The organism is Streptomyces gelaticus (genome assembly GCF_014649535.1).
Classification (GTDB): Bacteria; Actinomycetota; Actinomycetes; order Streptomycetales; family Streptomycetaceae; genus Streptomyces; species Streptomyces gelaticus.
In genome coordinates, this window is record NZ_BMTF01000008.1 from 282,599 (window position 1) to 328,199 (window position 45,601).

A 45,601-nucleotide genomic window follows, 5' to 3' on the forward strand; every position below is an offset into this window, starting at 1 on the left:
ACCGATGACGGAGCCGGACTCCACGCCCGCGTCGAGGCGGATGCCGGGGCCGGTGGGCGGGGCGAACGTGGTGACGGTGCCCGGAGCGGGCAGGAAGCCGCGGCCCGGGTCCTCGCCGTTGATCCGGAACTCGAAGGAGTGCCCGCGCACGGCCGGGTCGTCGTAGCCCAGCTCCTCGCCGTCGGCGATGCGGAACATCTCGCGTACCAGGTCGAGGCCGCTGACCTCCTCGGTCACCGGGTGCTCGACCTGGAGGCGGGTGTTGACCTCCAGGAACGAGATGGTGCCGTCCATGCCGACCAGGAACTCCACCGTGCCGGCGCCGACGTAGCCGGCCTCCTTGAGGATGGCCTTGGACGCCGCGTACAGCTCCGCGTTCTGCTCGTCGCTCAGGAAGGGGGCCGGGGCCTCCTCGACCAGCTTCTGGTGGCGGCGCTGGAGCGAGCAGTCACGGGTGGAGACCACGACCACGTTGCCGTGGGTGTCGGCCAGGCACTGGGTCTCGACGTGGCGCGGCCGGTCGAGGTAACGCTCCACGAAGCACTCGCCCCGGCCGAACGCCGCGACCGCCTCACGGACCGCGGAGTCGTACAGCTCCGGGATCTCCTCCAGCGTGCGCGCCACCTTCAGCCCGCGACCGCCGCCACCGAAGGCGGCCTTGATCGCGATCGGCAGCCCGTGCTGCTCGGCGAAGGCCACGACCTCGGCGGAGCCCTCGACCGGGTCGGGCGTGCCGGCCACCAGCGGGGCCCCGGCACGCTGCGCGATGTGCCGCGCCGCGACCTTGTCGCCGAGGTCGCGGATCGCCTGCGGCGGCGGGCCGATCCAGGTCAGGCCCGCGTCGAGCACGGCCTGGGCGAACTCGGCGTTCTCCGACAGGAAGCCGTAGCCCGGGTGGATCGCGTCGGCCCCGGAGTCCTTGGCAGCCTGGAGCACCTTGGCCATGTCCAGATAGCTGGCGGCCGGGGTGTCACCGCCCAGAGCGAATGCCTCGTCGGCCGCGCGCACATGCAGAGCGTCGCGGTCCGGGTCTGCGTAGACGGCCACGCTCCCGATCCCGGCATCCCGGCATGCCCGAGCAACACGGACAGCAATTTCGCCACGGTTGGCGATGAGCACCTTGCGCACGATGGCTCCCTCCTTGAAACAAGCTGAGTTTAGGGACTACCGACACGGCCCTACGACCCGTCCCCAATGGTGAGCTTGCCCACACGGAGTGTGATTCGAGGCTTGCTCAAGTCGCGAAATCCCTTGTGGCACCACGGTACGCCGGGATTCATGACCGAACAGTAGCCACGAGGTGTGGTCCAGGTCTCTGTTCGTACGAGCTGCGACTTTTTGCGTTTCTTTGTCGAGTCCCCACTAATGGGCGAACGATTCTTTGCGCGACGTACGAGAGTCGCGGTCAGGGGGGTGCGGGAGGAGTGCGCCCGCGCACGCGTGGCGCGCGTGGCGGAGCCGGAGATCGCCCGGGCCCTTGTCCGGAGCATTACCCGTTAGTAGGGTCCGCGCTATCGCACGTACTGCAGGTAACAGGGGGTGAACACCGTGGTGCGCAGACCGGTGGCGTTCGTGGCCGCGATCGTGCTGTTCGTGGAAGCCGTGGGCATCGTGCTCATCAACGGCATCCTGGCGACGGTGGTCAAGAACCAGGACATGTCGCTGGCCGGGACGGACCCCGCAGTCATGTCCAACGGCACCTGGGTGATGGGCGGCGTCTTCGGCCTGTACCTGCTGCTGTGCGGGCTGCTCCTGCTGCTGGCCGGTATCCGCGACCGGGCCCCCGGCCGCCTCGCCCGCGTCGTCCTGATCCTCTGCGCCGTGGTGCACGGGATGCTGGGCGCGCTGACGGTCGGCCTGGTCGGCTGGAGCGCCTTCGCGTTCCTGATGGTGGTGCTCGGGCTGATAGTGCTGACGCTGGTGGCATACGGCACCCGGTCGGACGAGCCCGCCGACGACGCCGGAGCGGGCGCCCCGGCGCCGGTCTGAGCCGGCCCGCTACGGCTCTCGGACCCAGAGCTCGGTGACGGAGATCCCCAGCTCGCCCAGCAGCCGGCGCAGCAGCGGCAGCGAGAGCCCGATGACATTGCCGTGGTCGCCCTCGATGGAGTCGACGAACGGGGCCGAGCGGCCGTCCAGGGTGAAGGCGCCCGCGACATGGAGCGGCTCGCCGGTGGCCACATAGGCGGCGATCTCGGCGTCCGTCGGTTCGCCGAAGCGGACGGTCGTGGAGGCGGTCGCCGAAGCGGTGCGCCCGGTCGCGGTGTCGATCACGCTGTGGCCCGTCCGCAGCACCCCGGCCCGGCCCCGCATGGACTTCCAGCGAGCGATGGCCTCCTCGTCGTCGGCCGGCTTGCCGAGCGCCTCGCCGTCCAGTTCGAGCACCGAGTCGCAGCCGATGACCAGGGCACCCGCCGTCTCCGCCCGCCCGGCCACCGCCGCGGCCTTGGCCTCCGCGAGCACCAGCGCCAGCTCCGCCGGTGTCGGGGCGCTCAGCGCGTCCTCGTCCACTCCGCTGACGACCACCTCGGGCGCGAAGCCGGCCTGCCGCAGCAGACCGAGGCGGGCGGGGGAGGCGGAGGCGAGCACGAGACGGCGCTGATCAGTCATACGCGCCATCGTAGAAGAGGCGGACCGGCCCCGGCCCCGCTCAGCGCATCCCGACCGCGAACATCGCGACCACCATCGCGAGAGCGAGCACCAGCCCCGCGCGGCGCATCATGGCCTGGGCGTCGCGCAGTTCCTTCGGCGGCTTGTTCTCGGGGTCGGACCACAGCATGGAAACGATCCTGCTGTCGCGGCGGACGGCGCGCCTGAGTACGGGTACTCAGGCGCCGTGGTGCGTACGGACCAGATCGCGCCCGGACGCACCGGAGGCCCGGACCCGAAGGGGCCCGGACCTCTGAGGACGTGCGTGAAGGGACGCTCCCGGCGACCGCCCCGCGCCTACCCGGGCCAGTACGTCCGGGCCCAGGCGCGCGGCCCCGGCAGATGGCGGGTGCGCCGGGCGATGCGTCCCGGGTCGGACCACTGGCCGGGCAGCGCCGCTGCGCCGGCCTGCGCACCGGACGGCTCCTCGGACCACGTCGCCGCGGTGCGCGCCCGCACCACCGCCAGTGCGGCGGCCAGCTCCTCAGGGGTCGGGTTGCCCCGTACGACCTTGATCATGGCCAGGACCCTTTCTAGAGGGGGATGTTGCCGTGCTTCTTCGGGGGCAGCGACTCCCGCTTGGTACGCAGCTGGCGCAGCCCCTTCACGATGTGGGCGCGGGTGTCGGACGGCATGATCACCGCGTCGACGTAACCGCGCTCGGCCGCCACGTAGGGGTTGAGCAGCGTGTCCTCGTAGTCGGCGATCAGCTCGGCACGGGTGGCGTCCTGGTCCTCGGCGGCGGCGATCGTCCGGCGATGCAGGATGTTCACCGCGCCCTGCGCGCCCATCACCGCGATCTGCGCGGTCGGCCAGGCGAGGTTGATGTCGGCGCCCAGGTGCTTGGAGCCCATGACGTCGTACGCGCCACCGAACGCCTTGCGGGTGATCACGGTGATCAGCGGGACCGTCGCCTCGGCGTAGGCGTAGATCAGCTTGGCGCCGCGGCGGATGATGCCGCCGTACTCCTGGTCGACGCCGGGCAGGAAGCCGGGGACGTCCACGAAGGTCAGCACGGGCACGTTGAAGGCGTCGCAGGTGCGGACGAAGCGCGCGGCCTTCTCGCTCGCGTTGATGTCCAGGCAGCCGGCGAACTGCATCGGCTGGTTGGCGACGATGCCCACCGGGTAGCCCTCGACGCGCCCGAAGCCGGTGATGATGTTCGGCGCGAACAGGGCCTGGGTCTCCAGGAACTCGCCGTCGTCCAGCACGTGTTCGATGGCGGTGTGCATGTCGTACGGCTGGTTCGCCGAGTCCGGGATGAGGGTGTCGAGCTCGCGGTCCTCGTCCGTGGTGGCGAGATCGGCCGCCTCGGGGAAGGCGGGCGCCTCGGACAGGTTGTTCGAAGGGAGGTACGACAGCAGCGACTTGACGTAGTCGATGGCGTCCTTCTCGTCGCCCGCCATGTGGTGCGCCACACCGGAGGTGGTGTTGTGGGTGCGGGCGCCGCCCAGCTCCTCGAAGCCGACGTCCTCGCCGGTGACCGTCTTGATGACGTCGGGGCCGGTGATGAACATGTGCGAGGTCTGGTCGACCATGACCGTGAAGTCGGTGATCGCGGGGGAGTAGACCGCGCCGCCCGCACAGGGTCCGACGATGAGCGAAATCTGCGGCACGACACCCGAGGCGTGCACATTGCGGCGGAAGATCTCCGCGAACAGTCCGAGCGCGGCCACGCCTTCCTGGATCCGGGCGCCGCCGCCGTCGTTGATGCCGATGATCGGGCAGCCGGTCTTCAGCGCGAAGTCCATCACCTTGACGATCTTCTCACCGTAGACCTCGCCGAGCGAGCCGCCGAAGATGGTGAAGTCCTGCGAATAGATGCAGACGGGGCGGCCGTCGACCGTCCCGTAACCCGTCACGACGCCGTCTCCGTACGGGCGGTTCTTCTCGATGCCGAAGTTGGTGGAGCGGTGCCGGGCGAATTCGTCGAGCTCCACGAAGGAACCCTCGTCGAGCAGCAGGTCGACCCGTTCGCGCGCGGTCAACTTGCCCTTGGCGTGCTGCTTCTCGACCGCGCGCGCGGAGCCCGCGTGCGTCGCCTCGTCGATTCGGCGCTGCAGGTCCGCGATCTTGCCCGCGGTGGTGTGGATGTCGATCTCTTCCGGCTCGGACATCGGGTGGCGGCTCCCTGCCTGGTCACGGGGACGACTGTGCTGCTGATCAGGTACTGAAACACCTACTGATCCGTAGGGTATCGGCGCGGATACGGTTCGGCAGTGCGTCGTTTACCACACCTAGTCTGGCTTGCATGACACCTTCGGATACGCCACAGAACCGTTGGTCGGACCTGGACCGACCGCCCCTGAACGTCGCCGCGCTGCGCCGCGGACTCCTGCGGCCGGGCGGGCTGTGGACCTCGCTCGACGTCGTGGAGACCATCGGGTCCACCAACTCCGAGCTGGTCCGGCGCGCGGCGGCCGGGCTCGACGAGGGCACCGTGCTGGTCGCCGAGGAGCAGACCGCGGGCCGCGGCCGCCTCGACCGAACCTGGACGGCTCCGGCCCGTTCGGGCCTGTTCTTCTCCGTCTACCTGGAGCCGGGCGACATCCCCACAGAACGGTGGGGCTGGCTGCCGCTGCTCACCGGCGTCGCCGCGGCGACCGGCCTGGCGAGGGCCGCGGGCGTCGACACCGCACTGAAGTGGCCCAACGACCTCCTGGTCACGGTGGAGGGCGTGGAGCGCAAGGCGGGCGGCATCCTGGCCGAGCTCGCCGGGGACGGCGTCGTGGTCGGCATGGGCCTCAACGTCTCCCTGCGCGCCGATGAGCTGCCCGCCCCCACGGCCGGCTCGCTGGCCCTGGCCGGTGCCGTCTCCACCGACCGCGAGACGCTGCTGCGGGGCGTGCTGCGCTCGCTGGATCACTGGTACGGCCAGTGGCGTGCGGCGGAGGGCGACGCGGCGGCGAGCGGCCTCCAGGAGGCGTACGCGGCGGGCTGCGCGACGCTCGGCCGGACGGTACGGGCCCAGCTGCCCGGCAACCGCACCGTCGTCGCCGAGGCCGTGGCGATCGACGGCGACGGCCGCCTGATCCTGTCCACCGACGACGGCCTCCAGGAACCGGTGTCGGCCGGCGACATCGTCCACCTGCGGGGCGCGGGAGGCGGCTTGGTCTGAGGCGGAGGCGGCTGCCCTGCCCGAGCCTCCCGGCCCGTTCGAACACGTGACCGGGGCATGAAAACGATGCCCTCCCGGCCCCCCACCGGCCGAACCCACCCGCACCCTTGGCCCACCCGAGACCATGCCCTCCTGGAAACCCCCCACTGGCCGAAACCACCCACGCCCCCCGGCCCACCCAGGCAACGTTCCGGGACGCCTCGTGGGGGTGAAGGCCGTGCCCTCCTGGAAACCACCCACCGGCCGAAACCACCCACGCCCCCGGCCCACCCAGGCAACGTTCCGGGACGCTTCGTGGGGTGAAGACCGTGCCCTCCTGGAAACCCCCCACCGGCCGAACCCACCCACGCCCCCGGCCCACCCAGGCAACGTTCCGGGACGCCTCGTGGGGGTGAAGACCGTGCCCTCCTGGAAACCCCCCACCGGCCGAAACCACCCACGCCCCCCGGCCCACCCAGGAACATTCCCGGACGCCATAGGGGCGTGAGCTACGGCACACCTGCCGTATCGTTGAGGCGATCCACCGACAGATCGGCAGGGCAGTGCGCAGGGAACGGGCAGGAGGCGGCTGGTGACCGTCGACGACACGACCTCCGGTGCGGGCGCACAGCCCCCGTCGGAACCCTCGGTCCACGCGACACCGCATCACGAAGTCGACCACACGGCGGAACCGACCGACGACCCCCTCGCGATCCGGCTGGAGCAGCTGATCCTGGGCGCCGACCGTCGCTACACGCCGTTCCAGGCGGCCCGTACCGCCGGTGTCTCGATGGATCTGGCCTCCAGGTTCTGGCGGGCCATGGGCTTCGCCGACATCGGGCAGGCCAAGGCGCTCACCGAGGCCGATGTGCTGGCGCTGCGCCGGCTCGCCGGTCTCGTCGAGGCGGGGCTGCTCAGCGAACCGATGGCGATCCAGGTGGCCCGGTCCACCGGGCAGACCACCGCCCGGCTGGCGGAGTGGCAGATCGACTCCTTCCTGGAAGGGCTGACCGAGCCGCCCGAGCCCGGAATGACCCGCACCGAGGTCACGTACCCGCTGGTCGAGCTGCTGCTTCCGGAGCTCCAGGAGTTCCTGGTCTATGTCTGGCGGCGCCAGCTGGCCGCCGCCACCGGGCGGGTCGTGCAGGCCGCCGACGACGAGGAGATGGTCGACCGCCGGCTGGCCGTCGGCTTCGCCGACCTCGTCGGGTTCACCCGGCTGACCCGGCGGCTGGAGGAGGAGGAACTCGGCGAGCTGGTCGAGGCCTTCGAGACCACCTCGGCCGACCTGGTGGCCGCGCACGGCGGCCGTCTCATCAAGACCCTCGGCGACGAGGTCCTCTTCGCCGCCGACGACGCGGGCACCGCGGCCGAGATCGCGCTGCGCCTGATCGAGGCGATGACCCATGACGAGACCATGCCGGCCCTGCGCGTGGGCATCGCGTTCGGCACGGTCACCACCCGGATGGGCGATGTCTTCGGTACGACGGTGAACCTCGCCAGCCGGCTGACCTCGATAGCGCCGAAGGACGCCGTGCTGGTGGACGGGGCCTTCGCGGAGGAGCTGACCCGCACCGGCGACGCCCCGGCCTCCGAGGCGCAGGCGGCCCAGGAGGCCGCGGTGGCCGAGAAGGAACGCCGGGAAGGCATGGAGCCGGCTGCCCTGCCCACGTACCGCTACGGACTCCAGCCGATGTGGCAGCGCCCGGTGCGCGGCCTCGGCGTGGTGGAGCCCTGGCTGCTGGCCCGGCGCGCCACCTCCTGAACCCCTGGCCCGGACGCACCCGGGGCCGTTGTCCGGGCCGCGCCATAGGATCCCTCCGGTAACGATCGTTAACCGGAGGGGTGAAGTCATGACCGTCACGTCCGAGCAGCGGTTCGGGGAATTCGTCGTCGTACGGGTCCACGAGGGGCAGGAACACGTCGCCGAGCTGGTCCTCGACCGGCCCAAGGCGATGAACGCCGTGTCCACGGACATGGCCCGTTCGATCGCAGCCGCCTGCGCCGCGCTCGCCGCCGACCCCGGCGTACGGGTCACCGTCCTCACTTCCAGTCATGAGCGGGCCTTCTGCGTGGGCGCGGACCTGAAGGAGCGGAACTCCTTCACCGACGCCGAGTTGCTGCGCCAGCGCCCCACCGCCCGGTCCGCGTACACCGGCGTGCTCGAACTGCCGATGCCGACGATCGCCGCCGTGCACGGCTTCGCGCTCGGCGGCGGATTCGAGCTGGCGCTCTCCTGCGACCTGATCGTCGCCGACCGCACGGCCGTGGTCGGACTGCCCGAGGTGTCGGTCGGGGTCATCCCGGGCGGCGGCGGTACGCAGCTGCTGCCGCGGCGGATCGGTGCGGCGCGCGCTGCCGAACTGGTCTTCACGGCCCGGCGGGTGGAGGCGGCCGAGGCACTCGACAGCGGACTGGTCGACGAGCTGGTGGAGGCCGGGCAGGACCGTGCGGCCGCGCTGGCGCTCGCCGGCCGGATCGCCGCCAACTCCCCGGTGGGGCTGCGGGCCGCCAAGCGGGCGCTGCGGCTGGGGCACGGCCTCGATCTGCGAGCCGGTCTGGAAGTCGAGGACGCCGCCTGGCGCTCGGTGGCCTTCTCCGGGGACCGGGCCGAGGGCGTGGCCGCGTTCAACGAGAAGAGGAAGCCGAACTGGCCCGGTGAGTGACATTCGGTAACTGAATGGACACGAAGCGCACGCGACTGGCGTCCCAAACTGATCAAATCACCACAAATCTACATAAGCTGTAGTGATGGGTGGTGATGATGCACGGCTGCGGGCCGTGGTTTCGCTTGCACAGTCGATGGCGGCGGCACACACCCCGCGGGGGTCGTGGCGAGCGGCTGCGCTGGGGGCGTGCGAGGCGCTGGGCGGCAGCTTCGCCGCGCTCTCGGTATGGGAACGCGGGCGCGGGGAGCTGCGGGTGCTGGTGAATGCGGGCGAACGGGCCGAGGGGGAGGAGGAGTTCCCCGAGGCCGAGGCGTATCCGGTGCACCAGTTCCCGGAGATCGCCGAGTTCCTGCACGAACGGTGGGCCGGGGGCGGTGAGCCGGACGCCTGGGTCGAGACCGCCGACGGCTCGGCCGGTGCGGCGCCGGGCGAGGACGCGGGGCTGCGGGAGTACGGGAGCGGGTACGGCAGGGAGCGGGTGGCCGCGCTGCGCCGGCGCGGCCGCGGCTCCTGCGTGGTCGCGCCGATCGTGCTGCACGGGCGGGCCTGGGGCGAGCTGTATGTGGCCCGCCCGGTGGGGGCGCCGGTGTTCGGGCGCCCCGACGCGGACTTCGCGACCGTGCTGGCCGCGGTCGTCGCCGCCGGGATCTCCCAGAGCGAACGGCTCGAAGAGCTCCGCAAGCTCGCCTTCACCGATCCGCTCACCGGTCTGGCCAACCGCCGAGCTGTCGACGTGCGGCTGGACGAGGCGGTGGAGCGGCACCGGGCGGACGGGGCGGTGGTCAGTCTGGTGGTCTGCGATCTCAACGGTCTGAAGCGGGTCAACGACACCCAGGGCCACGCGGTCGGCGACCGGCTGCTGGAACGTTTTGGCTCGGTGCTGTCCCGCTGCGGCGCCATGCTGCCCGGCGCCCTCGCGGCGCGGCTCGGCGGTGATGAGTTCTGTCTGCTCACCATGGGTCCGGAGGTGGACGACGTGATCCGGGTGGCCACCGAACTCTGCGAGCGGGCGGCCGAGTTGGATCAGGGGGACGGGGTGGCGTGCGGGATCGCGTCGACCGGTGATCCGATCGGCCCGGTGGTGTCGGCGCGGCGGCTGTTCCGGCTGGCGGACGCGGCCCAGTACCGGGCGAAGGCGGCCCGCTCGGTCGAACCGGTGGTGGCGGGGCGCGACGACGAGGCGCTCCGGCTGGCCGACTCGCCGCCCAATCCCCCGCACGACCGCCGCCACCTGCGCGGCAGTCGTCCCTGAGCGTCGCGCCGGCAGGTAAGGGGTCAAGCGCGCGACCACTAGTGACATGAAGGGATTCAGTCCGTACGCTTCTGAATATGGATATGCATACAGTCGTGGTGGGGACGTCCGGCACCACCGCTCAGGACGTCATCGCCGTGGCCCGCGGCAACGCCCGCGTCGAGCTCTCCGCCGCCGCCGTCGACGCGCTCGCCGCCGCCCGCGAGATCGTGGACGCGCTCGCCGCCAAGCCCGAGCCGGTCTACGGCGTCTCCACCGGATTCGGCGCGCTGGCCACCCGGCACATCAGCCAGGACCTCCGCGCCCAGCTCCAGCGCAACATCGTCCGCTCGCACGCCGCCGGCATGGGGCCGCGCGTCGAGCGCGAGGTTGTCCGCGCCCTGATGTTCCTGCGGCTGAAGACGGTCGCCTCCGGGCGCACCGGCGTACGCCCCGAGGTCGCGCAGACCATGGCCGACGTCCTCAACGCGGGCATCACGCCCGTCGTCCACGAGTACGGCTCGCTCGGCTGCTCCGGCGACCTGGCCCCGCTCTCCCACTGCGCCCTGACACTGATGGGCGAGGGCGACGCGGAGGGCCCCGACGGCACCGTGCGCCCCGCCGGCGAACTGCTCGCCGCCCACGGCATCACCCCGGTCGAGCTGCGCGAGAAGGAAGGCCTCGCCCTCCTCAACGGCACCGACGGCATGCTCGGCATGCTCGTGATGGCCCTGGCCGACCTGAAGAACCTCTACACCTCCGCCGACATCACCGCCGCCCTCTCCCTGGAGGCGCTGCTCGGCACGGACAAGGTGCTCGCCCCGGAGCTGCACGCCATCCGCCCGCACCCGGGCCAGGGCGTCAGCGCCGACAACATGCTGCGGGTCCTCGCCGGATCCGGCCTCACCGGCCACCACCAGGACGACGCGCCCCGCGTGCAGGACGCGTACTCGGTGCGCTGCGCCCCCCAGGTCAACGGCGCGGGCCGCGACACCCTCGACTACGCCGGGATCGTCGCGGACCGCGAGCTGGCCTCCGCCGTCGACAACCCCGTCGTCCTGCCCGACGGCCGGGTCGAGTCCAACGGCAACTTCCACGGCGCCCCCGTCGCGTACGTACTCGACTTCCTGGCGATCGTCGCCGCGGACCTCGGCTCCATCACCGAGCGCCGCACCGACCGGCTGCTGGACAAGAACCGTTCGCACGGACTGCCGCCGTTCCTCGCCGACGACGCCGGGGTGGACTCCGGGCTGATGATCGCCCAGTACACCCAGGCCGCCCTGGTCAGTGAGATGAAGCGGCTCGCGGTGCCCGCCTCGGCCGACTCGATCCCGTCCTCCGCGATGCAGGAGGACCACGTCTCCATGGGCTGGTCGGCGGCGCGCAAGCTCCGTACCGCCGTCGACAACCTCGCCCGGATCGTCGCCGTGGAGCTCTACGCGGCGACCCGCGCCATCGAGCTGCGCGCCGCCGGGGGCCTCACCCCCGCGCCCGCCTCGCAGGCCGCCATCAAGGCGCTGCGGGCGGCGGGGGTCCAGGGGCCGGGCCCGGACCGCTTCCTGTCGCCGGACCTGGCCGCGGCGGACGCGTTCGTGCGCGCGGGCAAGCTGGTCGCGGCGGTCGAGCCGGTGACCGGCCCGCTCGCCTAGGCGCATTGCCCTGTCCGGCGGGGCTAGGCGGACAGGGTGCCGGTGCGGCGGGGCTAGGCGGACAGGGTGCCGGTGCGGCGGGCGGAGTGGGAGACGAACGCCGCACCGATGCCCAGGAACGCCACTCCGCCGATCAGATACGGGGTGGTGTCGACCCCGGTCCCGGTGTCGGCCAGCTTCGGGCCGGCCGCGGAGTCCTCGGCGGTGGTGGCCGGTTCGCTCCGTGCGCCTGGTGCGCCGGCCGGATCGTCCGTCGCGTTGGCGGACGGTACGAACCACAGGGCGGCCAGCAACGTGGCCGCGGCGGTGGCGGTCAGGAGCGGGCGGCGAGCGACGACCACGGAACGATCCCCCTTGTCACAGCTGTGAGTTAGGCATGTGCGCCGATGCTAGTGAAAGCAGCGGGTCGCGGGAAAGCCGGGAGCACGGGGAGCTTACGCTCCGGCACATGAGCACTTCTGAGTCATCACGTTATGTTCGGCTTCGAGTCGAAATGGTGCTGGAGATCACGGACCCCGACGCCCTCAGCGGTACCGCCCTGGAGTCGATCGCCGCCGAGTACGGGGAGCCGGGCGGCGAGTTCGCCGAGGAGCGCGTGCGCGCCGAGGGCGCCGTACGGGAGGACGGAGCGGAGGCCCTCGCCTCCCTCGTCGACCCGTTCGACCTGGTCGGCGAGGTGCCCGGGGTCGAGCTCACCCAGGCGTCCTGGAGCAGCGAGATCGTCGACTACGACCCGGACGACCCGGACGCCTGGGACTTCGACGACGAGGACGACGGTGCGGACGTCGAGGACGTCGAGGACGAGGACGGCGCAGGGGGAGGTGCCGGCGTCCCGCACAATGGGTGAGGACGACGACGGTCACGTCGCCGCGAGCGGCGGGACCAGCAGCTGGTGAACACCGGCCCCGGACCGCGCTTCGCACGCGGGCCGGGGCCGGTGTCGTCCGCCGGTCGCCCTTACGTGATCGGTGTCGGGAACCACCGCAACCGCGGACGCGTCGATGAGTGTTGTTCCCCACATCTTTCTTGGATGGGGAACTGAGGACCCTTTCCATGGGTTCTAGGACCATTGACGGGTTCCGCCGATCGGCGGCTCTGCTCGGGGTTTTTGGGGATTCGGCAACGATGGAGAAGCGTGTGATGACGGACAGCAAGCGGCGCAGGGGCCTGATGGCCGCGTCCGCACTGCTCGGCGGTGTTCTGGTGCTCACCGGCTGCAACGACAGCGGCGACAGCAGTGCCGAGGGCTCGAAGAAGTCGCAGGCGTCCGAGGTCGACAAGGCGGCAGCCCAGGACGCGTCGGAAGCACAGATAACGATCTCGCCGAAGAACGGCGCGACCAACGCGAGCATCAACAACGACGCGAAGGTCACCGTCGCCAAGGGCACGCTGTCCGAGGTCACCATGACCACGACGGCCGGAGCCGCGGTCAAGGGCACGCTCGCCGCCGACGGCAAGAGCTGGAAGCCGGACGTCCAGCTGGAGCGCTCGACCACGTACAAGATCAGCGCGACGGCGAAGGACTCCAAGGGCCGCGAGGCGCACGAGAACTCCTCCTTCACCACCGTCTCGCCCGCCAACAGCTTCATCGGGAACTTCACCCCCGAGGACGGCTCCACGGTCGGCGTCGGCATGCCCGTCTCGATCAATTTCAACAAGGCGATCACGGACAAGAAGGCCGTCGAGGCCGGTATCACCGTGACGTCCAGCAGCGGTCAGCAGGTCGTCGGCCACTGGTTCAACTCCCAGCGTCTCGACCTGCGTCCCGAGCAGTACTGGCAGAGCGGCTCCACCGTCACGCTGAAGCTCGCGCTGGACGGCGTCGAGGGCGCGGACGGCGTCTTCGGAGTGCAGCAGAAGACGGTCACCTTCAAGGTCGGCCGCAACCAGGTCTCGACGGTCGACGCCAACACGAAGATGATGACCGTCACCCGGGACGGCAAGACGATCAAGACCATCCCGATCTCTGCCGGCTCCCCCGACAACCCCACGTACAACGGGCAGATGGTGATCTCCGAGAAGTTCAAGGAGACCCGGATGAACGGTGCGACGGTCGGCTTCACCGACTCCGACGGCAAGGGCGAGTACGACATCAAGGACGTGCCGCACGCCATGCGGCTGTCCACCTCGGGCACCTTCCTCCACGGCAACTACTGGGGCGCGCGGTCGATCTTCGGCAGCGCCAACACCAGCCACGGCTGCGTCGGCCTCGCCGATGTGAAGGGCGCGGGCGACGCCAACCAGCCCGCCGCGTGGTTCTACAACAACTCCATGGTCGGCGACGTGGTCATCGTCAAGAACTCCCCGGACCGGACCATCACCCCCGACAACGGTCTCAACGGCTGGAACATGAGCTGGGCGGAGTGGACGGCGGGCTCCCAGGGCTGAGCCCACCCCACGCGCCGTCCCGGCGCGAGCCGCCGGTGTTCGCACCCGGCGACGACCGGTCCCCGGACCCCCGTACGGAGGCGGCGGCACCCGGATCCCCTCGGATCCGCGGTGCCGCCGCCTCCGGCGTTCGTATGCCTTCGGGGGCGCGCTGCGGCGATCCGGTCCCGGTCTCAGCGGTGGGTGGCCGTGGCGGCCCGGTGGGCGGCGAGGTCGCTGTGGCGGACCTGGCGCAGCCCCAGTGGATCGGTGTGCGGCCTGCCGTTCCCCCTGCTCCCGCCGTTCTCCCTGCTCCCGCTGCTCCAGAGCGTGGTGCGGGGCGGGGTACCGGGGTCCGGGAGCAACGAGCGCAGTCCGTACCAGGGTTGCAGCGGCAGTCGGCACAGCCCGTAGAGCCAGCGCCGCAGCAGCAGCCAGGGGCCCGGGCGCCCGGCGTCGGGCAGCCTGACCACCCGTATCCCCATGATCAGCTTGCCCAGGCCGGCCCCGGTGAGCGCGGTGAGGGCGACCTGGTTGAGGAACGAGAACGCGAGCGTCGGACCGAGCAGCAGGCCGACCGCCTCGGTCACCCGGGCCGTGTCCACGTGCGGCCGGGCGACCAGACCGGCGGTGAGCAGGCAGAGGTAGCAGTCGAGGCCGACGGCGAGATAGCGGCGCATGTCGCCCGCACGCGGCGGTACGCGCGCCGAGCGCGGTTCGGCGTGGTACCCGGGCGAGGGCGGGAGGGCCGCGCGAGCCGTCGGCAGAGGTGGTCCGGCGGCATTCCGGGCATGCCCCTCACCCCGTGGAATTGTCATGACAGCATCATGTCTGATGCATCGTCACCGTGGGCCCGGGAACCGCACTCACACCACCTCTCGCCCCGCATTACGCTCGCAGCCATGACCGCCGCCATCACCGCCATGATCACCGCAGTAGTCGGAGTGCTCGGCACCCTCCTCGCCCCGGTGTTCGCGCAGCGGCTGACCGCACGCCAGCGCGCCGAGGAGGCCCGACTGGCCGACGAGCGGCGGAAGTTCGAGGAGCGGCGCACCCAGTACACGGCCATGAACCGGGCCTCCCGGCAGTTCCACACCCTCCTCAAGGACGCCCTGCACCGGCTCCGCGACGGTGTCTACACGGACCAGGAACGCACCCAGCTCGAAGAGGCCCGCCTCGACCACCGCGACCGCTACGCCGAGGCGCAGATGATCGTCCCCGAACGGATACTGCAGGCGTCCCGCGACCTCAACCGGGTGCTCGCCGCCGGGGACGCCACCGTCAAACGCCTCGACCGGGGCGTCGCCCGCGACGGCGAGAACGTCGAGCAGGCCCTGGAGCACCTGAAGGCGGCCGACCCGTGCCTCGACACGATGCGGGAGCTGATGCGCCAGGACCTCGGCGTCACCGACTGATCCCCGTGCGGGTGCCCGTCCCGTGCCGTGCCCTGCCCGTGCCCGTCCCGTACCCGCGAAGTGCCGCCCGCCCCGTCCGTGGGCCCCATCAGCAGGACCCGAACGGCCACAGCCGATAGGGCGAATCGAGCCGGTACTCCCCGCCCCGCGCCACCGTCAGCCGCGTCCACTCGCCGTCCTGCCGCAGACACCCGCCGCCGTCCGCCCGCAACCACGGCGAGTAGGCGATCCGGACCGTCACCGACCCGGCCGCGGGCATCCGTACCACCAGGGAGGCATCGTCCCCGCGGACGACGGTGCCCGGCGCGGAGACCAGCGGTACGGCGTCACGTACCCGGTAGATCCGCCACTGCGCGTCCTGCCACACCGGCTCCAGCCAGTCGGCGTCGCGCCGGACGATCGCGGCCTCCGCCTCGGCCGGCCCGTCCGGCCTGCCGTTGTGCAGCACGACGAGGCCCACGGCCCACCGGTCCAGCCAGGCCCGGTACGCCGCCGGGGTCGGCTTCCCCTCGTAGAACAGCCGTCCGCGCGCCACGTCGAGCTGCCGGTTCCAGCCGCGCGCCATGTTCAGGTACGGCGCGAGCACCGTCGCCTCGCGGTGGTTGCGGGCCGGTACGACCTCCACCCGCATCCGCTCGGCACCGAGCCGCCGCAGCTCGGCCACCACACCGTCGGTGTGTTCCGCCCAGGCGGGCACGGAACCGGACACCCGCAGGTCGTCATCGGTCTTGTTGATCAGCCAGCCGGAGTTGTACACCAGCGTCCCGGCGAGCAGCACGGCCTGCACCCGCACCGCCGTACCGCCCCGCGCCCACCTCGGCAGCACGGTCAGCAGCGCCGCCAGCAGCACCGGCGGTCCGGCCAGCCCCACCAGCCGCTCCACGTTCGTCCCGATGGGGGAGGGGATCAGGAAGGTCAGGACGACGCCGGCCGCGTACACCACGCCCGCGAACCGGACCACCCGCCAGCCGCCCTCGCGCGGCGCCGCGAACCACAGAACCGCGCAGGCCGCCAACGGCGTCCACAGGCTGCGCGCCGCCATCGGCTGTTCGCCGGTGAACGGGAACGCCAGCGTCGTCGCGGCCACCACCACGAACGGCGGCACGACGAGCACGGCCGCGCGCCGCCACTGCCGGCCCAGCCCGTACGCCGCGCCCGCCACCACCAGGAACAGCCCCGCCACCGGACTCGCCGCCGTCGCCAGCGCCGCGCAGGCCGCCGCGCACCCGGCCGCCATGCCCGTACCGCGCCGTACGCACAGCAGCGCGACCAGCCCGATCGCGACGCCCACCGCGAACGTGGTGCGTCCGGAAGCGACATTGCACCAGAGCGTCAGCGAGCCCAGCACCGCGACCGCGACCGGCCACCGCACCCCGCCGACCACACAGAGCCGCCCCAGCGCCCACGACCCGCAGAGCCCCGCGGCGACCGTCACCGCCCGCACCCCGAACACCGCCATGAGCGGTGGCGTCAGCAGGCTGTAGTTGGCGGTGTGCATCCCTCCGTACCAGGAGAGGTTGTACGCGGACCCCGGATGCCGGAAGGCGAAGCCGGCCCAGGCGAGCTGCGCCGCCAGATCACCGCCGCCGGTGGCCAGCACCCGCGCCCACAGCACGTACAGCGGCACGACGACGAGCACGGCGACACCCGGCACCCACCACCGCGCCGAGCCCGGGTCCGCTGCGGTGGAGCCCCGCGCGTCCTGCCTGTGGTGTTCCCCGTCGCGCGCCCCGGTGCTCTCGCTGATCCGCACCCGGCAAACCCTACGCACCGCTTCGTGGTGTAGCCGGCTACACCATGGAGCCGGGGGACCGGCCCCTCGTGGCGACCGCATCCGGCCACCAGAATGGACGCATCACCCGGACACGGAGGAATCCCATGAAAGCACTGCTCTGGATCGTGCTCTGCGCTGCGATCGTCGCGAACGTCTCGCTCAACCTGATGGAGGACAACGGTCTGCACATCGCGCTGAGCGTGGTCTCCGGGCTGGTCGTCCTCGCGTCCGGGGCGGGGTTGTGGATGCTGCGCCGCGAGGCCCGGCCGTAGGGATCGGGCCCCATTACGCGGGTCCACTTGAACGAACCTCCGGAGAGGCTGGGAGAATACATACGCCACAACGGTTCTGTACGTCGCTTCCGTGAGCCGCAGAGCGTGCGATGTCTGGGCGACGCCCTCAATGGGGAGGGGGGACCGCTGGCGCCCCCTGGGACGGGGGCGCCTTCGCGCGCGATGCCCATCGACGGAAGGTCTTGACCCCATATGCAGGCCACCCCTGATTCCGTAACCCCGCACGCCACCGAGAACCGCGTCATCGAGCCGCTGTACGCCGAGATCCTCCGGCGCAACCAGGGCGAGAAGGAGTTCCACCAGGCGGTCCGGGAGGTCCTGGAGACCCTCGGCCCGGTCCTCGCGAAGCGTCCCGAGTTCGTGGACGCCAAGATCATCGAGCGCGTCTGCGAGCCCGAGCGCCAGCTCATCTTCCGGGTGCCGTGGTCCGACGACTCCGGCGACATCCATGTGAACCGCGGCTTCCGGGTCGAGTTCAGCAGCTCGCTCGGACCGTACAAGGGCGGGCTCCGTTTCCACCCCTCGGTCAACCTCGGCATCGTGAAGTTCCTCGGCTTCGAGCAGATCTTCAAGAACGCGCTCACCGGCATGCCCATCGGCGGCGGCAAGGGCGGCGCGGACTTCGACCCCAAGGGCCGCTCGGACGCCGAGATCATGCGGTTCTGCCAGTCGTTCATGACCGAGCTCCACCGCCACCTCGGCGAGTACACCGACGTCCCCGCCGGTGACATCGGCGTCGGCGGCCGGGAGATCGGCTATCTGTTCGGCCAGTACAAGCGGATCACCAACCGCTACGAGTCCGGCGTACTGACCGGAAAGGGCCTCGGCTGGGGCGGCGCCCAGGCACGCACCGAGGCGACCGGCTACGGCTGCGTCATGTTCACCGCCGAGATGCTCCGCAGCCGGGGCGAGTCCCTCGACGGCCAGCGCATCGTCGTATCGGGCTCGGGCAATGTCGCGATCTACGCGATCGAGAAGGCCCAGCAGCTCGGCGCGACCGTGGTGACGTGCTCCGACTCCTCCGGCTACATCGTGGACGAGAAGGGCATCGACCTCGCCCTCCTCAAGGAGGTCAAGGAGGCCGGCCGCGGCCGCGTCTCCGAGTACGCGGAACGTCGCGGCGAGCACGTCAAGTACGTCCCCGGCACCGGCGTCTGGAACGTCCCCTGCGACGTGGCCCTGCCCTGCGCCACCCAGAACGAACTCCACGAGGCCGACGCCGTGGCCCTGGTGCGCAACGGCGTGAAGGCGGTCGCCGAGGGTGCCAACATGCCCACCACACCGGAGGCCGTACGCGTCTTCCAGGAGGCGGGCGTCGCCTTCGCCCCCGGCAAGGCGGCCAACGCGGGCGGCGTGGCGACCAGCGCCTTGGAGATGCAGCAGAACGCCTCCCGGGACTCCTGGACCTTCGCCCACACCGAGGAGCGCCTCGCGGAGATCATGCGCCACATCCACGACTCCTGCTACACCACCGCGGAGCGCTACGGCAGCCCCGGCAACTACGTGGTCGGCGCCAACATCGCCGGCTTCGAACTCGTCGCCGATGCGATGCTGGCACAGGGCCTGATCTGACCCGGCACCCCTGAACACCACCGTGGCCCGGCCGTCTTGAGCGGCCGGGCCGCTGTCATGCCGGGCGGCCGACATGACGTCAGCCGGCACGCAACGCACCGCCCGTACCGCTCGGCACGCTCACAGGGCGGAACCGCCGGACAGTCATCCTGCCAGCCGTGGCGCAGGTGGCCGAACCCCGGTCAGCTCCTCCGCCCGGGCCAGGAGAAGCGGGGCGAGTGAGGCGTAGAAGCCGCGCGCCACGGCCTGGAGCATTTCGGCGAGCGCCGCCAGCTCGCCGGTGCGACCCTCGGGGGTGTCGAGTACATCGGCGAACTGCATGCGGATGCGCGCGGCCACGAGCGGTACACCGAGGCTGTACGCGTGGAGGAGACCGGGGTCGTAGCCAAGAGGGACGCGGCCCCAGCGTTCCCAGTCGAGGATGGTCAGTGGCATCTCGGTGAGATTGCCCCAGTGGAGGTCACCATGGCCGGTGACGCGTGCGACCTCGGGAGGGGCGGGGATGCCGAGGAACTGGGGAAAGGCCCGCGCGATCCACTCGTCCCGAACCGTTTCCCGGGCCCCTTCCACCCCCGCCAGGAGACCCAGGGAGCGCCGCAGCAACTCCCACCATCTTTCGGGTAGAGCAGGGTTGCGGACCAGGTCCGGGCGCTGGGCCGAGATAACGGGGTGTGGCACCAGATCCAGTACCTCGGCCTCGAAGGAGTGTGTGTCTTCGACCCAGTCGTAGCTTCCACGGAGGGCCGGGCGGGGCACGTCGCGCGGCACCAGGAGATCGGCTCCGACGATCCCCTGCCCGTGCTTGCGCCCGGCGTTCTTGGCCAGGCTGCGACTGACCCGCAGCCAGTACGGGCCGGACCGACGACCGAGCGTGAAGCCCGCGAAGCCCCACACCGGCGGACCCGTGCAGGTCAGCCCCACCGCCTCGGCGGCGTGTGCATGGGCGGCCATCATCAGGGAGCGGGTGGCCTCATCCGGTGGCGAGTTCATCGGTCAGCCTCCTGAGCTGGTCGGGGGTGAGGGGCGAGGTCAGAGCCCTTTCGGCATCGTTCCAGTGGTAGCGGCTGCTGGCCGAGGTAAGCACGACGTCCAGGCCCGGGCAGGACGCGGCAGCCAGTACGGCAGCGGCACCGGCCGACAGACCGGGACGGATCAGGTCCACGAGCTCGGGAGTCATGGCATCCAGCAATTCGCCGCCGTGCAGAGGCGCGGAGCCGAACGTGATCAATCCGGAGTCCTGTGCCTGGGCCAAGGGGCCGCCGCCGTTGAGCGCCTGCCTGATGGGCGTATCCATAATCAGGCTGACCGGCATCTGGAGGCCGATCAGGTGGTGCGTCCCGGAACCTGCTGCTTCTGCGGCAAGGGCAACCAGTTCATGGACGGTGAATGCGCCCTCGTGCAGGCCCGACCAAGTGGCCACCCCGTACCCGCCGATCCGACGGAGCTGAACGAGCTCCTCAAGGACGATGAACGCCTCCCGGAGACGCTGATGCAGCACCGTACGCCCCATGGGGTAGTCGGCACGCTCAGGATTGTGGACGGATACCAGGTCCACGCGGCCGAGCAGGGCCACGGCTTCTTCCACCTGGTAGCGGACGAACCGCGGGTTGAGACAGTGCCCGGCGGCAGCGTCCTCTTTCGTGATCAGGCCGAGCGCCAAGGCGGCTCGCGCCGATCCGCGTCCGAGGAAGCCCACTTTGGTGGCCACCCTGGTAGCGCCGTGGTACTCCCGCAGAACCGGGCCGAGTTGGTGATGTGCCATCCCGTCGACGTAGTTCGGTGCGGTGTCGATCCAGGGCGCTCCGGCCCGCAGCGCGGTGCGGGCCGCTTCCCGCACGTCTCGGACCCGGTACGTCCCCAGCGCCAGGGCTGCCGTCACAGGCCGGCTCCCACGACGGCGACGACCTGGCCCTCGACGAGGAGAGATACCAGCCCGGCAACGTCCTCCACAGGTAGCCCGGCGGACTCGGCGAGATCGCCCAGTGCGGTCGGCCGCCCCAGGCACAGTGTGCGCAGAACCGGCGCGGCGGAATCCGCGAAGTCCCAGGCGGTACCCGCCGCCGAGAACGTGACCGTGCCCTGCCCACGGTTCTCCACCAGACGGCCCCTCGGCGTGGTCACCCGAACCGTGATCTCGGGCCGGGCGGGAAGCCCGTCCACGTAGGGCAGCGAGGGAATCGCATGTCCGTGGTGCGTAGTGTCGATCGACTCCGCCCACCGCTCCACCAGGCGGGGGCTCGCCAGTTCATCCAGCAGTTCCCGGCGGAGTGCGGCGATGAAATCGGACTGGTCAGGCAGGGCGGCGAACCGTGGAATGTCCTTGCGCAGCGCGAGGACCGACCGGAGCTGGTCCACGACCCAGTGGAGTAGGTCGGCACCTGTGTGGGAGACGAGACCGAATGTCAGGTGCAGGGACTCCGTCCCTTGGTCGGCGGTGACCGCGTGCCACCAGCCGCGAGGCGTGTACAGCACGTCACCGGGCGCCAGCACGATGTCCGCCACCGGGTCGCCCTCGGGTTCCTCCGGCGATTCGACATCGCGGAAGGTGGGAGCCTCCCGGGTGGTCCCGTACAGTCGCCATCGCTTGAATCCGTGCACCTGGACCACGACGACATCGTGGTCGTCCCAGTGGAGGCCAAAGCCCTCCCGCTCGGTCCACGAGGCATAGGCGTTGACCTGTACGGGGGTGCCGAGGAAGCGTTCCAGGCCCTCGGCAGCCGCCCCGATGGGCGGATGGATCTTCTCGATTGAGTCCAGGACCAGCGAGGCTCCGTCCTTGAGCTGAGTGTGCAGTTCGGCCGGCTGGATGCGAGACCAGGTCGATGCGCGCCGGTTCGTCGTCGGAACCGCGTAGCGGTGAACGGGGATCATCTCGCCGTCCACCGACAGCCGGAGCCGGGGCGGCTCCAGCCGTTGGGTGGCGATGATCCGGTTCAGATCGTCCCAGGAGAAGAGCCCTGTTGTGTCAGTGGCGTCGGGAAAGTGAGCATAGGAGCGGTTGTACGTCTGGGCGAGGAACGAGTCCCCACCCAGACGCCCCGCCCACGAGGCAGCATCAAGCATCGTGGGCGGCCTGATCAATCGTTGCCGTCGGAACGGCCGCCGCTGACATCGGACTCCTGCTCAGTGCGAGTGCGAGCGGCCACGATCCTCCGCTTGGCGACGAGCAGGCCACCGCCCTCGTAGGTCACCGGACCGGTGTTCTCTTCCGTCATCGAGCTTCCCATTCTGTTTGGGTAATTCCCGCCGGAGACCCGGTGGGAAGACTGGATTTGGGCGAACTGGAGAGCTGCGAGCGGGTTCATCCGCAGGTGCGATGCGAAATCCGCTGAGCCATCTCCGGCTCGGCTACCGCCGGACGGAGTGCACTGTGTGAGGCCGCCGAGGAGTCGCAACAGCGCGGGCACTGGCATGGGGGAAAGCGTCCGGGGTTCGACAGGATGATGAAGGGGTCGCCCTCCCTCAAGCTCGTCGTCCGCGACCACGAGCGCCCGGAGTCGCGGGACACCCGAAGTGTCATCAGGACTCGGTGTTCGGTCTCCAGGTCCGCCGCCCGCGAGTCCCTTTCGGATCCGTGACTTCCAGCCTTGTTCCGCGTTGCCATGTCCGCCCCCTTCCGCAGTTCTCAACGCACGTCGTTTGTGACAACACCCAGGAAACCGCGCCGAGTCGGGGGCCTCCACGGCATTGATGCGGCAGTCTTGACGCAGATCCGTGCACGGACGCCGATGGGGCCAAAATTGCAGGAGAGGAGTGTCATGGGACTGGCGGAACGGCGCAGGACGCTGGGCTACAGTCAGGAAAAACTGGCCCAGTTACTTGGTGTGGACCGCACGACGGTCGGACGCTGGGAGAGTGGCAAGATCGATCCCCAGCCGCCCCAGAGGCGAGGCTTGGCAGCCGCCCTTGAGATCAGCCTCCAAGAGCTGGATTTCCTTCTGGCGCAGCCACGACCCGCAGGTCAGGAGATCGCCCGACACCAGTCCAGTGCACCCTCGAACGCGGGAGACTCCGACGAAATGATCCGCCGTGAATTCCTCCGCATACTGACGGTCAGCGGTGCATTGACCGCATTGCCGATTGAAGAGGCCGAGGCCCTGGCGGAGGGCGTCCGCAGGGGGATGCCTCGCGACTTCGCACGTATGAACAGTCATCTCTGGCAGGTCTACCAATTGGCTCGCTCCAAGGGCTCCGTCTACCCCGTTGTCCGCGACCAACTGAAGACTCTGAACGAAGCCTTGGCCGGTATCCGAGGAAGCGGCCGCCCCCTTCTGAGCGCGGCTGCCGACCTCTTCCAACTGGCCGGTGAGGTGGCGTTCGACGGAAACCGATACTCCGACGCCGCTGCTTCCTACTCTCTGGCTGCATCCGTCAGCAAGGATGCCGAGGCGTACGACCTGTGGGCGTGCGCACTCGTCCGGCATGCCTACGTAGACATGTCCGAGCAGCGTTATCGCCAGGCGGAGCAGATGCTGGTCGCAGCGGCGCGGCTGGCCGTCCGGGGCGACAGCAGTCTCTCGACCCGGCAGTGGGTTGCTTCGGTCCAGGCCGAGGCGTACGCCGGTCTCGGCGACCTGGACGCGTGCGAGCGCGCGATGGACCAGGCGGAGACCGTCCGCGAACTCGGAGCGGACAGCGTCAACGGCGGATGGCTCCGTTTCGACGGCGCGCGGCTGGCAGAGGAACGGGGGTCGCGCTACGCACAGCTCGGCCGACTTGATCTGGCCGAGGAGGCCCTGAACGAAGCTCTGGAGCAACTTGCTCTGACGCCAGGGCAGTCGTACCGGCGACGAGGTGTGGTTCTCACCGATTTGGCAGCAATCGGCGCGAAGCGGCGGGATGCCGAACAGGTCGTCGCGTATGGCCGGGAAGCCATCGGCCTGGCCCGAGCATCGTCCTCCGGATACGTCGCCCGTAGACTCCAAGCCCTGTGCGACGAGTTCGGTCCCTTGGGTCGTGACCACCGCGTGGCGGACATGGGAGCGGAGATCGCCATGCTGAGCACGCCGTGACGAGAGAGGTTGGCATGTCGCAGACCGAGGGTGCACGACTGTTCCGGGAATCCTGGATTGCGGGAGTGCACCGACACTTCCCGGGGGAGCCGAAGCCCGGCTATGTCACTCCGTGGGACGACACCCCTCAGTGGGAGCGCGAGGCCGCGGGAGCCGTCTACGATCAAGTCCGCCAGTTCATCGAGATCAGCGGCGGCCACGCGTCGAGGCTGTCACGTGAGCAGAAGAGCCGGTTCGTCGCGATCTGCTGGACGGCTCAGATGTTCAAGCACTTCGAAAACCCGAAGCCGGGTTACGTGGCCGATTGGCCCGAACTCCCTTCCTGGCAGCAGGAAACCGATGCCGACATCTTCGAGGCCATCGAGAAGGCGTAGCCGCGGACCTTGCAGGCCACCGGATCACCGGTCAGTGGTGCTGCTCCCAGTAGTCCGCGAACGGCACTGCTTCGGCCAGGGCGTGATCGCGGTAGCCCTGGTATTCGGTGAGTCTGTGGGCAGGGAGCAGCTCGGCGCCGATGAAGGCGCCCACGGGTGTGTAGTGCATCCGGTACACGTCCTGATCGTCGAACAACCAGAAGTCGTGATCAGGGAGGTCGGACACGTCCTGCTCAGCACGATCGATGATGCCGATGGTCTCGCCTGCCGTGATGTTGCCGGGGTACGCAGCCAGTTCGTAGCGCAGATAGTCGGTGAGCGGCGACGTCAGTACGTGTACGCGGGGGACCTGTTTGCCCCTGGTGGTCATCGCACGGACCCACGGGTTGTCGTCCCACTCCGGGCCCATCGGCTCGCCGGCCAGGAACCGCGCCACCTCCTCGGCCTCTTCCTCGACGTCGTACACGGCGAGGGTCTCCAGCCGGAAGGCGGACTGCTCGAAGGACTCGAAGAGCTGCCCGAAAGCCTCACCCGCGAGCATTGAAGTACTCCTCCAGCATGGCGGCCGGGACTACGACGGCCATCTCTCCTTCTGGCAGGGCAAGTTGTGCGAGCCGCTCCGGATCGGCGACGACGTAGCCCTGCACGATGTAGTTCTTCTCGTCCTCAGTGGCCCACAGGGTCGGGCATGTGCCGTTCTTGCAGTCCGGACTGCCTGTCAGTTTCCGCAGCACTGTTCGCCCCTGGGATCGGCTGGCGTCTGTCAGCAGTTGATGTTCTCTAGGCGGTCGCAGTGGGGTCAAGGACTGACCCTTTCCAGAACGGGAAAGCCCCCTCGGGTACCTCCACCTGCCTGGTCTTCGGTGAACCAGTAGATGCTGGGCCCGAACAGGGGCACACCACGCGGAATCGCGGACGCGGCTCGCCCGACTCGAACTCGCGCAGTGATCTACGCGCCCCCCGATCGGGCCACCGTTTCCCCAACGGGCGTATCAGGTTACGAAGATGCGGTACGGTGACGAAGTCATCACGCTCTGTGTGTTCACGCGCACATGGGGCAGCCCCCGGCGGTGCGCCAACACCAATCCGAGGGCCTACACCACCAGTGGAAGAGCCCACCGGAAATGCTGCGTCATGCTATCGCGCCCTCTGCGCGCTATACGAAGGCATCGAACGATGTCGTCCGCCACCCGCGTCTGAACAGCGACGCGAAGATCCTGCTCCTGTACGTACAGGGCCTCCCCGACCACACCACCTTCGAGCCCTTGGGCGAACTGGCCCGGAAGCTGGGCATCAAGGGCCGCGCGTACCAGAAGGCAAAGCGGCAACTGGTCGAGCACGGCTACGTACACGAGTGGCGCAGCCAGGCCGAAGGCGGCCGATGGATCACCGAGCAACTGGTCGCGAACACCGCCCTGTCGGGTGAGCAGGCGATCCAATTACGAGGAGCCTCACCGGCCCCCTCGCCCTTCGCCGTGCCACCGGGTGCGCACATTCCGACGGTCGGCGAACCGACTGCCCGGACGGCCGGTGGCTATGAACCGGTAGAAGACCACAGTGATAGAACCACTCCCCACCCACCCTCCAAGCCCTCCGAGCCCTCCGAGCCTTCCGAACCCTCCAGGCCCTCCGGGCTCTCCGAACCACCCGAACCGGACCGCTCGCCCCCACCCGCGGACCCCGCCCTCCTGGCCCGCGCCGAACGCGTCCTGCTCTCCCTGCGCCACTCCCGCCGCGAACTGCACCTGGGCGTACGCGAGGCCGCCGGCCTGGCCGTCGACGCGGTCAAGTGGCTGGAGCGCGGCCTGAGCGAGTCCGACCTGCGCCAGGCCCTGCTCGCCGAACGCCCCAGAGAAGGCGTGCGCTCGGCGGTCGGCTTCCTCCGCTACCGCCTCGCCCAGAAACTCCCCGAACCCCGCACGACCCCTCAGTCCTACGACCCCACACGCCCTCGCGAACTGGTCGAATGCCAGGGCCCAGGCGACCCGCACACCTTCCGCCCCGTGCTGGACGAGGCGGAATGCACCCCGTGCCGCCTGATCGCAGCGAACACGATGTACGCCGCACCGCCCACCCCGGAGCCCGACCACCTGCCGTGGCGAGAACGCTTCGCAAGGATCAACACAACACCGACGACGGCGCCACCGGCCGAGGCCTGACGGCTGTCACGCCTTCTCCAGGTAGTACGTGTTGCGGCTGTCGGGGTCACTGAAGAAGAAGTACAGGGCCAGCCCCTTCTTGCGGCGCTCCAGCTCCAGGGTCCAGGTGTACGAGCCCGGAGCGGGCGCCCTGGACTCACTGCCGCCACCCGCCTCGCCCGCCGCCGTGTCCGTCGGCTTGCGCCACGTCGACGATGTGCGCCGGGTCACGCGCAAGGACACGTGCTGACCGTCGCTCCAGCCCATGGGCCGGTCGGTCAGCTCCCACGTACCGGTGCCGGACATCCGCCACTGATCGTCGAAGTCGAATTCCTGCCCGTCGAGTTGCTTCACGACGGCGGAACCGTCCGCCCGCATGGCGACTTCCGTCCCATCGATGCACCGCCAGGTCCCGACGATCTCCGCATCCGAAACCCCGGTGACGGCAGGCGTATCCGCGTACTGCCCGGGCACACACCCGACCAGCGCCAGAACCAGCAACCCGGACCCCAGCCCGCCCAACACACCACGGCGACCGCTGCGCATACCTGCGCCCGCACCCATGCCGAACCCTGCGCTCATACCCGCCCCATCCATCTGCCGCCGTGCTCACGGGCGGACGGTGATCATCCTCATACGGGGCATGGTCTCTGCGACAGCGCGAAGTCGTCCGAGACGCGCGTGCTTCTTGTGCGTTGCTGCTCACTGATGGGCCAGGCTTGTACTCGGCGTGTGGGACGGCTACGGACCAGAGCAGGTCCCGCACCTTGATGCACTCGGCCACGGTGTCGCGGTCCTCGATGATCTCCGAGCCCAGGACTCTCCCCTCGGCGTCGAAGTGGCCGACTGCGAGCAGGCGGTCGTCGTACAGCCACCAGTCGTTGCCCGACACGGGGTACGTGACGCCTCCGGGCACCAGGTGCCGAGGAAGCCAGCGGATGTCCTCGCCGGCCTCGATGTTGAGATGGGTCAGCGAGTTCTCCCACTCGACGTATCGGGAGCGCGGTTCGCTGACCACCCGGACTCGGCGTACGGTCCTGCCCTCGCCGGTCACCCGCCGCATGAGTGTCATCCACGGGTCGAGCCACGCATAGTCATCGGCTTCGCCCCTCCGCCATCGCGCGTACGGGGAGTCTTCGATGGGCGAGCCGTAATGCGTCGCGTTCGAAGCTGTTGAACAGCTCGTCACGCTGGGCGCTGGTGATCAGATCCACTGTTCTACCTCAGCCTAGGAGTTCGGGCACGTTGTGTTGCCAAGTGAAATGCAGGGCGTTGTGCTGTATCAGCAACTCGCTGAAGAACATGCGGTGTTGATCGTGCATGTGGCGGAGATCGACCTGTCCGAAGTTGCCGTAGTAGTGGGCCGGGCAGCCATGGCGGAGCTGGAGTACGCGACGCGAGCCCGAGGTGTCTGCTCGACCGCGTCCACCTGGGCCGGTGCACGGCGACCGATGGCCAGGGCAGTGTCGACACTTGCCGATGTAGGCGCTGCGCCCGACCGGATGCCAGCCTACGGGGCGCGCAGAGAAGCGACGAACCGCTCCCACGTGTCGTGACACACGGATATATGGGGTTCACGGGGCCGCTTGGAGTCCCGTACGTCGACTGCCGATCCCAGGTCCGCGACCTCGACGCACTCGCCGCCCGTGCCGTTGCTGTAGCTGCTCTTCCGCCACCGAGCGGGGGAGGGGAATCGGTTCATCGGGAGTGCTCCTCAAGGATCTTGCGGATCAACGCGCTCGAACGCTCAGGGCCGAGGGCCAGAGCCCTGAGATGGTCGAACGCCTTGGTGTACAGGCTGACATCCGTGGCTCCTTCCAGATAGACCGAATCGGTCAGGCCTTCTCGGTAGACGACGTCCGGGTCCTCCTGCTCGGGGAATCCGAGAATCGTGAACGGGCCTGTCGCCGGGTAGGCGCCGGATTCATAGGGCAGAACCTGAACGGTGACGTTGCGCAACTCACAGAGCTCCCCGATGCGTTCGAGCTGCCCGACCATCACCGATCGGTTGCCGACGACGTGCCGTAGCGCGCTCTCGTGGATCACGGTCCAGAAGTCCGGGGGCGTCTCGGCGACGAGCAGTTGTTGCCTGCGCATGCGCACCTCGACCAGACGCCGGATCTCCTCGCGGGAGTGTTCGGCGGAAGCACGGCTCAGTTCCGTCGCGTACTCCGGCGTCTGGAGCAGCCCGGGAACGAACTCGCCCTGGTACCCGCGCAGTCCGGAAGCGGCCTGTTCCAGGCCCACGTACACGGAGAACCACGAGGGGATGGCGTCGCCGTGGGCGTGCCACCACCCCTTGGTCTTGGAGTCCTTCGCGAGCGACCGCAACAGGGCCCGCAGTTCGGCCGAGGTGTTGTAGAAGCGGCAGAGCGCATCAACGTCCGACGGTTGCACACGACCTTGGCCGGTCTCCAGGCGATTGACCTTGGAACCGCTCCAGTCGAGTTCCTCGCCGACCTGGTTGCAGGTCAGGCCACTCTCCTCACGGAGCTTCTTCAGCTCGATCGCCAGACGTCGACGGCGGGCCGTGGGTGAACCGGCCACTTCAACACCTCTTTCGATAGCGGGAGTTACATCCCATCGGAAACGACGACGAAGGCCAATCACCCCAAAGAGGGAATCTCTCCGTGCACATTGCATATCGGGATGAGATGTTGGCATTCTCTGAGTCTGACCAACTGTGAGTCACGACTCCTTGCGGAAAGTGAGGTGTGCGATGGCTCGGGCGCGGCGAAAGGCGTGTGCTCGTGGCGAACGGGATCGACGGTTGCATGACGCGGAAGCCCTGGGAGTTGCCCTTCCTGGCGGAGCCCGAAGAGGTCGCTGCTCTGAGACGCGTCGTTCGGCTGCACCTGCGGTTGTGGGGTCTGTCGGACGTGGCCGATGCCGCCGAAATCTGCGTGAGCGAGCTGGCGGCGAATGTGATCAGGCACGTCGGCGCGGGGACGCCGAGCACGCTCGTGGTCGAGATGAATGGGACACGTCTACGGCTGGGACTCCGAGACCCGGATACCCGAGAGCTCCCGAGGGGCATGTCAGTTGGCTTGGATGCGGAGACGGGACGCGGCCTGGCGCTGGTGGAAGCGGTTTCCGACCGATGGGGCGTCATCCTCGGGGCGGACTCGAAGCTCGTCTGGTGCGACCTGGCCACCCAACTCGCCTCACCTAACGGCCACGTCGACCAACCGTGGGTCACCAGGAGTGAGGCGTGTTTGACCCTCTACGGAGCGGGTGCGGCGACGATGGACCGCGCGCAGGGGAGAGCTGGATTTGCGGTCCAGCAGGAGACGGCGATCGCACTGATCGCTGATCTTTTGCACTGGCTCTGCGCGCACGGTTGCGACCCAGACGCGGCGCTCGACCGCGCCCAGATGCGCTTTGAATCAACCGTAACCGCAAGGTGAGTGACTGACAGTCACAAAACCGCTCATGGAACGCAATTGAGAGATTCTGAGTGCGAAGGGAGGGAGCCTTAGCTAGAGTGAACTCAGCAAGGGGCAACCTCTTGCGCGTTTTCTAGGGCCCAGCTCTAGGGAGAACAGAGGAGATTCACTCATGGCTAGGCGTGTCCACGTGCCCCCGGAGGCTGTGGGAAACCTGATTCGCCAGGCGTACGAGGCAGGTGGTCGCTACCAGTGGGCCCGTGAAGCGTGGCGGAATTCGGAAGAGAGCGGCGCTTCGGTCATCCACTTCGGAATCGAAGAGCAAGCGGCAGAGAGCCAGGGTGTGTTGCGCCGTACGATCATGGACGACGGTTCCGGGATGGCGCCTGATGACCTCCTGGTGTTCCTTTCGTCCTTTGGCGGCGGCGGGAAGCCGATTGGGGTCGATGGGAACTTTGGCCAAGGTTTCAAGTCGTCGGTGCTGCCATGGAACCCGTACGGCGTCGTGGTTATCAGCTACACCGAGACTGAGCCCGACGGCTACATGGTGTGGATTCGTCGTGAAGGTGACAGCTATACATTCCGCGAGTGGGATGTGTACGCGGAGGACGGTGAGAGCTACCTTGGCCGACAGGACGTGGTTCCCCCGTACGAGGACGAAGAGCACGGCTGTCACTGGGGTCGAATCAAACCTGATTGGATGACTCACGGGACCATCATGGTCCTTCTTGGGGCATCTGAGCGCAGTGATACCTGGATGGGCGACCCTGAGCCTGCGCGGAACGAAAGCGTGGACGGTCTCGTTCGATACTTGAACGGACGTTTGATGGACGTTCCTGTACGGGATAGCGGGAAACGAGTAGAGACCACGGTAGTTGATCTCTACCGAAAAGGGGAAACCGGCCGACGCGATACCAAGGACAAGACAGTTCGCTTGCCAGACGGCGGATCCGTGGTGTGGCGCCCTCGACGCGTCTACGGGATGCGGCATTACATCCCAGGTACTCCGTTGAGCGGAGAAGTGATTGTCGATGAACACGGGACCGTTGCTGAATGGTTCTACGTGGCGGAGCCTGATGCTCCTGTCAAGGGAACCAACGACTACATCGAGCAGCATCCGGTTGTCGTCGTCGACTACCAGGGCGAGGCCTACCACGCCGATCACAGCAAGAGTCGGTACCGGCAGTTTGGGATTACCGATGAGATCAAGGGCCGTACGTGGCTGATTCTCCGCCCCCCGGTCTTCAGTGACAACCGCCCGACGGAATGGGGTGTGTTGACTCAGGCATCGCGGCACATCCTCATGGCGAAGGGGGGCGCCGAGCTGCCGTGGGACGAGTGGGGGGACGCTTTCTTCGACAACTTCCCGGAGCAACTGAAGCAGGCCCTGGAAGAAGCGCGCGCACAGGGCAGTTCCAGATCAGAGAGCTCGATGGGGAAGAACCTCTCGCGAATTCTTGATCGTCTCAACTCTCGATTCAAGGCTTCCCGCATGGTGACCACTGCCGCGGGCAATATCCTTGGCGTTCCTGCTGGCTCGGTAGTTGCTGTGGCGGGAAAGCGGCCACAGCAGGGCGGAGGCGTTCGTGGCACCAGTTCCGGCAAGAGCGATTCGCCGTCCAAGAGGATCCTGCTGCCGGCTCGCAGCGGTACCACGCCGGGAACCACTGCACTCATGAGGGGTGGATACCCTGCCTTCGTGTGGGAGTCATTCGATCCCAAGGAGGCAAAATTCCTGGCCCGCTACGCCCAAAACGAGACGCAAGATGTCGACGGAGTTGAGCACCGCGGGGTCGTTCATCTCAATGCGACTCATCCGGTGTTTCAGCAGGAATTCAACTACTGGTCAGAGAACGTTTGGCCAAAGGCGACTGCGGAGAACGTCAGCAGATTGGTGCAGCGTGTCTACGGCGAGGAGGCTGTTGCACACGTCGTTCACGCACAAAGCCTGAACGGCACTCTGGTGGCCAGGACCGAGAATGGCGAAGCTGTAGCTATCGGCCGGGAGGATGTCAGTGAGCTGCTGACGCCGCAGGCCCTTTCTGCGGCCCTGCTGGGGCTCGTCAATGTGGAGCAGCGCATCCTCACCCAGGGTGGCGGGCTGTTCGGTAGTAGGTCCAACGCGCAGTAGCAGAATAACGAAAGGGTTCCGTCGCGCCGAGGTTGGGCGACGGAACCCTTTCGTTAGCGGTGCAAAGACAAGTGCTTGTAGATGTGCTCTGCCAGCACTTTCGAAAGGCCAACTGGGACTGCATTTCCGATCTGTCGCGCAATTTGGACCTTGGATCCGCACCACTGGAATTCTTCATGGAATCCCTGGATCAATGCGGCCTCGTAGTGCGTGATCGGGCGATTCTCGGTGGGGTGCAGGTAGCGTCCCTTTTCTGGCTTGAAGAACTCGGTTCGAATCGTAACTGATGGAGAATCAATGCGAAGTCTCCCCATCACGTCACCAGATCCCTTGTTGTGACCATCCCAACTGGGGGTGGACAAGGGGGTGCGCTTTCCTTCTATGACCACCCACTTTTCCCTCAGGTCATTCCTGTTCCCGCCCGGCCCGATGGCGCCGTATCTAGCTATGGAAAGAGGCGTGGGATTTCGGCCAATGTGCAGATCACGTGTCCGATAGGTTCCTGGGACTACCTCTCCTAGGATTTTCACTTCCCTGTCGGGCAACGATGTCGTTGAAATAGATGCAGTATTTTTGAAAATGCTTTCCACGCTGACCCAAGGTGCTCGCCCGAATGAGTCAAAGAGCTCGGGTTCCTTTTTTGGGTTCTTCTTTTCGTGGGTGGGTGTCGGGTGACTCAAGGGGGGCAGGCTCTTGTGTGTGGCAATCACAATAGCCCTTCTGCGTGCCTGGGGGACGCCGAAATCTGCGGAGTTAAGAATTCCTTCAGTAAGATTGTAATTGCGAAGCAGGCCCCGCTGATTGGATCGCTGAAGGGCTTTATATTCTGGGGAATTAAAGAAGCGATCAACGTTCTCGATTACGAAAATTTTCGGCTTTAGTGCGGCAACAACCTTCACGTATTCGCGCCACAGTTTGTTTCGTGGATCCAGGGGATTCTCTTTTCCTAGTCCAGAAAAACCCTGGCAGGGCGGGCCGCCCAAGATGACATCGACGCGATCCTTGTAGGGCGTTGGATCCCACTCCTTGATGTCTCCCGGGAAAACATCACCGTCGTTGGTGGTGCCTTCACCGAAATTGGCCGCATATGTTGAGGCTGCAGCTCTGTCGAACTCGACTGCAGCGATCGAACGGAAGGGGGAGCCGCCCCCAGGCGCGGGCTCGTACTCGTGGAATCCTTGCGTAAAGCCGCCGCAGCCGGCGAAGAGATCTACGACGTTGAACTCGGCTGTGGTACTGGCGGTCATGCCAGACAGAGTACAGACCTTGGCCGGATGGTGGCTGCCGGGTTTGGCTTGGATCGATGGCTCATCCGGCTGGTCTGGAGGGGCGTGCGTCATCACGTCGACTTGTCTGTGTGCGGGCCCAGCAAGGTGCTCATGATAGACGCTGCCACTGCGCGGGCCACGGGGGGCGGGAAGGCGTTGCCGATCTGCTTGTATCGGGCGGTTTTGCTACCTGTGAAGTGCCAGTCCGGGGGGAAGCCCTGGAGCATCGCGGCCTGTGCTGCCGTAAGCTTCGGGTAGCCTTTCCAGCCTCCTCGACCCACGCCGTGCCGCAAGCGGAACTCGGGGCCGGGGGGGGCGAGTTCGAGGGCGTCGCCGTTCACGGCCAGCCTCGACCACGCCTGCTTGGCGCGATCGGGTCCGAGGTCACCGCCACCATGCTTCGTCGATCCACCCACAAGGGTGGGAGCTATGCCATTGGCGAGGCGAGCCCATTCCGATGCGCCGGACCATCCATTCGAAGCCATGGATTCTTCGAGTGTCTCGCCTACGGTTGGAGGCAGTTCCCAAAGGCGGATGGGCCATTGGAATGTTTGAATAATGTCTTCACGCAGGGCAACTATTAACGCGCGCTTTCTCCGTTGGGGGACGCCGAAGTCCTGTGCGTCCAGGATCTGCATCTGCACCGCATAGCCCAATTCCGCGAGACGTTCAGTCAAGGCTTTCCGTGTGTAAGCAAATTTTGAACCCTTCGCCAGGGACGAGACGTTCTCAAGCATCACGGCTTTTGGGTGCAGAGCTTCAACTAGTCTGATGGCTTCAGGCAGCAGGTCCCTTGGGTCATCGGACCCCAGTTGATTGCCGGCCACTGAATACGGAGTGCAAGGAATTCCGCCTGCCAGAAGATCGGTATCGGTCGATGCGAGTTCTCGAACGGGATCGAATTCGCGAATGTCTTTTTCTATGACATTCCATTCCGGTCGATTGTGGCGAAGCGTTCTGCAGGCGTCGCTGTTGTACTCGACGAGGGCCAGGTGTTGGAAACCAGCCTGCTCCAGTCCGATCGCTTGCCCTCCGGCTCCAGCGCAAATTTCCACCGACGTCAGAGCGTTCCTGTCCGTCATGACGTTGCCTCCCCCACGTAGTCGACTTGCGGTCGAGGCTAGCGGGAGGGTCTGACAATCGTTCTGACCTGTGTGTTTGCTGTGCCATACGGATGGCGTGGCCTCTATGTCACGGATTTCCCCGGGGGTTGACGATGGCAGTAATGCGTGCGGCTACGTCCTGAGGCGCCTCGTGTTCCCAGAAGCGCAGCACCGTCCACCCCTCCCTGATCAGATGCTCGTTCGTCTCCCGGTCCCGTGCCATGTTCCGTTCGAGCTTCACGCGCCACCACTCAGCGTTGGACTTCGGTTGCGTAGCATGAACAGGGCATCCGTGCCAGAAGCACCCGTCGATCATCACCGCCACCTTCGCCCGGGTGAAAGCGATGTCGATGGTCCGCCGGGACATACCCGGCACCCGCTCATTGATCCGGTAGCGGTAGCCGGAGGCGTGCAGCAACTTCCGGACCGCGACCTCCGGTTTGGTGTCGCGGCTCGCCTGTCTGCTCATTCGGGCGGAGACGCTGGGGGAGGAAGGCTTCGCAGTACTCATCACTGCCAAGTCTCCTACGCGCCGTCGTCCGGCCGATCGATGATCGCGAAATCCTTCCTGCCCGAATCGATGGTTCGGAAGCGCACCAGGCTCGTCCCGTTGGCGGCCGACGACTTCGGGGCGACCAGGGAGAAGGCCATCACCATGTGCCGAGGGTCTATCGAGCCGTCGGCGGCCAGCCGCGGTTCGCTCTCGACCACGGGATAGAGCACCAGAGCGCCGCGACGCTCGCGCACCAAGGACTCAACGAGCGGGTCCCCCGAGTCCTCCGAGGCACCCGCCACCCGGAGAGCGACCCCCCGGTGCTTCGGCTCGCTGATCGCGCCGAAGAGATCGCCGCGGCGACGGACACGGTGTGCCAGGGACAGCGGGCGGGAACCGAGGATCGTCGCCTCCGTGCGACGGGCCGAGGTCTGCTGCGGGGTGATCACCAACCAGTCATCGATGCCCGAGCCCGACTCCCCGGCCGTGATCAGGGACTCCAGATGGGGCGAGAACAGAGAGGGAGCGGACCAACGCAGATCGCGCAGGACCTTCAGTAGCGCGGCGTGATCGATGGTGCCGATCAGGGCCTCGTAGCTGTCGTTGCGACCGTGCTCGATGGACGAGCACGTCAACGTGACGGGGATGGATCCCAGCGAATCCAGGACCGGGCGCCACACCTCCGCGTTGTGCCGAAGGTCCGCCCCGTCCGTCGGGTACGCGGTCGGCTCCACCCACTGGCCCGGTGAGCGGATCTCTACCAGCTCCGCGTTGAACATCTTGTTGCGGCCGCTCGGCTTGATCCACGGCAGGTGCTGGGAGACCAGAGGCGGGACCTGGGCGGGGGTCACCTGTGGTTTGCCGTCGACCAGTGCGGCGTAGCGCGAGAGCTGGGAGCGGAAGGTCTCCTCGTCGCGGCAGATCGCCTCGAAGGCCTCGTACAGATCGACCGTCTGCGTCTTGGTCAGGGGTTCCTCGCGGCCTATGTAGAGCCGGACCAGATCGCGGTAGCCGGGGCGGAAGCCGAACCAGCGGCCCATCTGCATCAGGGTGTCGGCCTGGCGGGTGGTGCGGCGGTAGTAGGTGACGGTGAGCCCCTTGACCGTGAAACCGCGGGAGAGCTTCGTGCCGCCGACCAGGATCTTCCAGACGTTCGGGGTCCGGTCGAAGTCCAGATCGATCTGGGAGAAATAGCGGTCCGTGTCGCCGTTGACGACCACGACCGGGTTGCCGCCCGAGTTGATGAGCTGGCGGGCGCGGGAGACGTACGGGCGCAGATCCGCGTAGGCGGACGGGGTAGGGAGGTCGGCGTCCGCGTGGTGGGCGAAGTCGTCGGCGAGCAGCTTCTCCAGGCGGGCGTGGCCCTCGTGGGAGGTGTAACCCGCCTGGTGCCACAGGGTGTTGATGCGCAGCGCCAGGTCCGCGTGGTCATCCATCTTCACCGACTCGTGCACCAGCATCGTGTGGTGGCGGAACGGGCCCTCGGGCACTCCGCGGTCGGCGCGGTACAGCTTCAGCGCACCCGTGAGAATGAACGCGTCCATGGCTTCCTGGAGGCGGTCGCCCGTGTCGTCGTAGATGCCGCGGACGTGGGTCTCCTCGGCCGTTCCTTCGCCGTCCAGGTCGTGGAAGTCCTGCACGCCCATGTAACCGACGGGGCGCGGCAGGGAGATGAGGAAGTCGCGCGGGAAGATGTCCTCGCCGTCGCTCGGGTCGATGAAGACGTTCGCGAACGGGGTGGCGGTGTAGCCGACGTACTGGGCGCGCGGGAGCAGGCCCAGGAGCTGGGAGATCAGACCGTTGATCGCGGTGCGCTGTGTCCGGCCCGACTCCCACTTCTTCGGGTCGGACGTGTTCACGGACGCCTGGTCGGACTCGTCGTCGATGATCAGGGTCGGGATTTCGCGGAGGATCGGGCCGATCTTCTTGAGGTCCTTCACCAGGTTCGTCAGGACGGATTTGTTCTTCTTGACGACCATGACACGGGCGGCCGCACGGTGCAGGTTGTCGGGGACGTACAGCGGCAGGTGCTTTTCGCGTTTCTCGATCTCCAGGGCCCCGATGCCCTGCCGGAGGCTGCGGTAGTCGTCGTCCCGGGTGGTGAGGCGCTCGATGTTGAACGGGCGGTGGCCGTGGGTGACGAACTTCGCCGGCCAGTCCTCGTCGTCCTGGTAGTCGATGCCGACCAGGGCGTCCGGGTCCGACGGGTCGGCGCCGCGCAGGATGTTCTCCTGGCCGATCAGCTCCATGTCCAGGCGGCGCTGGGTCTGGCCCCTCAGGAGGTTCAGGGTGCCGCCGAGGACGATGACCAGGCGGTAGCCCGCGTCCATGGCCTTCGCCGCGACCCCGGTGAAGTTGGCCGTCTTGCCGGACTGGACGTAGCCCACGACCAGGCCCCGGGCACCGTACGCCTCGGTGCGGGTGGGATCGGAGAGGCGTTCCACCACGGCGTGGCTGGCCTCGTCGAGGCCGGCGACCGCGGCGTCCGACCAGCCCTTGCGGCGCAGGAGCTGCTCGTAGGAGTTCCAGTAGAAGGATCGGGCGGCCGCGGAGTCACGGGAGTACCAGGAGGCGAACTCCTTGCTGATGACGGTGGGACCGGGCTCCTTGAAGACCGGGACCGCCTCGTCGAGTGCCTTGCGCAGATCGGCGCCGAAGCCGAGACGGTTGTACGTGTCGGTGCGGCGGGCGTCCGTGCGCGGCGGGGCGGTGGACCAGTCGGCCTGCTCCGCCAGGTCCCAGGTGGTCAGGGTGCGGTGCCAGAGCGCGCTGAGCTCGTCGCCCGGGCCGGCGGCGGCGATCCGGTCCCGGAAGTGGCTCAGCTCCGTGTCGGCGGGTTCGTCGGCCTCGGAGAGGACGAAGACCAGTTTGGTGAAGTGCTTGGGACCGCGCCGCATCGCGGCCAGGACATCGCCGTGCAGATTGAACAGGTTGTCGGTCATGGCGGTAACGGCTTCCTCGGGAGGGGGCGAAGGACGACGAATCGGTGGTCAGCGCGCGAGTTCGCAGCGCGCGGCCGTCACCAGGACGCTGTTCCACAGCGCGACGTTGTCGGTGTGGACGGCCCGGACCCGCTCCTTCTGGAAGATCTCGTTGACCACGAGGTAGAGCATGCTCTTCACCACCGGCGCGTCGTTCAGGCCGCCGCGGCGGTCGCCGTTGAAGACCTGCCGGTACTCCTTGTTGAGCTTCACCTCCCGCTTCTCCCGGTCGAGTTCGAAGAAGACGTCCGACGGAAGCGTGTCCCAGCGGAAGGTGATCGGATCCTCGCCGTCGAGCTCCGGCAGCTCGTCGCGCAGTGTGCGCCTGAGTTTCGGATCGATGCCCTTGCCGGCCGGGAGCACGGCCTTGCGCTGCGGTTCGGTGGCACGCCTGGCGGCTTCCCGGTACGTGGTCTCCGCCTCCTGGAGGTACGCACCGAAGGTGTGTCCGGCCCCGTCCGTGGCCTGTTCCAGGCCTCGGGCGAACGCGGGGGTGACGGCCACGCCGTCCTTCTTCACCGTGAGGCTGAAGACGTCGTTCGGCTCGTTCGGCAGGTCGACGGCGATCCGGGCGAGGGCGAGGTGGCCCTCCGCGCTGCGGGTGCTGTTCCAGCCGCCTGCCTGGACGAGGCGGTCGTTGCGGTAGATGTAGAAACCCTGGCGCTCGGCGAGCGGCCCGATGCCGCGGAAGCTGACCAGGGGCGACTTCGGCGGCCAGATGTGGGCGGTCAGCGCCACCTCGCCGACGCCTTCGATCGGCGCGGTGTACGTACGGGGATAGCCGGACCGGCCGGGTACGCGGTAGCCGAAGGGGTCGATCGGCTCGACGCCGCGGTGGTCCAGCTCCTCTTTGGTCCGAACGTCCTCGACGACGATGTCGATGTTGAAGTCGTCGCCGACGAGGAAGCGGTGCAGATGAAGCCCGAGATGGGTCTCCAGCTTCTCGATCGCGTCGTTGAGGAAACGGTCGGCCTGACCGGTGGTGACGGTGTCGAAGGCGCGGACCCGGTCCCAGCGGACGATCGTTCCGTGCCACTCGATCAGTCCGTCGTAGCGGTCGACGAGATCCTGGCAGTAGCCCGGGTCGACGATGTCGCACGTGAAGTCGGCCTGGGCACGCGCGGTCAGCCAGCGACGGCCGGTCGACGGGCTGCGCTTGGTACGGCTGATGACGGTGAGCGATTCGGCGTGGGAGAGGGATGCGGCCTTGAGCCCCGCACCGAAGTGACCGAGTGCCGTGTCGGAGTACCCCTCGCGGCCGCCGACGGTCATGGCCGTGTCCAGGGACTCGTCGTTCATGCCGCATCCGTCGTCGATGACCAGCAGACTGACGAGACGGTCCTCGTCCCGGAGGAAGCTCACGACGACATTGTGGGCGCCCGCGTCGATGGAGTTGTCGACGAGGTCCGCGATGGCCGCCTCGAAGCCGTAGCCCTGGTGTGTCAGTGATTCGACATAGCGGGCCGCCGGCGGGAGCCGCTTGCTGCCGGAGGTCGGGATCTCGAACTGCCAGACGGAGGACGGCTGATAGGGCGACATACGAACTTCCTCGCGCACACAGAGCTGAGCCCTGCGTGCGGACGTGCGGCTCTGAGATGGGTAGTTGGAATGTGATGATATTGCAAAGGTGCGGCAGGGGGGATCCTGTTGACGAATCCCCTGCCGGGGAGTCGGAGAGGTCGCTGCTCGAATCAGTCCAGGAATCCGCGCTGGTTGAGGCAACCGAGCAGCAGGATCGGCGGTGCGATCCAGGCCGGCGCGAGGGCGGCGGCGGTCCGCAGTACCCGTGGAGCCGTCCCCGGCAGTGGCTGCCGGGGACGGCTCGGGGAGTGGAAGGGGTGCTACCCGGGGCGGTTCGCCGCGGTCAGGTGTCAGGTGTCAGGGGGCCAGGCGGTAGGCGTGCAGGATGGTTTGTTCCACGGTGCCGCCGTCGGTGTTGTGTGCCGTGGCCTTCAGAGAGACGAAGGGGCCGGAGCCTGCGGGTGGGGTGATGGTGACGCGGTGGCTCGCGGTGCCGTCCGAGGTGACCGGGGCGTCCTGCCAGGTCGCGCCGTCGTCGAAGGAGACCTGCACGGTGAGGCTCTTGGTCCCGGATGCCGCGGCGCCGGACTGCCGTTCCACCCGCGCGGTCAGCGTGTGCTTGGTGCGGGCGGTCTGGTTGGTGGTGTCGACGGGGGCGATGAAGCGTATGACATCCAGCGGCAGTGCGTCGGTGCGCACCGCGCCGTCGGGGCCGGGTGCGACCGCTGCGGAGCGGAAGGTCCATGCCGTCTCCACAGTCGTCGACAGCGACGCCCACGGCTCCTCGCGGGTGGCCCGCGCGGTCAGGCGGTAGGTGGCCGCGTCCTCGGGGACGGCGAAGGTGGCCCTGGGGGAGTCGCTGGAGCCGAGCTTCTGCCCGTCCTTCGCCAGGGTGATGTGCACGGTGTCCTGCAGCCAGTCGGGCATCGGGCCGCCGTAGTGCCTGGGGGCCGCGTCGCTGAACAGCTGCGGTTCCGCGCTGATGGTGCCGTCACTGGTGCGGCCGATCGACGGCGCGTCGTTCTTGACGGGCGCCAGGCCCGGGCCGATGACGGCGGCGTTCCATCGGTCGACGCAGGTGCTGCCGGCCTTGCACGAGACGATGCCGGTCTGGGTGACGGGCAGCGGCAGGTACTCGCCGCCCTCGCCGACCTGCTGGCTGAAGTATGTCTCACGATGCTGGCCGCGCACGGTGAGGTACTCGGTGCGTGCCGCGGGCAGTGCGAAGTCCGGTTCGACGATGCTCATCCCGCCCAGACCGGACTCGGTGGGCCAGCTGGACGTGCTTCCGGCGGTACCGGGCTGCTGCGCGTAGTAGTCGTTCCTGACGGCGGCCAGGTCCTCGCGGGCGAGGCGGAAGGCCGGGTCGGGGAGGGAACCGGTGGTGAGCAGCAGCAGGTCGTAGTGGTCGGGCAGGCGTCCCTTCGGTGCCCGCGCGCCGTTCTGGATGCTGCGGACGTAGAAGCCGAGCGTGCCGTCGGACACCTGCTCCCCGGGTACGACGTAGAGCCGTCCGGGCCTGCCGAGCAGGGCGCCCTGGTCCGTGCACGTCTTGTCCTCGGCCCGGCGGTAGCAGTAGCCGGCCGACAGCGAGTAGGGCTTCGCCCCGGGGTCCGGGACGGCGACGGTGATCGGCTTGCCCTGCCGGGCGTCCACCGTGCGTTCACGGTCCTGGCGGACGTCCAGTTCGGGCTGGAGGAACATGGTCGACGTGGGTGCGGCGGTGTCGGTTCCGGGGGTGACCAGGGTGCCGCCCAGGTTGTAGCGGCCCTCCGGCACGCGTGCGGTGGCCGTGCCGTCGCTGAAGGTGAGGCTGAACGTCCGGCCGTCGGCGAGGTTCGTCAACTGTACGGAGGAGAAGCCCTGTTCGCGTGAGCCCGGGCCGAGGGGCGCGCCGTTGCGGTCGACGGCCTTGACCGTGACCTTGTGGTGTACGGCCTCCTTGGTGACCGCGAAGGCCGGGCCGGTCACCACGGTGCCGTCCTCGGCGGTCGCGGTCAGGCGTCCGCTGAAGGAGGTGCCGGCCGCCGCGGCGGCCGGGTCGATGGTGACCGTGGCCCGGGCCGTGCCCCCGGCGGGGACGGTCAGACCGGTCGGCTCCACGGTGAGCAGCCCCTTCGGTCCGGGCTCGCCGGCCCGGCCGGTGGTGGCGGCGGCCAGGGTGAGGGAGACCTTCGCCGTGCCGGTGTTGTGGTACGTGACGGTGCGGGTGACCGGCTCGGTGGCCTTCGGGTCGGTGAAGTACACGCCGGTGTCCTCGGCGGTGGCGTACACGCTCTGGGCGGTGGCCCGCGCCACGTCCAGGCGTCCGGCGCCCTGCTCGTACGCCCCCTGCCCGGCGATCGGCTTCGTCGAGGAGGTCAGTGCGGCCTTGAGCTGCGGTCCCTTCCAGTCCGGATGGGCCTGGGCGAGCAGTGCGGCGGCGCCGGCGACGTGCGGCGCGGCCATCGAGGTGCCCGACAGGGCGGTGTAGCGGTCGTTGACCGGGTTGCCGCCGCCGGTGCCGGCTGCGCGGGCCGCGACGATGCCGATGCCCGGCGCCGTCAGGTCGGGCTTCACCGCGTGATCGCCCAGGCGCGGCCCCTGGCTCGACAGGTCGGCGAGCGCGTCGTTGCGTTCGACGGCGCCCACGGTCAGTGCGGCATCGGCCGTACCGGGCGTGCTGACCGTACCGGGGCGTCCGCGGTTGCCGGCCGCCGCGACGAACAACGTGCCGTGGCTCGCGGAGAGGTTGTCGACGGCCTGCGAGAGAGGATCGGTTCCGTCGGTGACGGCGCCGGACAGGCTGATGTTGACGATGGGCGCCCGCGCCGCGGCCCACTCCATGCCCTGGAGGACCCACGACTCCTGCCCGCCGCCGTTGTCGTCCAGCACTTTGCCGACCAGCAGTTCGGCGTCGGGGGCCATGCCCCGGTAGCGGCCGTCGGATGCGGTGCCGTCCCCGGCGATGGTGGAGGCCACGTGCGTGCCGTGACCGTCGCCGTCGGTGGCGCCGCTGCCGACGGCGTCGTTGCCCTGCGTGAAGTCCGCCGACTCGCCGACCGAGCCGGAGAAGTCGGGGTGCGTGGAGTCGATGCCGGTGTCCAGCACCGCGACCTTCACACCCTTTCCGGTCCAGCCGGACTTCCAAGCCTGCGGCGCACCGACCTGGGCCGTGCTGCGGTCCAGGCTGGCGCCGACCCTGCCGTCGAGCCACACCTTGGCCACGCCCGGGGCGAGGGCGGCCGCCGACTTCCGCTGCGACGCGGCGGGGCCCCACTGTTTCCAGACCTGGGACACCCGCTTCTTGTCGGCCCGCAACGCGGCGCCGTGCACGCTCGCCAGGGCGCGCACGACCGTCGCCCCGGCCGACACTTGCGGAGCGGCTCTCTCGCCAGCCTCCTTGTCGTAGGTGACGATCAGCGGCAACTGCGGGCTGTGGGCGTCGTCGTACCCCTGGGCCACGAGCCCCGTGATGTCGAACAGACGCGGATCCAGGTGCCCGGCGCGCAGCGGCGCCACCGCGTCCTGCGGCACCAGCGACACCGAATCGCCTGTGCCCTGCTGGGTGAACGCGATGTCCTCGCGCCCGGGGCCGGGTCGTACCGCGACCACGGACACCGTGCCGTCGGCGCCGACCCGGGCGGTGACCTTGTCACCCGTGACGAGCGTCACGTTCACCACGGACCCCGCCCCGGCCGCCGTGGCCGCGCGCGGCGGGGCCGCCCCGGCCGGCGGTGCGGCCGCCGTGCCGATCAGCAGTGCGCCCAGTACGACGGCGGCCGGCGGGCCTGCCGTACGTATGCCTCGCATACGTGTCCTCTCGATCGCGCGGCACCGCGGGAGCGTCCGCCCGCATCACACGGGCGGGCGCTCCGGACGCGGGCGCCGCTTGCTCCCATGTCTCGACAGGAACGACGGAGCGGACGGGGCGCGGGGAGGTCACGGGACGTCAGAAAAAATTATTCGGAGAGATCTCACGACCCGTGACATCCCCGCACCCGGCCCACTCCGTCGAAGGGGGCAGAGACGAACGGAGGCACGCATTGCGTACCGGTGACCTGGAGGAATTCCGCGGCTTCGCCCAGGAGCGGCTGGTGCACCTGCGCCGCGCCGCCTATCTGATGTGCGGTGACTGGCACCACGCCGAGGACATCACGCAGACGGCACTGGCGAAGCTGTATTCCGTGTGGGGGCGGCGGCGCCAGATACGGAACATGGAGGCGTACGCCCACCGGGTACTGACCCGGGCCTGCGTCGACCACATGCGGCGGCGCTGGCGTCGCGAACAGCCCTCATGCGTACTGCCCGACCGCGCCGAGCCCTGCGCGGACCCGGCACTGGGACTCCAGGTGCGCGCCGCGCTGGCCGTCCTGCCGCCACGGCAGCGGGCGGTCGTGGTGCTGCGCTACTGGGCCGATCTGGACATCGCCGCGACCGCCGCGGCCATGGGCTGCTCCACCGGCACGGTGAAGAGCCACACCGCACGGGCACTGGCCCGCCTGCGCTCCCTCCTGGGGGACGACGCGGACTCCGACACGTTCGGGGCGTTCGCCCCTCCGGCAGATTCCACCCGAGAGAAGGTCGTACTGCGATGAACAACCACGAGGTCAAGGCCCTTCTGGAGGCCGGGCTCCATGACGAGCCGCCCCTGCGGACCAGCGTCGACACCGCGGTCGCGGCCGGGCGACGCAGCCGTGTCCGCCGCCGCGGAGCACTTGCCGGAGTGGGCCTGACCGCGGGGGCGGCGGTGGCCGCCCTGGCACTGGTCACGCCCGGCGCCGACCCGGGCACGACCCCGTCGGCCGCGGCCGACCCGCTCGTCGGCCCGCTGGTGCCCGCCGCGGCCGACAGCGCGGCGCCAAAGACCCTGCGGCCCGACTCCTTCGGGCCGGGCACCGAGCACACGACCCGGTGGAGCAGCAAGCAGCTCGCCGGCACCCTGGTCGGGCTGCTCCCGCCGGGTGAGGCGACCGTCCGGGAGGGAGACTTCCCCGGCCGGACCTACCGCGTGCAGTGGGACAGCGGCACCGGCCCGGTGGAGTTCGTCGGCGGAGCGGAATACACGGCCAAGGCCCCGAAGGTGCCGCTCTGCGCGAGCATCACGATGCCGAAGGTCGCACCCCGGCCGGGCGCACCGGCTCCGCGCGACACCGCCCCGACGAGCGACTGCCAGGTGGTCGAACTCCCCGACGGCGCACGGGCGGAGGCCGTGACGCTGCGGCTCCCCCGGGACGGACAGCCGTCCTCGTACGTCCGGGTGCTGCGCAAGGACGGCCGAACGGTGACCCTTCAGCAGTGGGCCGGCCGGCCGGACGCGAAGGCGACGCGCGACGCGCGGTCACAGCCGCAGCTGGACACCACCGCGATGCTGAAGATCGCGAACGACCCCGCCTGGAAGTTCTGACCCGTGGCACGGCCCGAGGTCCGGCCCGCGGACCTCGGCGCCCCGACAGGCTCTCAGGCCTCGGCCGCCGTACTCCGCACGTAACCGATCCCTGGGCGCCCGTCCAGCAGGAGTTCTCCGGTGGGGACGAAGCCGGTACGGGTCAGGACCGCTTGCGAGGCCGGGTTGTCGAGTGTGGTGGATGCCCGCAGTGTGGTCAGGCCGTACTCCTCGACGGCCAGGGCACACAACCGGTGGACGGTGGCCGTGGCCAGGCCCCGGCCGGTGGCCTTCTTGGCGACGCGGTAGCCGAGTTCGGCGGAGCCGTCCGCCACATCGACGAGGTTGAAGCGGCCCAGGATCTCGCCTTCGGGGTCGACCAGGACGTGGAAGTGGCAGAGTCCGGAGGCCTGTTCGGCGAGGAGGGCGGTGAGGCGGGCGTCGAATTCGGTGAAGTAGGCGTCGCCCCGGTCCGGAATGGAAGCGGCGAAGTACGTGCGGTTCTCCTGCTCGAATGCGAACAGGGCGGGCGCGTGGTCGGGGCGGAGGCGCTGGAGCTCGGGCATGGCAGAACCATACGGATTTCGGGTCGTTCGGTGGATTTCATTTGTTCGTGCGGCTCCGGGGTCGGTGGCCGCGTGGATTGTCGGAGTGGACGTTCGGCCGCCCGCTCATCCGTGCACCGGCCGCTGCCCGATCAGGCAATGTCCTGGTGCTGTACGTGCCGCCGGGCGCTGCCCCCGACCGCGGTGCGCCTGTCCTGCGTACCGCGCGGGCACTGAGCACACCCTGGGACGGGGACAGGGGACATGTGCGGCCGGGAGGGCGGATGAAGGCGGTTCCGGAGAAGGATCCCTCTTCTGCCCGCCCCTCTCCCGCTCATCCTTCCGCTCATCCCGACGTCTCCCGTACGACGACGGCACCGGAGCGCCCACGGGGCGACCGGCCTGCCCCTGACCGCCGGAGTCTGCAACGTCTTCAGCGCGCGGCGGGGAACGCGGCCGTCTCCCGCCTGGTCGCGCAGCGGTACACGGCCCCGGTGAAGCCGTCCCCCGCCCAGGCCCCTGGCTTCCGCAAGGTGAAGGCGGATGTGGCGGCGAAGAAGGTCCGCCT

42 protein-coding genes and 1 pseudogene (1 of these 43 only partly in view) are annotated in these 45,601 nt (G+C 68.8%); 18 read left to right on the top strand and 25 right to left on the bottom strand.

Features of this window, described 5'->3' with window-relative positions; genetic code table 11:
- A protein-coding gene (locus IE107_RS15300; RefSeq protein WP_189544290.1) for an acetyl/propionyl/methylcrotonyl-CoA carboxylase subunit alpha crosses the window boundary here: on the bottom strand, window positions 1-1,128 show its 5' portion. Its footprint begins 627 nt before the window's first position; the window shows 1,128 of its 1,755 coding nt (coding positions 1-1,128); its start codon is at window positions 1,126-1,128; its stop codon lies beyond the left edge, outside the window.
- Between the two features lie 411 nt (window positions 1,129-1,539).
- On the opposite strand from IE107_RS15300, the gene IE107_RS15305 reads away from it, so the two are divergent.
- Window positions 1,540-1,989 carry a hypothetical protein gene (locus IE107_RS15305; RefSeq protein ID WP_189544291.1) on the top strand — a complete coding sequence of 150 codons (450 nt, stop codon included), beginning with the start codon at window positions 1,540-1,542 and terminating at the stop codon, window positions 1,987-1,989.
- A gap of 9 nt (window positions 1,990-1,998) precedes the next feature.
- Here IE107_RS15305 and IE107_RS15310 read toward each other — a convergent pair whose 3' ends face one another.
- From IE107_RS15310 to IE107_RS15320, 4 genes are all read right to left on the bottom strand, one after another.
- Window positions 1,999-2,619, bottom strand: a complete 621-nt coding sequence (locus tag IE107_RS15310; RefSeq protein WP_189544292.1) for a Maf family protein — start codon at window positions 2,617-2,619, stop codon at window positions 1,999-2,001.
- Between the two features lie 31 nt (window positions 2,620-2,650).
- The gene (gene mmpB, locus IE107_RS35765; protein ID WP_268246597.1) at window positions 2,651-2,779 is read right to left on the bottom strand and encodes a morphogenic membrane protein MmpB; all 129 of its coding nucleotides are present in this window, start codon (window positions 2,777-2,779) and stop codon (window positions 2,651-2,653) included.
- A 167-nt stretch (window positions 2,780-2,946) separates the two neighbouring features.
- A complete protein-coding gene (locus IE107_RS15315) occupies window positions 2,947-3,168 on the bottom strand; it encodes an acyl-CoA carboxylase epsilon subunit (RefSeq protein ID WP_189544293.1) in 222 nt (73 codons plus the stop codon).
- A 14-nt stretch (window positions 3,169-3,182) separates the two neighbouring features.
- A complete protein-coding gene (locus tag IE107_RS15320; RefSeq protein ID WP_189544294.1) occupies window positions 3,183-4,766 on the bottom strand; it encodes an acyl-CoA carboxylase subunit beta in 1,584 nt (527 codons plus the stop codon).
- 134 nt (window positions 4,767-4,900) lie between these two features.
- Between IE107_RS15320 and IE107_RS15325 the strand changes: the two genes are divergently transcribed.
- The 5 genes from IE107_RS15325 to hutH all read left to right on the top strand — a co-directional run bounded on the left by IE107_RS15325 (window position 4,901) and on the right by hutH (window position 11,295).
- A complete protein-coding gene (locus IE107_RS15325) occupies window positions 4,901-5,767 on the top strand; it encodes a biotin--[acetyl-CoA-carboxylase] ligase (RefSeq protein WP_189544295.1) in 867 nt (288 codons plus the stop codon).
- A 571-nt stretch (window positions 5,768-6,338) separates the two neighbouring features.
- Window positions 6,339-7,511 (top strand): adenylate/guanylate cyclase domain-containing protein, encoded by a 1,173-nt coding sequence (locus IE107_RS15330; protein WP_189544296.1) that lies wholly within the window; start codon window positions 6,339-6,341, stop codon window positions 7,509-7,511.
- 88 nt (window positions 7,512-7,599) lie between these two features.
- Window positions 7,600-8,412 carry an enoyl-CoA hydratase/isomerase family protein gene (locus tag IE107_RS15335; protein ID WP_189544297.1) on the top strand — a complete coding sequence of 271 codons (813 nt, stop codon included), beginning with the start codon at window positions 7,600-7,602 and terminating at the stop codon, window positions 8,410-8,412.
- 85 nt (window positions 8,413-8,497) lie between these two features.
- Complete coding sequence (locus IE107_RS15340; RefSeq protein ID WP_189544298.1) at window positions 8,498-9,667, top strand: GGDEF domain-containing protein; 1,170 nt, start codon at window positions 8,498-8,500, stop codon at window positions 9,665-9,667.
- Between the two features lie 77 nt (window positions 9,668-9,744).
- On the top strand, window positions 9,745-11,295 hold the full coding sequence (hutH, locus tag IE107_RS15345) for a histidine ammonia-lyase (RefSeq protein ID WP_189544299.1): 1,551 nt from the start codon (window positions 9,745-9,747) through the stop codon (window positions 11,293-11,295).
- A 53-nt stretch (window positions 11,296-11,348) separates the two neighbouring features.
- Here the strand turns inward: hutH and IE107_RS15350 are convergent, their stop codons facing one another.
- Window positions 11,349-11,636: a hypothetical protein gene (locus IE107_RS15350; protein ID WP_189544300.1), complete on the bottom strand. Its 288-nt coding sequence runs from the start codon at window positions 11,634-11,636 to the stop codon at window positions 11,349-11,351.
- Window positions 11,637-11,743: 107 nt separating this feature from the next.
- Here IE107_RS15350 and IE107_RS15355 point away from each other — a divergent pair, with 107 nt between their 5' ends.
- A complete protein-coding gene (locus tag IE107_RS15355) occupies window positions 11,744-12,142 on the top strand; it encodes a hypothetical protein (RefSeq protein ID WP_229866935.1) in 399 nt (132 codons plus the stop codon).
- 278 nt (window positions 12,143-12,420) lie between these two features.
- Complete coding sequence (locus IE107_RS15360) at window positions 12,421-13,683, top strand: L,D-transpeptidase (protein WP_189544301.1); 1,263 nt, start codon at window positions 12,421-12,423, stop codon at window positions 13,681-13,683.
- Window positions 13,684-13,856: 173 nt separating this feature from the next.
- Here the strand turns inward: IE107_RS15360 and IE107_RS15365 are convergent, their stop codons facing one another.
- Window positions 13,857-14,480: an RDD family protein gene (locus tag IE107_RS15365; RefSeq protein ID WP_308434226.1), complete on the bottom strand. Its 624-nt coding sequence runs from the start codon at window positions 14,478-14,480 to the stop codon at window positions 13,857-13,859.
- An 84-nt stretch (window positions 14,481-14,564) separates the two neighbouring features.
- Here IE107_RS15365 and IE107_RS15370 point away from each other — a divergent pair, with 84 nt between their 5' ends.
- Window positions 14,565-15,077 (top strand): hypothetical protein, encoded by a 513-nt coding sequence (locus IE107_RS15370; RefSeq protein WP_189544302.1) that lies wholly within the window; start codon window positions 14,565-14,567, stop codon window positions 15,075-15,077.
- 88 nt (window positions 15,078-15,165) lie between these two features.
- Here the strand turns inward: IE107_RS15370 and IE107_RS15375 are convergent, their stop codons facing one another.
- Window positions 15,166-16,731: a DUF8823 domain-containing protein gene (locus IE107_RS15375; RefSeq protein WP_189544347.1), complete on the bottom strand. Its 1,566-nt coding sequence runs from the start codon at window positions 16,729-16,731 to the stop codon at window positions 15,166-15,168.
- Window positions 16,732-16,955: 224 nt separating this feature from the next.
- On the opposite strand from IE107_RS15375, the gene IE107_RS15380 reads away from it, so the two are divergent.
- Both IE107_RS15380 and gdhA read left to right on the top strand, forming a co-directional pair.
- A complete protein-coding gene (locus IE107_RS15380; protein WP_189544303.1) occupies window positions 16,956-17,123 on the top strand; it encodes a hypothetical protein in 168 nt (55 codons plus the stop codon).
- A gap of 213 nt (window positions 17,124-17,336) precedes the next feature.
- On the top strand, window positions 17,337-18,716 hold the full coding sequence (gene gdhA / locus IE107_RS15385) for an NADP-specific glutamate dehydrogenase (RefSeq protein ID WP_189544304.1): 1,380 nt from the start codon (window positions 17,337-17,339) through the stop codon (window positions 18,714-18,716).
- A gap of 144 nt (window positions 18,717-18,860) precedes the next feature.
- On the opposite strand, the gene IE107_RS15390 is transcribed toward gdhA, so the two are convergent.
- The 4 genes from IE107_RS15390 to IE107_RS15405 are packed head-to-tail and all read right to left on the bottom strand — an operon-like array spanning window position 18,861 to window position 21,931.
- On the bottom strand, window positions 18,861-19,706 hold the full coding sequence (locus IE107_RS15390) for an aminoglycoside phosphotransferase family protein (protein ID WP_189544305.1): 846 nt from the start codon (window positions 19,704-19,706) through the stop codon (window positions 18,861-18,863).
- A complete protein-coding gene (locus IE107_RS15395; protein ID WP_229866936.1) occupies window positions 19,687-20,553 on the bottom strand; it encodes an aldo/keto reductase in 867 nt (288 codons plus the stop codon). Before IE107_RS15395 ends, IE107_RS15390 begins: the two co-directional genes overlap by 20 nt.
- A 38-nt stretch (window positions 20,554-20,591) precedes the next feature.
- Window positions 20,592-21,779 (bottom strand): JmjC domain-containing protein, encoded by a 1,188-nt coding sequence (locus IE107_RS15400; RefSeq protein ID WP_189544307.1) that lies wholly within the window; start codon window positions 21,777-21,779, stop codon window positions 20,592-20,594.
- Between the two features lie 14 nt (window positions 21,780-21,793).
- Window positions 21,794-21,931, bottom strand: coding sequence for a hypothetical protein (locus tag IE107_RS15405; RefSeq protein WP_189544308.1), 138 nt, complete (start codon window positions 21,929-21,931; stop codon window positions 21,794-21,796).
- A 543-nt stretch (window positions 21,932-22,474) separates the two neighbouring features.
- Here IE107_RS15405 and IE107_RS15410 point away from each other — a divergent pair.
- On the top strand, window positions 22,475-23,728 hold the full coding sequence (locus IE107_RS15410) for a helix-turn-helix transcriptional regulator (RefSeq protein WP_189544309.1): 1,254 nt from the start codon (window positions 22,475-22,477) through the stop codon (window positions 23,726-23,728).
- 14 nt (window positions 23,729-23,742) lie between these two features.
- The gene (locus tag IE107_RS15415; RefSeq protein ID WP_189544310.1) at window positions 23,743-24,102 is read left to right on the top strand and encodes a hypothetical protein; all 360 of its coding nucleotides are present in this window, start codon (window positions 23,743-23,745) and stop codon (window positions 24,100-24,102) included.
- 31 nt (window positions 24,103-24,133) lie between these two features.
- Here the strand turns inward: IE107_RS15415 and IE107_RS15420 are convergent, their stop codons facing one another.
- Both IE107_RS15420 and IE107_RS15425 read right to left on the bottom strand, forming a co-directional pair.
- Window positions 24,134-24,643 carry a DUF6879 family protein gene (locus tag IE107_RS15420; protein WP_189544311.1) on the bottom strand — a complete coding sequence of 170 codons (510 nt, stop codon included), beginning with the start codon at window positions 24,641-24,643 and terminating at the stop codon, window positions 24,134-24,136.
- On the bottom strand, window positions 24,630-24,836 hold the full coding sequence (locus IE107_RS15425) for a hypothetical protein (RefSeq protein WP_189544312.1): 207 nt from the start codon (window positions 24,834-24,836) through the stop codon (window positions 24,630-24,632). Before IE107_RS15425 ends, IE107_RS15420 begins: the two co-directional genes overlap by 14 nt.
- 390 nt (window positions 24,837-25,226) lie before the next feature.
- Between IE107_RS15425 and IE107_RS15430 the strand changes: the two genes are divergently transcribed.
- The gene (locus IE107_RS15430) at window positions 25,227-26,261 is read left to right on the top strand and encodes a helix-turn-helix domain-containing protein (RefSeq protein WP_189544313.1); all 1,035 of its coding nucleotides are present in this window, start codon (window positions 25,227-25,229) and stop codon (window positions 26,259-26,261) included.
- Window positions 26,262-26,267: 6 nt separating this feature from the next.
- Here IE107_RS15430 and IE107_RS15435 read toward each other — a convergent pair whose 3' ends face one another.
- The 4 genes and pseudogenes from IE107_RS15435 to IE107_RS15450 all read right to left on the bottom strand — a co-directional run bounded on the left by IE107_RS15435 (window position 26,268) and on the right by IE107_RS15450 (window position 28,787).
- Window positions 26,268-26,822: a hypothetical protein gene (locus IE107_RS15435; RefSeq protein ID WP_189544350.1), complete on the bottom strand. Its 555-nt coding sequence runs from the start codon at window positions 26,820-26,822 to the stop codon at window positions 26,268-26,270.
- 196 nt (window positions 26,823-27,018) lie between these two features.
- Window positions 27,019-27,381 (bottom strand): annotated as a pseudogene (locus IE107_RS36115) (DUF6879 family protein); the annotation flags it as partial.
- A gap of 369 nt (window positions 27,382-27,750) precedes the next feature.
- Window positions 27,751-27,942, bottom strand: a complete 192-nt coding sequence (locus tag IE107_RS15445) for a DUF397 domain-containing protein (protein ID WP_189544314.1) — start codon at window positions 27,940-27,942, stop codon at window positions 27,751-27,753.
- Complete coding sequence (locus tag IE107_RS15450) at window positions 27,939-28,787, bottom strand: helix-turn-helix domain-containing protein (protein WP_229866937.1); 849 nt, start codon at window positions 28,785-28,787, stop codon at window positions 27,939-27,941. Before IE107_RS15450 ends, IE107_RS15445 begins: the two co-directional genes overlap by 4 nt.
- A gap of 203 nt (window positions 28,788-28,990) precedes the next feature.
- Between IE107_RS15450 and IE107_RS15455 the strand changes: the two genes are divergently transcribed.
- Together IE107_RS15455 and IE107_RS15460 are read left to right on the top strand one after the other, a co-directional pair.
- The gene (locus IE107_RS15455) at window positions 28,991-29,647 is read left to right on the top strand and encodes an ATP-binding protein (protein ID WP_308434227.1); all 657 of its coding nucleotides are present in this window, start codon (window positions 28,991-28,993) and stop codon (window positions 29,645-29,647) included.
- A gap of 151 nt (window positions 29,648-29,798) precedes the next feature.
- The gene (locus IE107_RS15460) at window positions 29,799-31,757 is read left to right on the top strand and encodes an ATP-binding protein (RefSeq protein WP_189544315.1); all 1,959 of its coding nucleotides are present in this window, start codon (window positions 29,799-29,801) and stop codon (window positions 31,755-31,757) included.
- A gap of 53 nt (window positions 31,758-31,810) precedes the next feature.
- On the opposite strand, the gene IE107_RS15465 is transcribed toward IE107_RS15460, so the two are convergent.
- From IE107_RS15465 to IE107_RS15490, 6 genes are all read right to left on the bottom strand, one after another.
- On the bottom strand, window positions 31,811-33,004 hold the full coding sequence (locus IE107_RS15465) for a DNA cytosine methyltransferase (RefSeq protein WP_189544316.1): 1,194 nt from the start codon (window positions 33,002-33,004) through the stop codon (window positions 31,811-31,813).
- 92 nt (window positions 33,005-33,096) lie between these two features.
- On the bottom strand, window positions 33,097-34,107 hold the full coding sequence (locus IE107_RS15470; RefSeq protein WP_189544317.1) for a DNA cytosine methyltransferase: 1,011 nt from the start codon (window positions 34,105-34,107) through the stop codon (window positions 33,097-33,099).
- A 109-nt stretch (window positions 34,108-34,216) separates the two neighbouring features.
- The gene (locus IE107_RS15475) at window positions 34,217-34,639 is read right to left on the bottom strand and encodes a very short patch repair endonuclease (protein ID WP_189544318.1); all 423 of its coding nucleotides are present in this window, start codon (window positions 34,637-34,639) and stop codon (window positions 34,217-34,219) included.
- 14 nt (window positions 34,640-34,653) lie between these two features.
- Window positions 34,654-37,563, bottom strand: a complete 2,910-nt coding sequence (locus IE107_RS15480; RefSeq protein ID WP_189544319.1) for a Z1 domain-containing protein — start codon at window positions 37,561-37,563, stop codon at window positions 34,654-34,656.
- 48 nt (window positions 37,564-37,611) lie between these two features.
- Entirely contained in the window at window positions 37,612-39,141 is a 1,530-nt protein-coding gene (locus IE107_RS15485) for an ATP-binding protein (protein WP_189544320.1), read from the bottom strand.
- Between the two features lie 339 nt (window positions 39,142-39,480).
- Window positions 39,481-42,915, bottom strand: a complete 3,435-nt coding sequence (locus tag IE107_RS15490; RefSeq protein ID WP_189544321.1) for a S8 family serine peptidase — start codon at window positions 42,913-42,915, stop codon at window positions 39,481-39,483.
- 233 nt (window positions 42,916-43,148) lie between these two features.
- Between IE107_RS15490 and IE107_RS15495 the strand changes: the two genes are divergently transcribed.
- Both IE107_RS15495 and IE107_RS15500 read left to right on the top strand, forming a co-directional pair.
- Window positions 43,149-43,700 carry a SigE family RNA polymerase sigma factor gene (locus tag IE107_RS15495; RefSeq protein WP_189544322.1) on the top strand — a complete coding sequence of 184 codons (552 nt, stop codon included), beginning with the start codon at window positions 43,149-43,151 and terminating at the stop codon, window positions 43,698-43,700.
- Window positions 43,697-44,509, top strand: a complete 813-nt coding sequence (locus IE107_RS15500) for a hypothetical protein (protein ID WP_189544323.1) — start codon at window positions 43,697-43,699, stop codon at window positions 44,507-44,509. Before IE107_RS15495 ends, IE107_RS15500 begins: the two co-directional genes overlap by 4 nt.
- Window positions 44,510-44,562: 53 nt before the next feature.
- On the opposite strand, the gene IE107_RS15505 is transcribed toward IE107_RS15500, so the two are convergent.
- Complete coding sequence (locus IE107_RS15505; RefSeq protein ID WP_189544324.1) at window positions 44,563-45,054, bottom strand: GNAT family N-acetyltransferase; 492 nt, start codon at window positions 45,052-45,054, stop codon at window positions 44,563-44,565.
- Between the last annotated feature and the right edge of the window lie 547 nt (window positions 45,055-45,601).

Excerpts from the sequence above, each read along its gene's own strand:
- IE107_RS15310 (WP_189544292.1), bottom strand. The coding sequence starts at position 2,619 with ATGGCGCGTATGACTGATCAGCGCCGTCTCGTGCTCGCCTCCGCCTCC.
- mmpB (WP_268246597.1), bottom strand. The coding sequence starts at position 2,779 with ATGCTGTGGTCCGACCCCGAGAACAAGCCGCCGAAGGAACTGCGCGAC.
- IE107_RS15315 (WP_189544293.1), bottom strand. The coding sequence starts at position 3,168 with ATGATCAAGGTCGTACGGGGCAACCCGACCCCTGAGGAGCTGGCCGCC.
- IE107_RS15320 (WP_189544294.1), bottom strand. The coding sequence starts at position 4,766 with ATGTCCGAGCCGGAAGAGATCGACATCCACACCACCGCGGGCAAGATC.
- IE107_RS15325 (WP_189544295.1), top strand. The coding sequence starts at position 4,901 with ATGACACCTTCGGATACGCCACAGAACCGTTGGTCGGACCTGGACCGA.
- IE107_RS15335 (WP_189544297.1), top strand. The coding sequence starts at position 7,600 with ATGACCGTCACGTCCGAGCAGCGGTTCGGGGAATTCGTCGTCGTACGG.
- IE107_RS15340 (WP_189544298.1), top strand. The coding sequence starts at position 8,498 with ATGGGTGGTGATGATGCACGGCTGCGGGCCGTGGTTTCGCTTGCACAG.
- hutH (WP_189544299.1), top strand. The coding sequence starts at position 9,745 with ATGGATATGCATACAGTCGTGGTGGGGACGTCCGGCACCACCGCTCAG.
- IE107_RS15355 (WP_229866935.1), top strand. The coding sequence starts at position 11,744 with ATGAGCACTTCTGAGTCATCACGTTATGTTCGGCTTCGAGTCGAAATG.
- IE107_RS15360 (WP_189544301.1), top strand. The coding sequence starts at position 12,421 with ATGGAGAAGCGTGTGATGACGGACAGCAAGCGGCGCAGGGGCCTGATG.
- IE107_RS15365 (WP_308434226.1), bottom strand. The coding sequence starts at position 14,480 with ATGACAATTCCACGGGGTGAGGGGCATGCCCGGAATGCCGCCGGACCA.
- IE107_RS15370 (WP_189544302.1), top strand. The coding sequence starts at position 14,565 with ATGACCGCCGCCATCACCGCCATGATCACCGCAGTAGTCGGAGTGCTC.
- IE107_RS15380 (WP_189544303.1), top strand. The coding sequence starts at position 16,956 with ATGAAAGCACTGCTCTGGATCGTGCTCTGCGCTGCGATCGTCGCGAAC.
- gdhA (WP_189544304.1), top strand. The coding sequence starts at position 17,337 with ATGCAGGCCACCCCTGATTCCGTAACCCCGCACGCCACCGAGAACCGC.
- IE107_RS15390 (WP_189544305.1), bottom strand. The coding sequence starts at position 19,706 with ATGAACTCGCCACCGGATGAGGCCACCCGCTCCCTGATGATGGCCGCC.
- IE107_RS15400 (WP_189544307.1), bottom strand. The coding sequence starts at position 21,779 with ATGCTTGATGCTGCCTCGTGGGCGGGGCGTCTGGGTGGGGACTCGTTC.
- IE107_RS15405 (WP_189544308.1), bottom strand. The coding sequence starts at position 21,931 with ATGACGGAAGAGAACACCGGTCCGGTGACCTACGAGGGCGGTGGCCTG.
- IE107_RS15410 (WP_189544309.1), top strand. The coding sequence starts at position 22,475 with ATGGGACTGGCGGAACGGCGCAGGACGCTGGGCTACAGTCAGGAAAAA.
- IE107_RS15415 (WP_189544310.1), top strand. The coding sequence starts at position 23,743 with ATGTCGCAGACCGAGGGTGCACGACTGTTCCGGGAATCCTGGATTGCG.
- IE107_RS15420 (WP_189544311.1), bottom strand. The coding sequence starts at position 24,643 with ATGCTCGCGGGTGAGGCTTTCGGGCAGCTCTTCGAGTCCTTCGAGCAG.
- IE107_RS15430 (WP_189544313.1), top strand. The coding sequence starts at position 25,227 with ATGCTGCGTCATGCTATCGCGCCCTCTGCGCGCTATACGAAGGCATCG.
- IE107_RS15435 (WP_189544350.1), bottom strand. The coding sequence starts at position 26,822 with ATGAGCGCAGGGTTCGGCATGGGTGCGGGCGCAGGTATGCGCAGCGGT.
- IE107_RS15445 (WP_189544314.1), bottom strand. The coding sequence starts at position 27,942 with ATGAACCGATTCCCCTCCCCCGCTCGGTGGCGGAAGAGCAGCTACAGC.
- IE107_RS15460 (WP_189544315.1), top strand. The coding sequence starts at position 29,799 with ATGGCTAGGCGTGTCCACGTGCCCCCGGAGGCTGTGGGAAACCTGATT.
- IE107_RS15465 (WP_189544316.1), bottom strand. The coding sequence starts at position 33,004 with ATGACCGCCAGTACCACAGCCGAGTTCAACGTCGTAGATCTCTTCGCC.
- IE107_RS15470 (WP_189544317.1), bottom strand. The coding sequence starts at position 34,107 with ATGACGGACAGGAACGCTCTGACGTCGGTGGAAATTTGCGCTGGAGCC.
- IE107_RS15475 (WP_189544318.1), bottom strand. The coding sequence starts at position 34,639 with ATGAGTACTGCGAAGCCTTCCTCCCCCAGCGTCTCCGCCCGAATGAGC.
- IE107_RS15480 (WP_189544319.1), bottom strand. The coding sequence starts at position 37,563 with ATGACCGACAACCTGTTCAATCTGCACGGCGATGTCCTGGCCGCGATG.
- IE107_RS15485 (WP_189544320.1), bottom strand. The coding sequence starts at position 39,141 with ATGTCGCCCTATCAGCCGTCCTCCGTCTGGCAGTTCGAGATCCCGACC.
- IE107_RS15490 (WP_189544321.1), bottom strand. The coding sequence starts at position 42,915 with ATGCGAGGCATACGTACGGCAGGCCCGCCGGCCGCCGTCGTACTGGGC.
- IE107_RS15500 (WP_189544323.1), top strand. The coding sequence starts at position 43,697 with ATGAACAACCACGAGGTCAAGGCCCTTCTGGAGGCCGGGCTCCATGAC.
- IE107_RS15505 (WP_189544324.1), bottom strand. The coding sequence starts at position 45,054 with ATGCCCGAGCTCCAGCGCCTCCGCCCCGACCACGCGCCCGCCCTGTTC.